Genomic DNA, 57,671 nt, shown 5'->3' on the forward strand with positions numbered 1-57,671 from the left:
CAAAGAAAAAGCGCCCTCCGCGAGCGCGACGCCCTATCCTCCCACGGGCTTCCCCCGCAGTACTTTCGGCGATGCGGGGCTTAACTGCCGGGTTCGGAATGGGTCCGGGTGATCCCCCGCTCCATGGTCGCGCTCGCGGGGGGCGCTCCCCCGCGAGGTCCTGGTTAGGATCTCTCTAGGTTTTCCAAGGCGGCTCCGGGCCGACCCTGGGGGTTGCATGGCGCTCACGGAAACCTCACGGACCGTCAGATACGGGTGCGAATTGAGATGAAGAGCTCGACCGATTAGTACCGCTCGCCTGAGCGCCTCGCGGCGCTTGCAGCTGCGGCCTATCAACCTCGTGGTCTACGAGGGGTCTTACCGGAAAGAGAACTCATCTTGGAGACGGCTTCGCGCTTAGATGCCTTCAGCGCTTATCCGTTCCGGACGTAGCTACGCGGCAGTGCCGTTGGCCGACAACCGCTGCACCAGAGGTCCGTCCACCCCGGTCCTCTCGTACTAGGGGCAGATCTCCTCAGTTCTCTTGCGCCCGCGGAGGATAGGGACCGAACTGTCTCACGACGTTCTGAACCCAGCTCGCGTACCGCTTTGAATGGCGAACAGCCATACCCTTGGGACCGACTTCAGCCCCAGGATGCGATGAGCCGACATCGAGGTGCCAAACCTTGCCGTCGATGTGGACTCTTGGGCAAGATCAGCCTGTTATCCCCGGAGTACCTTTTATCCGTTGAGCGACGGCCGTTCCACGTCGGGCCGCCGGATCACTAGAACCTGGTTTCCCACCTGCTCGGCTCGTCGGCCTCGCAGTCAAGCCCGCTTGTACTCTTGTGCTCTGCGGACGGTTGCCGACCGTCCTGAGCGGACCTTGCGCACGCCTCCGTTACTCTTTGGGAGGCGACCGCCCCAGTCAAACTACCCGCCTGGCACGGTCCGCGCGCCGGATCGCGGCCGCGCGTTAGATCGCCGGAACGGTGAGGGTGGTATTCCAAGGGCGGCTCCGCCCGGGCTGGCGCCCGGGGTTCATAGCCTCCCACCTATCCTCTACGCACCGAGCCAACGATCAATGCCAAGCTGTAGTAAAGGTTCACGGGGTCTTTCCGTCCTTCCGCGGGAAGTTCGCATCTTCACGAACAATGCAATTTCACCGGGTCCATGGTTGAGACAGCGCCCAAGTCGTTACGCCATTCGTGCAGGTCGGAACTTACCCGACAAGGAATTTCGCTACCTTAGGACCGTTATAGTTACGGCCGCCGTTTACCGGGGCTTGGCTTCGGCGCCTCGCTTTCGCTAACGCTTCCGCGTAACCTTCCGGCACCGGGCAGGCGTCAGACCCTATACGTCGCCTTGCGGCTTTGCAGAGTCCTGTGTTTTTGATAAACAGTCGCTTGGGCCGTTTCGCTGCGGCCCGCCCGGGCTCCGGAGGCTAGCTCCCTCACCTGGGCGGGCACCCCTTCTCCCGAAGTTACGGGGTCGGTATGCCGAGTTCCTTAACCATGGTTCTCCCGATCGCCTCGGTATGCTCTACCCGCCTACCTGTGTCGGTTTTGGTACGGGCGCCGCGGGCCTCCCTAGAGGTTTTTCCAGGGGGCATGGGCTCGCCGGCTTCGGATCAGATCCTTCGTCTCGCGTCTCGGGCTCATCGGTCGGCTGGTTTCCATGCCGACCGCCCTACGCGCTTTCACGGGGACGTCCAGAACCCCGCCCGGCTACCCTTCCCCGTCACCCCGTCGGTGGTGACGGCCCGCGGCGGTACAGGAATGTCCGCCTGTTGTGCATCGCCTACGCGTGTCCGCCTCGGCTTAGCTCCCGACTGACCCTGGGGCGATTAGCGTTGCCCAGGAACCCTTAGGCTTACGGCGGAGGGGTTTCCCGCCCCTCTCTCGTTACTCATGCCAGCATTCTCACTTCCCGGATGTCCACGCGGGGTCGCCCCTCGCGCTTCGCCCCTCCGGGAAAGCTCCCCTACCACAGGATCTCTCGATCCGTCCGCCGCTTCGGCGCCGTGCTTAGCCCCGTGAATTGTCGGCGCATGTCCACTCGACCAGTGAGCTGTTACGCACTCTTTAAATGCATGGCTGCTTCTAAGCCAACATCCTGGTTGTCTAGGCAAACGCACATCCTTTGCCACTCGGCACGGACTTGGGGGCCTTAGCGGGCGGTCTGGGCTGTTTCCCTCTCGAGCACACAGCTTAGCCCACATGCTCTGACTCGCGGCCAATGGGATGCCGGCATTCGGAGTTTGGTTTTCCTCGGCAGGCGGTGAGGCCCCCTCGGAAGTCCAGTGCTCTACCTCCGGCATCGTACGGCCGCGGCTAGCCCTAAAGCTATTTCGGGGAGAACGAGATATCTCCGGGTTTGATTGGCCTTTCACCCCTATCCACGGGTCGTCCCCTCCGTTTTCAACCGAAGTGGGTTCGGGCCTCCACGGGGTCTTACCCCCGCTTCACCCTGCCCATGGATAGCTCACCCGGCTTCGCGTCTACGGCGCGCTACTCACCGCCATCTTAAAGGCTCGCTTTCACTGCGGCTCGCTTCGAAGCTTAACCTCGCAGCGCACCGTAACTCGCTGGCTCATTCTACAAAAGGCACGCCGTCACAGAGGAATCCTCTGCTCCGACTGCTTGCGGGCGCACGGTTTCAGGTACTGTTTCACTCCCCTCTCGGGGTGCTTTTCACCTTTCCCTCACGGTACTGGTCCTCTATCGGTCATAGGAGAGTATTCAGCCTTGGAGGGCGGTCCCCCCTGCTTCCAACCGGGTTTCACGTGCCCGGCTGTACTCGGGATGCGCGTCCGCCGGGGGACTGGGGTCCGCGTACGGGGCTCTCGCCCGCTCCGGCCGGCCTTTCCATGCCGTTCCGCTTCCCAGTCCCTTTGTAACCGGCGCCGGCCCCTGCAGGGACCGGATGCGCGCTCCCACGACCCCCATGCAGCAACGCCTGCAGGCTGTGCGCATGCATGGGTTTAGGCTAAACGCGCTTTCGCTCGCCGCTACTCGCGCGATCTCGGTTGATTTCCTTTCCTCGGGGTACTTAGATGTTTCAGTTCCCCCGGTTCGCCCCTTCCCGCCTATGCGTTCGGCGGGAGGTGCCAGAGCTCCGCTCTGGCGGGTTGCCCCGTTCGGAGACCTGCGGGTCGAGGGATGTTTGCTCCTCACCGCAGATTATCGCAGCTTGCCGCGTCCTTCGAAGCCTTCCTATGCCAAGGCATCCACCGTGCGCCCTACGTATCTTCATTTCCCTTCGCGTCCCCTCCCGCGCTTCTGCGCGGGAGGCGTCAGTTCGAAATAAAAGTATTTCGGGTATCCATATCTTAGTTATTGCGATCGTGTAATGCGAACCACCTGCGGGATTCCCGGAAGATCGAATTAGTTTGAAAAACGAATCTGAGGGATTCTCGCTGATGATTCTTTCAGTTTCTATGAAACGCTATGCAACTCTCAAGGTGCCCGGAGGGGGAGGTTTCCCCGACCGTCCGAGGGAGGGCCCTCGGGCCCGGATGCCGCGAGACGAGAGATAGGGGCTTCAAGCTTTCGTACACTTTTTCCCCTGTGAGGCGAACCCATTCGCCTTCCGGGGCGCGGGAGCTCTCGCTCGACCGCGCTTCGGGCTGGCGCCCGATTTCTCCCTAGAAAGGAGGTGATCCAGCCGCACCTTCCGGTACGGCTACCTTGTTACGACTTCACCCCCCTTACCCTCCACACCTTCGGCGCCTCCGCCCCTTGCGGGTTCGGCCGGCGACTTCGGGTGCAGACGACTCGGGTGGTGTGACGGGCGGTGTGTACAAGGCCCGGGAACGTATTCACCGCGGCGTGCTGATCCGCGATTACTAGCAACTCCGACTTCACGGGGGCGGGTTGCAGCCCCCGATCCGAACTGGGACCGGCTTTGGGGGATCCGCTCCGGATCGCTCCTTCGCATCCCGCTGTGCCGGCCATTCTAGCACGTGTGCAGCCCAGGGCATAAGGGGCATGATGACTTGACGTCGTCCCCACCTTCCTCCGGCTTGACGCCGGCAGTCCCCCATGAGTCCCCAACTCAATGCTGGCAACATGGGGCAGGGGTTGCGCTCGTTGCGGGACTTAACCCAACATCTCACGACACGAGCTGACGACAGCCATGCACCACCTGTCCGGGCTCCTCTCGGCCACGGCGTCTCCGCCGCTTCACCCGGATGTCGAGCCCTGGTAAGGTTCTTCGCGTTGCTTCGAATTAAGCCACATGCTCCGCTGCTTGTGCGGGCCCCCGTCAATTCCTTTGAGTTTTAGCCTTGCGGCCGTACTCCCCAGGCGGGGCACTTAATGCGTTAGCTGCGGCACGGGGGAAGGGCTCCCCCACACCTAGTGCCCATCGTTTACGGCTAGGACTACCAGGGTATCTAATCCTGTTCGCTCCCCTAGCTTTCGCACCTCAGCGTCAGTGTCGGCCCAGAAGACTGCCTTCGCCATCGGTGTTCTTCCCGATATCTGCGCATTTCACCGCTACACCGGGAATTCCGTCTTCCTCTACCGAACTCGAGCCCGCCGGTTCGGGGTCGGGCCGGAGGTTGAGCCCCCGGGTTTGAGACCCCGCTTGGCGAGCCGCCTACGCGCGCTTTACGCCCAATGAATCCGGATAACGCTCGCTCCCTACGTATTACCGCGGCTGCTGGCACGTAGTTAGCCGGAGCTTCTTCTGCAGGTACCGTCATGGTTCTTCCCTGCTGAAAGCGGTTTACGACCCGAAGGCCTCCGTCCCGCACGCGGCGTTGCTGCGTCAGGGTTGCCCCCATTGCGCAAAATTCCCCACTGCTGCCTCCCGTAGGAGTCTGGGCCGTATCTCAGTCCCAATGTGGCCGATCGGTCTCTCAACCCGGCTACCCATCGCGGGCTAGGTGGGCCGTTGCCCCGCCTACTACCTAATGGGACGCGACCCCATCCCCTGCCGCTGAATCCGTTTCCCCGCGGGGCCATGCGGTCCCGCGGGAGTACCCGGTGTTAATCCCGCTTTCGCGGGGCTATCCCGGAGCAGGGGGCAGGTTGGTCACGTGTTACTCACCCGTTCGCCACTCTATGACCGCCCGAAGGCGGGTTAATCGTTCGACTTGCATGTGTTAGGCACGCCGCCAGCGTTCATCCTGAGCCAGGATCAAACTCTCCGTTTAAAGCGCGGCCCCCGAGGGGGCCGACAGTCTCTCTTCCAACGGATCTGTGAGATCTCTGTTTCGTTTTCCGTCTTCCCGCGGCCTCGTTGGAGGCTGCCGCGGAACGACGGGGTTCGTCTAGCTTGAATTCTCTCGTTCGCAGTATCCGGTTCTCAAGGTCCTCCCGCGCCCCCGCTGGGGGGGCGGGCGCCGCTTCAAGCGGCAAGAAGATATAATACGCGGCCGCCCCCCTCGGGGCAAGCGCGGGGGCCCTTCTCCACGGTTCGCACACAACCGGGCGTGAGGGGGCCGGGGCGGCGGGGCGTTTGCCCAGGTGAGGGACCATACGGCCCGCAACTGCACGATTCGTGGGCGCCTGCGACGTATACTTATTACTACGTTGATTCAAGGAAAGGGTGTCTATGGACCAGCACGCGCTTCCCACGCCGGAACTGATCGATGTCGAGCAGGTTGCCGACGGGTGGATCAAGAAATACCTACTTACCTACCGGCTGCCCGACGGGCGCGCCTATCGCTATGAAAGCGTATCGCGCAAAGACCGCGCGGCCTATGTGGAAGAGCTCCGCGGCCTTTCTCAAAACCCGCCCCATGCTCAGATTCCCGATGCCGTCTGCATCGTGCCACGCACAGCCGATAATCGTCTCGTCCTTATTAAAGAGTTCCGCTACCCCGTGAACAGCTGGTGCATCGCCTTCCCCGCAGGGCTCATCGACCCGGGCGAAACCTACGAGCAGGCCGTTGAGCGCGAGCTGCGCGAGGAGACCGGTTATGCCCTTAAGCGTGACGCCCACGGCGCGGCGCACGTGCGACCCCTCTCCCAGCCGTCGCTTTCCTCGGCCGGCATGAGCGAGGAGAGCATCCAGGTGGTCTACGTGCACGTGGAAAACGAGCCCACCTTGGGGCAAGCCCCCGAATCGACCGAATACATCCAGGTGTTCACGGTCCCCGTCGACGAGGTGCCCGCCTTCCTCGCCCGCAACACCACGCCGATCAGCACCCGTGCCCAGCTTATTCTGGAAACCTTCGCCCGCAACGTGGAGCGCTACGGGAAGACGACCCAGTAGCAGAGGGCTCGCTTCTCCTGCCCTCTCGCACAAAGCGCCCGGCCCGTCGCCAGATGATGGACGGGTCGGGCGCTTTCTTTTAAAGAGGGACGGGGACGACCTCCCTACGGGCGGTTGACCACCTGCACCTGCACGCTTTCGAGGATATCGAGGGCTTCGGCGTTGAGACGGTCGTCGGCCGACGCCGTGCACGTTGCGTCAACGATGACGGGCACCTCGGGACAGGCGGCCTTGGCGAGCATCGCGTTGCTCACCACGCAGATGTTGCTCACAAGCCCCACGAGCTCGATGCTCGAAAAGGGCAGGCGCCCCACTTCGCTCGCCGCATGGTTGGCCTTGTCGAGATAATTGAAGAGTTTGGCCGAAGCGAAGGTCGGCTTTTCGAAGACGAGGTCGCGGTCGAGACGGGCCGCTGCCGTTGCACCGAAGAGCTCCCAGCCGTGCGTGCCTTCGATGCAGTGCTCGACGGGCAGGTTGCGACCTTCCTGGGTGCGCAGGTAGTTAGAAAGGTGGGTATCCATCGTGAAGATGACCTGGTCACCCTGGTCATGGTAGGCGCGAATCTTTCCGGCGATCCGGGCATCGAGCAGGTCGGCCCCAGGGAAGCCGAGCGCCCCGTCGACGAAGTCGTTCTGATAATCGACCACGATAAGCAAACGTTTCATGGTGCGCACCCTCCTCTAGCGCTCGTCGCGCGGGTCTTCCGAGTTCTCGGCGGCATCCGCTTGACCTTCGGCGGAATCGTCGTGCAGGGCCTGGGCCCGGTTGGCGATGTCGATCGCCGTGCGATACCCGCCCGACCCGTAGTTGAGCGCCTTGGACACGCGGGCGATCGTCGTGGCCGAAGCGCCGGTGGCTTCTTCAATGGCCACATAGGGCTTGCCGTCATCAAGCATGCGGGCCACCGCCAGCCGCTGCGAGGTCTCTTTGATTTCGCGAATGGTGAAGAGGTCTTCCATGAGGGCGAAGGCGGTATCGGTGTCCTGCACCCCGACGAACACGTCGAGCAGGGCCTCGACGCTCGGCGTACGCAGATCGCTCATAGGTCATTTCCCCAATCTGATCAGGCCGTATTCAATGGAGTCGACAAGCGCGTTCCATGATGCTTCGATGATGTTCTCGCTCACGCCGACCGTGCCCCAGCTTTCGGCATCGCTGGCGGTCGTAATCACGACGCGGGTGACGGCGCTCGTTCCGGCGTTGCCGTCGAGAATGCGCACCTTGAAGTCAACGAGGCCGAACCGAGCGATTTCGGGGAAGGACTCCCCCATCGCAAGGCGCAACGCGCTGTCGAGCGCGCCCACCGGGCCCACGCCCTCCCCCGTCGCAACGAACCTTTTGTCGCCCACGTGGATCTTGATGGTCGCCTCGCTCGCCGCATCTGCTGCCCACGGGCCGCTGTCTTCGCGGTCGTCCACGATAACACGAAAGCTTTCGAGCGAGAAATGGGGCGTGAAGGCGCCCAGATGCTTGAGCATGAGCAAAGACAGGGACCCGTCGGCCACTTCGTAGGAGTAGCCTTCCGATTCACGCCGCTTGACATCGTCGAGAATCTCCTGGTCCATCTGGGGGTCGTCTGAAAGGTCGATACCGAGCGCCCGAGCCTTCGACACAAGCGAGGCCTTGCCGGCGAGCTCGCTCACGAGCACATGCTGCAGGTTGCCCACGCTCTCGGGCGCGACGTGCTCGTAGGCCGCCGAAAAGCGCGCGAGGGCGCTTGCGTGCAGGCCGCCCTTGTGGGCAAAGGCCGCCGACCCCGTGTAGGGCGTGTGGGCGGGCAGCTTGAGATTGGCCGTTTCGGCGACGAAATTGGCCACGTTGGTAAGTTCGGTAAGATCGGGCACGCAGGTGCGGCCCATCTTGAGCTGTAGGTCGGCGATCAGGGTGAGCAGGTCGGCATTGCCCACGCGCTCGCCGTAGCCGTTGACCGTCCCCTGCACCTGCACGGCCCCCGCCTGCACGGCGGCAAGCGCGTTGGCCACGGCGCACCCTGTGTCGTTGTGGGTATGGATGCCGATGCGCTGGCCGGGCAGATGGGCCGCGACGACCTCGACGATGGCCTGCACCTGGAAGGGCAGCATGCCCCCGTTCGTTTCGCACAGGTCGATCGAGTCGGCGCCGGCCTGGGCGGCTGCGTCGAGCACGGCGAGGGCGTAGTCGGGATTGGCCCGATAACCGTCGAAGAAATGCTCGGCGTCGAACACGACGTCCATCCCGGCCTTCTTGAGAAAAGCCACCGAATCGCGCACCATGCGCAGGTTTTCCTCAAGCGAGGTGCGCAGGGCGCGCGTGACCTGGGCGTCCCAGCTCTTGCCCACGATCGTGGCCACAGGTGCGCCGCTCGCCACGATATCGGCTAAGCCGCTATCGACCTCGGCCGGCGTTCCCTTGCGGCAGGTCGACCCGAAGGCCGCGATTCGGGCATGCGTCAAACCGAGCGTCTGCACGCGCTTGAAGAAGGCGATGTCTTTGGGGTTCGACGCGGGGAAGCCGCCCTCGATGATATCGATGCCGAAAGCGTCGAGGCGCGACACGATGGCGAGCTTGTCTTCAAGGGAAAACGAGATGCCGGCACCTTGCTCGCCATCGCGCAAGGTGCAGTCGTAGGTGATGATGCGAGCCTGGTCGGTCACAGCGCGCTCCTCGACGGCAATTCAGGTAGATTCGACTTCAAAATACGTTGAATTGTACTCCAACACAGTAGAGTGATTGTGCATCTTGCACGCAATGGGTGTGAACGGCGGCCCCGCCCACGAGCCGCCTGCGCCCCTATCCGCGCCGTTCGAGCAGGTCGATGATTTCGGCCCGACTGTGCACGCCGCACTTTTCGTAGATGTGGCGCACGTGGGTCTTTACCGTGGAAGCGCTGATCGAGCACGTTTCCTGGATGTATTTCGACCCATGGCCCGTCGCCCAAAGCTCGAAGATCTCGCGCTCGCGCTGGGTGAGGCCGCAAGCTTCGGCAACCTGGCCCAAGCGTTCGCCGATAGGGGTGCCGGTAAGCTCTTCGACCGCATCGCGTTCCTTCTGCGTGGGCGCTTCGAACACGAGAACCGTGTCGGGGTCCCGCATAAGGAAGCCGACCGCGACAACGAGCAGGCAGGTGCCCGAAATGGCAAAGGGAACGATCTGCCCGTAGCTTGCCCAACCGATAAGCTGGCCGGCCATCATACCCGCTTCGACGGCCGCACGCCCCAAGACGAACACAAGGAAGGCGGGCGTGCGCTGGGTGCGCGCCCGGTCGGCGAGCAAGACCCAGCAGAGGATTTCGACGACGACGTCGACCACCGTGACGAGAGGGGCGATGATCGAGACGAGCGCCGCGCCGTAAAAGGCGGCAAGCAAGAGACAAAAGACGAGCAAGACGACCGCGCCTTTGAAGACGGGTCCCACGCTTGCGCTCGTATTGCCCCGCAGCCACCCCCACACGGCAAAGCCGCCGCAGACGGCAAGGGCCACGCCGAGCATGGCAAGGGACCCTTCCATGTTGGCGGGCGCGTCGATCACCCCCACGTAAATGCGCATGCCACCGTAGACGAGCATGATTGCGAAGAGGCTGACGGCGAGCGACCAGGGCAGTTGGCGCACGGGCACGATCGAGCGACCCGACGACGCGTCCGCATCGGGCAGCTCGCTCGAAAGGGGCGCCGCCGACCTCACGGAGCGAGCGAAGGCCTGGGCGTCGGGGATGAGGAAAGCCGCGAGCACGGGCAGGCAGATGTGCACGAGGCCCGCAGCCACAGGCGGCAGGGTCCCCACCGCCACATAGATGATGTGGGCGCAGAAGAAGGATCCCGCCGTGGAGACGATGATTCCGCGCAGCGACATCTCGCTGAACAGCGACCCCCAGAACACGATAATCCAGCAGGTCGCCACCCCCGTGACCGCCGCGCCTGCGACCATAACGGGCAGGGGCGCCCACGCGGGAAAGGCATAGCAGGCGGTCCCCACCGCCATCGCCACGCCGGCTATGCGCAGGGCCCGCTTATGGGCGAACCACCGCACGGACCGACGGGAGAAGGCGATGACGAACGCGAAGAACGCCACGCCTGCCACGCAGGAGGCCGTATGCACCCAGAGCATTTCCGAACGCTGGACAAGACTGAAGTTGAGCGACGAGCTCGCGTTGAAGGACAGGTAGACCCACGCCCAATAGAAGCAGAAGCCCAGAACCTGCGTGGCGCGCAGGCTGAGCGTAGGGGGCCCGGCTTCCGCGCCGGCCCGTGTGTCACGTCGCGCCATGGGCCCTCCTTCTCCGGCGTTGTCCCGCAAAGGCCTTGGCAGCTAGAGGACGAACCAATCGGGATGGGCGGCACGCAGGCCGGCGACCTCTTCGTCGGGAACCTTCTCGAACCGCATTTCCTGTGCGACATCGGGGTATTTTGCCCGGTCGACCGGGCTCGTGAAAAGGCTGAAGGGACGCGCCCACAGGCCGGCGTCCCCGTAGAGGGCGCGATAGACCACGAGGGGTTCTTCGGTTTCGGAATGGCGCGCCAGGCCGAAGGCCCAATAGTAGTTGCCCTTGAAATGGCGGTAGGCACCTGCCTCGATTGCCGGCACGGATTCCATGGGCGTCCCTCCTCCCATCGATTGCACGTATCGTTTTATCATAGCGCAAGCAAAGGGCCCGCTCGATTGCCGAGCGGGGGCGCAAGGCCGCGGACCCGCCTTCCTCATCGGCCACCGAACCCAAGGCGAGAAGGCGCGCGCACGAAAGGGGGCCCGACGGCTGCAGTTCGTCGGGCCCTTCGGACGAGCGGCACACGGGAGGGGATGCGCGCCGCCGCCTCTTCGGAATATGCGTGGTTAGGCCTGCTTTGCCGCGTTCTCGCCGGCGATCTTGCCGAAGGTCATGCACATGGAAAGCGAAAGGCCCTTCATGGAAATGGGGTACTGCACGTTGAAGCGACCGCCCTGCGGGGCACCGGCTACATAGACGCCTTTGATGAGGGTGCCGTCTTCGGCGTACACATGGCAGTCGCCGTCGGAAACGGCACCGCCCTCGTTGCCGAGCGTGAGGGCCACACCGCACTTGGCCGCGTAGAAGGGCGGGGTTTGCAGGGCAAAGAGACGCTGCGAGCTCTTGAAGAAGTCGGTATCCTCGCCGGCCTTGGCAAGCTCGTTGTAGCGCTCGATCGACTTCTTGGCCTCGTCGGCGTCGATGTCGAGCTTGGAAAGGAGCTCGTCGAGCGTGTCGGCCTTGATGCAGCGACCGTCGTCGACGGCAGCCTGGATGTCGGAAGGCGTGCGGATGTTGATCTTCTGGCCGTTGGAATACCAGTCGGGCACGGCACCGTCTTCACGGTAGAAGCAGGCGCAGCCGTGGTTGGCCGGGAAGTATTCGAGCTCCTGGGGCCACGCACCGTCGAAGAACTGCCAGGCGAAGCGGTCGGGCTGGCGCTCGACCTGGTTTTCGAGCTGCTGGCCGGGCACGTCTTCGTTCATGAAGCGCTTGCCGTTCTTGTTGAGCCAGAGGAAGCCGTTGTTGCCGATGACGCCGCGGCCGTCGCTGCCGGCACCGCCGCCCATGTGATGGATCATCGGGGCATGCCACTGCTCGATTTCGGCACCCGCCCAAGCGAGCATCTTATGGCCGTCGCCCACGTTGGTGTAGGCGCCGTTCTTGTCCATGTCGAGCGAGAGGCGCTGAATTCCGTTTTCGTCGCATTCGGGCTGGAAGAAGGACATCATGTCGTTGTTTTCCAGATAGTCGCCCGTCGTGATGACGACGCTCTTGGCGTTGATCTTGAGGTAGGAGCTCGAACCCACCTCCTGGGCGTAGACGCCGGTGACCGTGCCCTCCTCGTCCTGGATGAGCGCGACGCCCTTGGTGTCGTAGTGGATGTCAGCGCCCTTGTCGATGGCGACCTGCAGGTTCTTCTGCATCATGCCGGCCAGGTCGGAAAAGCCAACCGAGGTGGGATAGCAGGGCAGGTCTTCCTTGGTGTAGTCGTAGTGCGCGGGCAGCGGGTACATATAGGGGAAGAGGAAGTTGGCCCGGTTGGCTTCGGGGATGTCTTCGAAGGTTTCCTTGGCCACGTAGAGGCTGGGGTCGGCTTCGATGAACCAGTCGAGCGCAGCGCCGGACTCATCGAACCAGCGGGAGATGATTTCCTGGCTGGAATGATGGGAGCCCTCTTCCATGTGCATGTTCACCACGGTCTTCTTGTCCATGAAGCCGTCGCCGCGACCCCAGGTCGCCATCGTCTTGCCGCCGATGATGGCCATGTCGGTGGCCACGCTGTTGAGCTTGGACGAGGCTTCGAGCGCGACGACTTTGGCGCCCGCTTCGGCGGCGGCGCGGGCCGCCGGACAGCCGGCTGCGCCCAAACCCACGATGACGACGTCGGCGTCGATCGTTTGGGTCACGTCGGAATCGGCGATCTGCGGCTTTTCGCCGAGCCAGGGATTGGCGCCCGACCCGTCATCGCCCATGCCCGACCCCGCGGTCGTCGAGGCAGCCGTGGACGACGAGGCCTTTTCGGACTGTTTCTTAGGCGACGCGCAACCGGAAAGGCCGAATGCGCCCAAGGTGGCAGCAGCTACGCCGGCACCCGCCAGGAAGTTACGACGGGAAATTGCATGTTCAGTCATAGGTATCACCCCTCTGTTCCGAACGCGCCCCTCCAATTTCTCTTGCGCGTTCGTTGATGGGCTGAGTATCGGCGCGCGGGGCCCCGTGGCAAAACGACCAAAAGGGTCGAAATGAGCGAGTTTTTTCATCGAGCAAAAGGATTGATGGAGTGTGAGCTGGGAAAACGAAAGGAAGGTTGACGACATGAAAGAGGCGGCACACGAGGGAGGGGCGCCAGAACGGCCGCCCGGGCGAGATCGAATCAGCACGCCCTTTTCCTTGGGTCCTTTGGAATCGAAGGTCTTCCGCACGAAAGGCGTGTTGCTTCGCGCCGCAGGAGAGTACACTTGAATGCCGAAAATTTCACCCTCACCGATCAAGGAGCGTTATGGACCAGGTATTCGAAGAAGAGCAGCAGCACCTTTCCGAGGTCTACCGCAAGCTCGAAGGCATCGCTTCCGAGCTCGAAGGTAAAATCGCCAAAACGGAAGCCGAAGCGGCCAAGCAGCTGAGCGACATGCGCGAAGAGCGCACGCTCGACTTCACCGACTACGAAAACGTGATGGAAACCGCCGCCGAACTCCAGTCGCGCAACGCCGAAATCGATTCCTACAACCGAGCCAACCAGGTCAACGTCGAAAAGTACCACCGCGCCCAACTGCTCATGCGCCAGCCCTACTTCGCCAAAGTCCGCCTGCGCCTGCGCTCCGGCGCGCCCGCTCGCGACATCTACTTGGGCAGCGCCGGCATGACCGACGAAACGAGCCGCCACTTCATCGTCGACTGGCGCAGCCCCGTGGCCGAGGTCTACTACAACCAGGAAAGCGGCGAAACCTCCTACGAGGCCAACGGGCGTACCATTCACGTCAACCTCGAGCAGCGCCGCCAGTTCGACATCGACCGCGACAAGCTGAACGCCTACTTCGACACGACCGTCGCCATCGAGGACCCGCTCCTGCTTGCCGCCCTTTCCCACCAGCATTCCGAAAAGATGCAGGCCATCACCGCTACCATCCAGAAAGAGCAAAACGAAGTGGTGCGCCACGACGACGTGCCCGCCCTGCTCGTTCGGGGCATCGCCGGCAGCGGAAAAACGTCGGTCCTTCTGCAGCGCATCGCTTTCCTCTTCTACCGCGAGCGCGAAAACCTCCGCCCCGACCAGGTCTACCTGCTCACCCCCAATCCCGTGTTCGGCTCCTACATCGACGAGGTCTTGCCCAACATGGGCGAAAGCAACCCGCGCCTGTTCACCTGGCGCGACTTCCTCGACGCGATGGGACTTGCCGACCACGGCCTGGGCACCGACACGACCGCCGACGAGCTGCGGACGATCGACGCCACCGTCCCGGGCTTCCGCCTGCGCCCCGAGCACTTCAACGAGATCCGCGAAAACGGCGAGCTGCTCGTGAAGGCCTCCCAGGTGCGCACGGCCGTGGAAAAGTTTGGCCACCTGCCCCTGGGCTCGCACCTGGTAGCCCTGGTAACCGACGAACTTCACGACCGCCTCAACGCCCGCTTGGGCCAGCTTGCGGGCGACGAGAAGACCAAGGCTGCCGTCCTCGATTTGGGTCCCATCGAGCAGCAGCGCATCTTCGGCGAAACGCTCAACCCTCAGAGCGACGAAGAGCTCGCCGACTTGGCCAAGCGCTACGTGCGCTACCGGTTCGGCGCCGCTCACGACCAGATCGAAGACGCCCGCTGGCTCAACGTCGACCGCATCGGGCGGGAGATCCTGGGCACCCCCCACCTGTCGTCGACGGCCTACCTGTACACGAAGATCGCCGCAACCGGCATCACGCGCCGTGACGCCCGCTACGTGATGATCGACGAAGTGCAGGACTACACGGGCGCCCAGCTCATGGTCCTCGCCCGCTACTTCAACAAGGCCCACTTCCTCCTGCTGGGCGACCCCAACCAGGCCATCAAGGAAGGCACGGCCTCCTTCGACGAAATCCGGGCCATCTTCGCCGAGGTGCGCGGGTCGGTCGACGAGTGCACGCTCATGACGAGCTATCGTTCGTCGCCGGAAATCACCGACCTCTTCACGCGTCTCATGGATTCCCGCGAGGCCATGAACGTTTCGTCGGTACAGCATGCCGGCACCCCAGCCGGCATCCATACCTACGCGGATGCGGCCGATTACCTGGCAGCGCTTAAAGAGGCGGTTGCGGAAGCTGCGGCCGAGCCCGGCCTCTGCGCGATCATCGCCGCCGACCGCAGCCGCACCAAGTGGCTGGCCAAGCAGCTAGGCGATGCGGCCACCTACATCCACGGCCAGATGTCCCTCCCTGCCGAAGGGGTCGTCGTGCTTGATTTGCCCACCGCCAAGGGGCTCGAGTTCGACCACGTCATCATTCCCGACGCACAAGAGCAGGCCTACCCCGACACCCCGCTTGCCAAGCGTCGCCTCTACACGGCTCTGTCGCGCGCGACCCACAAGGTAACCGTGCTGGCCCAAGGCGAACTGACGAGCCTTCTTCAATAGTAGGGCGACAGCCCCGACGCCCGGCCCGCTCCGAGCGCACCGAAAAGGCCCTGCAGCCTCAAGCTGCAGGGCCTTTCGCATGTCTCTGTCGCGCGCTTACGCGTAGAAGAGGATGTCGTTGTAGGTGGGCACGGGCCAATAGCCATGGTCGGTGACCGATTCCATCGCGTCGACCGCATCGCGCAGGTTCTGCATGGCCGGGACGACCTTTTCGGCGTAGGCGTTGGCCTGCTGCTGGCTGTCGGCGATGGCTTCGGCGGCGGCATGCTCGGCCTGCAGGGCATGCAGGGCGGCGTTGATCTTCTTCACGCCGTCGAGCAGGACGGCGAGCGACTGATGCTGGTCGGACAAGTCGGCCTCGGGCATAGCCTCGCGGATCGTCGTGATGCCCTTGGCCACCTTGGTCGCGTAGGCGCTGATCGCGGGCACGTAGTTGCGATGGGCCATGCGCTCCATGAGGTTGCACTCGATGTTGAGGGTCTTAGTGTACTTGTCGAGCTTGACCTCGTAGCGGCTGCGCACCTCGGCTTCGGTGAGAACGCCGAATTCCTCGAAGAGGTCGAAGGACTTCTGGTCGACCAGGCACGGCAGGGCTTCGGCGGTGTTCTTGTGGTTGGCAAGGCCGCGCTTTTCGGCTTCGAGCGGCCAATCTTCGCCGTAGCCGTTGCCGTCGTAGATGATACGCTGGTGGGCGGTCAGGTCGTCCTTGATGTACTTGAGGGCGGCCTTTTCGAATTCCTCGCCTTCCAGACCTTCGGTGGCGTCGGCGAACTTCTTGAGCGCATGCGCCATGGCCGTGTTGAGGACCATGTTGCAATCGGACAGGTTCACCTGGCTGCCGGGCATGCGGAACTCGAACTTGTTGCCGGTGAAGGCGAAGGGGCTCGTGCGGTTGCGATCGGTGTTGTCCTTCAGGAAGTTGGGCAGCACATCGACGCCCAGGTCCATGACGGCGCGCTCGGCGTTTTCGTAGGCGTGGCCCTCGACGATGGCGTCGACGATACCCGAAAGCTCGGTGCCCAGGAAGATCGAGATGATGGCCGGCGGCGCTTCGTTGGCGCCCAGACGATGGTCGTTACCGGCAGACGCCACCGACATGCGCAGGAGTTCCTGGTAGTCGTCGACGCATTCAATCACGCAGGTGAGGAAGATGAGGAAGCGCAGGTTTTCAGCGGGGTTCTCGCCCGGGTCGAGCAGGTTGGTCTTGCCGGTGGAAAGCGCCCAGTTGTTGTGCTTGCCCGAGCCGTTGATGCCCTCGAAGGGCTTTTCATGCTGCAGGCACACGAGCCCGTGATGGGAGGCGAGCAGCTTCATTTCCTCCATCGTGAGCAGGTTGTGGTCGATGGCCGCGTTGGAGTTTTCGAACACGGGCGCGAGCTCGTGCTGGCAGGGAGCCACTTCGTTGTGCTTGGTCTTGGCCGGCACGCCGAGCTTCCACAGGACGTCGTCGAGTTCCTTCATGAAGTTGTTGACCGTGGGGCGGATGGCGCCGAAGTAGTGGTCTTCCATTTCCTGGCCCTTGACCGGCGGCGCGCCGAAGAGGGTGCGGCCAGCGACCATGAGGTCCTGACGGGCTTCGTAGTCCTTTTCGGAAATGAGGAAGTATTCCTGTTCGGCACCGACCGTGGTGACGACGCGGTGGCCGTCTTCGCCGAAGTGGGCGAGCACGCGATTGGCTTGGTCGGAAATGGCGCTCATCGAACGGAGCAGCGGGGTCTTCTTGTCGAGCGCCTCGCCCGTGTAGGAGCAGAAGGCGGTGGGAATGCAGAGCACTTCGTCTTTGATGAAGGCGTAGCTGGTGGGGTCCCAAGCCGTGTAGCCGCGCGCTTCGAAGGTGGCGCGCAGGCCGCCGCTCGGGAAGCTCGAGGCGTCGGGCTCGCCTTGGATGAGTTCCTTGCCCGAGAACTTGGTGATGGCCATGCCGTCGCCGGCGGGCTCGAGGAAGCTGTCGTGCTTTTCGGACGTGATGCCCGTGAGCGGCTGGAACCAATGGGTGTAGTGGGTGGCGCCGTGTTCCATGGCCCATTCCTTCATGGCATGGGCAACGACGTTGGCCACCTCGAGGTTGAGGGGCGTTCCCTCTTTGATGGTGCTCTGCAGGGACTTGTAGGTGTCCTTGGGGAGCTTTTCCTTCATTACGCGATCGTTGAAGACCATCGATCCGTAGGTTTCTTCGATGCTACTCGTCATACGAGCTCCTTCTTGCCTGTCGACCGGAAGCCGCACGGGCCGCCCCGCTTTGGTGCGACGCCCGCTTACGCTTGCTTCGTCAAGGATACCAGGAGATTGTTTCGATGATTTTTCAATCGTGTTGAATGTTCTATTACGAAAAGAGGCCCGCAGCGTGGATGCTGCGGGCCTCTTTCGAAAAGGCGAAAAAGAAACGACGCCTAGCGCTTGCTGAACTGCGGGCGCTTGCGGGCCTTCTTCAGGCCGTACTTCTTGCGCTCGACCATACGGCTGTCGCGCGTGAGGTAGCCGGCCTTCTTGAGCTCGGCGCGGTACTCACCGGCGGTGAGCAGGGCGCGGGCGATACCGTGGCGCAGCGCGCCGGCCTGGCCGGAAATGCCGCCGCCGTTGGCGCGGGCGATGACGTCGAAGTGGCCTTCGGTGTCGGTCACCTTAAAGGGAGTGGTGGCGTAGTCGACCAGCTGCTGGCGGCCGAAGTACTCCTTGGCATCCCTGCCGTTGACCGTGACCTTGCCGGTACCCGGGACGAGACGGACGCGAGCCGTTGCGTTCTTCCTACGGCCGGTGCCGTAATACATTGCTTCACCTGCCATTGGTTATTCTCCCATCTTGATCTCGCGGGGCTGCTGAGCTGCGTGCGGATGTTCGGGGCCCGCGTACACCTTGAGCTTCAGGCCCTGTGCGCGGCCGAGCGTGGTCTTGGGGAGCATGCCCTTCACGGCGTGCTCGATCACGCGTTCGGGATGCTTCTGCATCGCTTCGGCGAACGTCTCGCTCTTCAGACCGCCCGGGTGGTTGGTGTGATGGAAGTACTCCTTCTTGAGAGCCTTCTGGCCGGTGACGCGAACTTTGTCAGCATTGATGATGATGACGAAGTCGCCCGTGTCCACGTGCGGGGTGTAGGTCGGCTTGTGCTTGCCCTTGAGGATGTAAGCTGCCTTGGCAGCGACGCGGCCGAGGACCTGATCCTTAGCGTCGATCAGGACCCACTCGCGCTCAACTTCGTTGGGCTTGGCGTAGTACGTCTTCACTAGTGTTCCTCCGTTGACTGTGTCCTTGCGTTCGCTTGGGCGAACCCAAGGCGGTGTCGTTTTTCAAAAGTGCGGCGCATCACGCTGCCGGTTTCCTACGCCAGCACGGACGCTTGGGCCCTGGACGACCTGCGTTCCGCTGCGCATGCCACTGCGTTACGGGGCTCTTGAAAGCGAACTTTGTTAGTTTAGTGCCCGCAGCTTGCGACCGTCAACGAGCAATCGGCCTGCGCACGGGTCATTTCCGCGGGTTCCACACGATTTTCAAATCAGGGGCGCAGACCGGCCGCGGAATCGGGCGTCGGCATCGAGCACCGCCCCGGACGCACGCGTGAAAGCGGTAACGCACGTTCGCCATCGCAGATAACGGCCGGCGCGGGCCGACCCCTACAATTATGAAAGCGCGGCAACGCGCCCGACCTTCGAAAGGACCGGCCCCATGCCTATCAAGATTCCCGACGCCCTACCCGCAACTTCGGAGCTGGAGCGCGAGAACATCTTCGTGATGACCGAAAAGCGCGCCCTCCACCAGGACATCCGCCCCCTGCGCGTGCTCCTGCTCAACCTCATGCCCGCGAAGATCAGCACCGAGACCCAAATTCTGCGCAAGCTTTCTAACACGCCCTTGCAGATCGAGGTGAGCCTGCTGCAAACGTCCTCGCACGCGAGCACGCACACGCCGGCCGCCCACCTGGCAACCTTCTACCACACCTTCGACGAAGTAGCCGACCAGCGATTCGACGGTTTGATCATCACGGGCGCGCCGATCGAGCGGCTCGACTTCGACGACGTGGACTACTGGCCCGAGTTCGTCCGCATCAGCGACTGGGCGTCCCGCAACGTCCATTCGACCCTGCACTTGTGTTGGGGCGCCATGGCCGGCATCTACCACCGCTACGGCGTAGGCAAGCACGAGCTGCCCGACAAGCTTTCGGGCGTCTACCGCCACGTGGTGGAAAAGCCCACCTCCCCGCTCGTGCGCGGGTTCGACGACGCCTTCTGGGCGCCCCATTCGCGCTGGTCGGGGTCGAACGAAGACCAGATTCGCGCCCACCCCGACCTAGAGGTTGTCGCCTCGTCGCCCGAAGCGGGCCCCTACGTCGTGAAGAGCACCGACTCGCGCAACTTCTTCGTCTTCGGCCACCCCGAATACGATCGGTCGACGCTCAAGCAGGAATACGAGCGCGACGTGAAAGCGGGTCTGAACCCGCCCGTGCCGGCACACTATTTCCCCAACGACGACCCCGCGCGCCCGCCCGAAAACCGCTGGCGCGCCCACGGGCAGCTGCTCTACACCAACTGGCTGAACTACTACGTCTACCAGACAACCCCCTATCGCGTAGACGCGATCGGCTCGTAGCGGCTTGGTGAAGGCGCGCGGACCGGGCCGCGCGCGCGGGCGCCCGTGCTAGAATCGCTACGATACGGTCAGCGAGGGCGGCGCACGCGCGCGCCCCGCGCGGTTTCGAAGGGAGCTTGATGGCACGCACGCGCAACGGACGACGCATCGCGCTCGTCACCATGGACGTGCGCCTCGCCGACGAACCCAAGGGGCTCGACCGCTCCGCCTACATCGCCGGCACCTTGGCCGCCGCCGGCTACGAGGTCGACCTGATCACCTCGTCCTTCCAGCATTGGGAAAAGGCCCAGCGCGACACGGCCGACCAACGCTATCGGTCCCTCCCCTTCCGCGTGGTCTTCATCGACGCGCCGAGCTACAAGAAGAACCTCGATGTGGCCCGCGTGCGCAACCACGCCCTCGTCGCCAAGCAGGTGGCCGTCTACCTGGACGCCCACCCCGACTACGACCTCGTGCTCGCCAAGATTCCCCCCAACGACCTGGCCCGCGTCTGCGGCGAATTCTGCCGCGCCCACGGCATTCCCTTCGTGGTCGACGTCAACGACCTCTGGCCCGAAGCCATGCGAATGGTCCTCGACGTGCCGGTGGTGAGCGATGTGCTCTTCCGCCCCTTCCTGCGCGATGCCGAAGCCGCCTACCGCCTGGCAGACGCCGCGATCGGCACGTCGGACGAATACGCCCTGCGCCCCCAGAAGCGCAACGGGCGCGAGATTCCCCACATCACCGTCTACGTGGGCAACGACGTGGCCGCCTTCGACGCCGAAGCCTGCGCCCACGCGAGCGCCGTGCACAAGCCCGAGGGGGCCTTCTGGGTCACCTACGCCGGCACGATCGGCAAAAGCTACGACATCCGCACCCTGGTCGAAGCGGCGGGCGATATCGCCTGCGCAGGACACGACGACGTGCAGTTCATGGTCCTTGGCGGCGGCCCGGAAAAGGACCGGATGGAAGAGCTCGCCCGCGCAACGGCCGCTCCGGTTACCTTCCCCGGCTATCTGCCGCACGCCGAGATGGCCGCCTACCTCGCCGCCTCCGACGTGCTCGTGAACTCCTTCGTCAAGCGCGCCCCCCAGTGCATCGTGTCGAAAATCGGCGACTACCTGGCGGCGGGCAAGCCCATGGTCAACACCCTCGACAACGCCGAGTTCTGCGCCAAGGTCGACCGCGACGGCTTCGGCGTGAACGTGGCACCCGAAGCCCCGGCCGAGCTTGCGGGCGCGATTCTCGCCCTGAAGGACGACCCGCACGCGCGCGAGCGCATGGGCGCCGCCGCACGCGCCGTCGCCGAATCCCAGTTCGACCGCCCGCGGGCCTACCGCCGCATCGTCGATCTGGTCGACAAGCTGCTGGCCTAGGGGCACCTGCGCGCCAAGCGCGGTTGATCGCCCGCGCTGCGCCCGCCTGCCGCCCGTCGCACCCGCGCCCACCGCGCATGAGCGGCGCCCCTCCCCGCGCTTCCACGCGGACGCGGGCCCCGACTGTGTCGAGGCCCGCGCGGAGGGGGGGGAATCTGTTCGATAGAGCTTTGACCCTAGAGGCCGGCGACGTACTTGCCCGTCACATAGCCTTCGGTATGGGCGCGGCCCAGAGACAGGCCGGGCATCCACATCGTGTAGTCAACGCCCGAGAAGAAGTTGCCCGCGGTGTTGCCCACGGCGAAGAGGCCGGGAATGGGGTCGTTGGAGCCCGCCTTGAGCACTTCCATATGGGGACCGACGTTCACGCCCGACACGATGGCCGACACGCGCACATGGCGATGGATGCCATAGAAGGGCGGGGTGTCGATCGTCGTGAGCCACTTGCCCGGCTTGCCGAAGTCCTGGTCGGAACCGGCCGCCGCCAGCTCGTTGTAACGGGTCACCGCCTTCTTGAAGGCGTCGACGTCGGTGATCTCGAGCTTCTTGGCCAGGTCATCGAGGGTGTCGGCCTTGAAGGTGGCCACGAGGCTTTCGTAGACGCCCTTCTTCTCGCCGCCCTCTTCGGGCATGTAGGCCTTCAGGGCTTCGGGATCAAAGAGCTTGCCGGGCCAGGTTGCCGCCTGGGTCATGTAGTTGCTGTCGAAGATCTGGCAGTAGTTGCCCTGGTCGGCGTCGCTGCGCAGGAAGTTGTTCATGATCGACATGCCGCAGGTCTCGTCGCAGAAGCGGGTGCCGTCCATCTTGACGGCCAGGAAGGGCATATCGCACATGGAGCCCGGACCGGCGTCGAAGTCGTGGAGCATCTTGGTGTGGCCGATAGGCTCCATTTCGCCGCCCGCCCATACGGCCATCTTATGGCCGTCGCCGGTCTTGTTGGTCTGCTTGCGGCCCAGGTTCTTCAAATCGGGCAGGTAGTAGTTGACCATGTCGTCGTCGTTCTGGTAGTCACCCGTGGCCAGGATGACGCCCTTGGCCGCGTTGAACTGCACGTTGCCACTATCGCCCTGGGCGATGACGCCCGTCACGCCCGACGCGTCGCCCACGAGCTGCTTGGCGGTCGTCGAATAGAAGATGTCGACGCCCTGGGCCGCTGCAACGTCGGCAAGAGCGCGCATGCCGTCACCCGTGTTGTAGGGCTTGGGGCCGAAGTCGATCGACAGGTAGTTGACCGGATAGTCGTTGACCGTCTTCACGGTCGAGGTCCACTTGGCCGTGGTGTCGGACACCTGGGCGCCCGCTTGCTTGGCCAAATCGAAGATCCAGTTGATGGCCTCGCCCGAATTCTTGGCCCACAGCTCCACCTGCTCGCGCTTGCCACGGTACTCGTGTTTGCCGAGCAAGGTGGACACGACGGCTTCGACGCCGGCCGGATCGGACTGGTCGAGCAGGATGCCCGTGGCCGTGTTGCCCTGGGAGATGGCCGTCGATTCCTTCTGGATAAGGGCGACGTGCGCACCCGCCTGTGCGGCCGAGATCGCCGCGGGCACGCCGGAGGCGCCGGCGCCCACGATGACGACGTCGTAGTCCTTGGTTTCCTTCACGTCTTTAATCGGATCGGGTGCCTGGAAGAAACTCGGCGTGCCATCGGACGCCGCCGCCGAAGACGATTTCGACGAGGTGGATTTCGGCGATGCGCATCCGGCCAAGGCCGAGGCGCCGGCAACGCTCGCGGCGGCGACGCCGCCGAGCTTGAACAGGTCACGACGAGAAATGTTTGCAGTCATGATGTCCCTCCTGAGAAGTCCCCTTTGTGCTCTCTCCTTTATCGGATGGGCCCTGCTGCAGCGCGCCCATCCGATGACTTCAATCTAGGCGCACGGATGCGATGCGCACAGGCGCGAATCGCGCAGAAAGGGGGTCTATTTATCTCACCCCCTCTCTATAACACCCCTGTTTACCTGGACAAACGCAAACACGTACACCATACGCGCGCAAGGCGCGCTACAATGGCCAACCGAGGAGGGAGCGCGGGGCCCAAGGAGGAGGGCGCCCCGCGCTTGTATATTCATGACGACCGAAACCGCACTCAACGCATCCCAGCAGACAGCTGCCGAGGGTACCGAGCGCCTGCGCGTGCACATTCCCGCAATTCCCGTGGCCTTCTTGGGGCTGGGCGTCTACCGCGCCTGGATCGAGATCGCCTTCGTGGGCACCTTCGTCCCCTACCCCGACGTCACGCTCGCCACGCGCGACCTGTTCGATCTGGGCTGCGGCCTCACGCTGATCGTCTGCGCGCTGCTCGCCCGCTATCTGGGGCCCCTTTTCAAGCGCACCGGCATTTTCGTCGCCTGCGGCATCCTGCTTGTCGCTTCGACGGTGGGCCTGTTTACCCAGCTCTTCCTACCCGGCGTCACCACCGCATGGAGCGCGGCCACCGCCCTTGCCGGCGGGGTGGGCATCGGCTTGATCATCCTTGTCTGGAGCGAGCTCTACGGATGTCTGAACCCCTTGCGCGTGGCCCTCTACTATTCCGCTTCCATCATCGCCGGCGGCCTCATTCTCTACGTGTACCGCGGCTTTATGCTCCCCTGGCTCTTTGCGATGACCCTGGTCCTGCCGATAGCGTCCCTGATCATGGCCCGCCGGGCCTTCGCATCTATCCCCGAACCCGAACGCCCGGAAAGCCGCTGGGTAAGCTTTTCGGTCCCTTGGAAGGCCATCCTCATGATGGCCCTCTACGCCTTCGCCTACGGCATTTTGGAATCGCCCCTCTACGCAAGTACCTTCGGCCCCCATTCGGCCCCCGGTACGCTGCTGGTAGCGGCCCTCGTCTTTCTGGGCGTGATCGTGCAAGGGAAGCGGTTCGACTTCAACGCCACCTATCGGTTGGGCCTCCCCCTCATGATCGTCGCCTTCCTCATCATCGCCGTGTTCGGCAACGCGGGCGACGTAGTGAGCTCGGTGTGCGTGGCCGGCGGCTACACCGCCGTGTCGATTCTCATCATGGTGATTTGCGCCAACATCTGCTATCGCTACGGCGTATCAGCCGTCTGGCTGTTCGGCATCGAGCGGAGCATGCGCCTCCTGTTCATGTTCATGGGACGCCAGGTGGCCCTTTCGGTACCGGCCGCGGCGGGCGCGCAGTTCAACGGGACCGCGGCCGTGGCGGGCATCGCTATCCTCGCCGTGGTCGTGGGCACCCTGATCTTCCTTTCGGAACGCGACCTGGCCAGCCGCTGGGGCGCAACCTTCCTCGACAGCAGCGGGGCGAGCGCCGATATCCTGCGCAAGCAGGAGATCGCCGACCGCTGCGACGAGATCGCGCATGCTCACCGTCTCACCGCACGCGAGTCGGAAGTGCTCCTGCTCCTCGCGCAGAAGAAGACGATTTCCACGATCGAGCACGAGCTCTTCATCGCCAACGGCACCGCCAAAGCCCACGTGCGCCACATCTACCAGAAGCTGGGAATCCACACGCGCAAAGAGCTCTTCGAAATGGTCGGCGTCGCCGACGATGCGCCCCGGAAGGGCGGCGATCAGGCCAAAGAAGACTAGCGAAGGCGGCGGGCGACGTCCTGCGCGTCGCTTCCCACGAAAAAGGCCTGCCCCACGCGATGCGAGGCAGGCCTTTGCGAGCGGAAACGACGGGGTGCGCTACTTCTGCACGCGGATGACGGTGGGCTCTTCCTTGCCCACGAGGACGCCGTCGAGCTCCTTGATGTCGTCGATGACGGCGCGCATATCGGCTTCCCGGGCGGAATGGGTGATGTAGACCAAATCGACCGCGCCGCCGCCTTCGCCCTTGCCGCGCTGGACGACCGAGTAGACGCTCACGCCGTGCTTGGCGAACACGGCCGAGGTTTGGGCGAGCACGCCGCTGCGGTCGTCGACTACGAAACGGATGTAGTAGCGCGAGATAAGCTCGCCCATGGGGACGATCGGCAGGTCGTCGGTGCAGGTGCAGCCCACAAGCGGAGCCACGCCGGCCTGCACGTGACGGGCCTCTTCGAGCACATCGCCCATGACGGCGCTCGCGGTGGCCCGAGCACCGGCACCCTGGCCGTAGAACATGACGTCGTCGACGAAATCGCCCGTGACGTAGACAGCGTTGTTGACGCCCGACACCGACGCAAGCGGATGGGACAGGGGCACCATGGTGGGATGTACGCGCACGTCGATGCCAGCGTCGGTGCGGTTGGCCACGGCGAGCAGCTTGACGCAGTAGCCCATGTCCTTGGCCGCCTTCAGGTCGGTGGGGCGAATCTGGCGGATGCCCTCGTTGACGACCTGGTCCAGGCGCACGCGCGAGTTGAAGGCGATCGACGCCATGATCGCAATCTTCGCAGCGGCGTCGAACCCGTCGACGTCGGCCGTGGGGTCGGCTTCCGCGAACCCGCGCTCTTGGGCGTCGGCCAGGGCCTCGTCGTAGCTCATGCCCTCTTCGGCCATACGGGAGAGCATGTAGTTGGTCGTGCCGTTCACGATGCCGAGGACCGACGTGATCTTGTTGGCGATGAGCGAATGCTTGAGCGGGCTGATGATCGGGATCCCGCCCGCAACCGCTGCCTCGAACATGATTTCCCTGCCGGCGGCGTCGGCAGCATGCATGATCTCCTCGCCATGGGTGGCAAGGAGGGCCTTGTTGGCCGTGACGACGTTCTTGCCGGCCGCGAACGCCTCGAGGATCACGTCGCGCGCCACCGTGGTGCCGCCGATCAGCTCGACCACGATGTCGATGTCGGGGTCGTTGACGATATCATGGTAGTCGCTCGTCCAAATGCCGCCCATGCCGCGCGCCTTTGCGGCTTCGGGGTGGCGGGAGCACACGCGAGCGAGCTCGATATCGATGCCGAAATGGCGCTTGTAGTCGTCGGCATGCGTGTTGAACACGTCCATGCAGCCGCCGCCGACCGTACCGGTTCCTACCAGGCCCACCTTCACCGTCATCTAAGCGTCTCCCTTCTAGTCGACGTCGCACTTCATAAGGTCGTCGTAGGTTTCACGACGGGTGACCACGCGATAGCTGCCGTCGCGCACGAACACGATGGCCGGGCGCGGCTGGCCGTTGTAGTTGCTCGACATGCTGTGGCAGTAGGCGCCCGTGCCGAACACGCACACGATGTCGCCCAGGTCGGGATGCTGGAGCGAACCGTCGAGCACGACCGCGTCGCCGCTCTCGCAATGCTTGCCGCACAGGGTGACGACTTCGGTGCGGGGCTCGTCGGCCTTGTTGGCGACGACCGCTTCGTAGTCGGCATGGTAGAGGGCGGTGCGGATGTTATCGGACATGCCGCCGTCGATGGCCACGAACTTGCGGATGCCGGGCAGGGTCTTCAGGATGCCGACCGTGTAGAGGGTCACGCCCGGGGTCGCGGCGATGCTGCGGCCCGGTTCGCAGAGGATGCGGGGATGCTTGACGCCGAGCTCATCGCAGTGCTTGACCACCGACGCCGTCGCCATTTCGGCGAACTGGTCGATCGTAGCCGGCTTGTCGTCGGCCATGTAGGCCACGCCCACGCCGCCGCCGATGTCGAGCTTTTCGATTTCGACGCCGTAGGTGTCCTTGATGCGCTTCAAAAACTCGATGCCGACTTTGATGGCCTCGTCGTAGGAATGAAGGGCGAAAATCTGCGAGCCGATGTGCATGTGGATGCCCGTAAGATGCACGTGGGGTGCCTTGAGCACGTCGCCCACGCAGTTGAAGGCGAAGTCGTTGAGCATGGTGAAGCCGAACTTCGAGTCTTCCATGCCCGTGCGGATGTATTCGTGCGTGTCGGCTTCGACGCCGGGGGTGATACGCATGAAGACGTTCTGCTCGACGCCCAGCTCGCCGGCGATTTCAGACACGCGCGCAAGCTCGATGCGGCTGTCGAGCACGATGGTGCCGGCCCCCGCTTCGATGGCCTCGCGCAGCTCGGTCGGGGTCTTGTTGTTGCCGTGCACGTAGACGCGTTCCATGGGGAAACCGACCGCGCGGGCGCAGGCAAGCTCGCCGCCGCCCGAGACATCGAGGGACGCGCCCTCTTCGTCGACCAGGCGCACCATGGCCTTGTTCTGGAAGGCCTTGCTCGCGTAGAGCACTTCGGAGTTGGGATAGCGCTTGGCCAGGGACTCACGATAGGCGCGGATGCGGCCGCGCAAGTCTTCCTCGTCGAACACGTAGAGGGCGGTGCCCTCCTCGTGCGCCAGTTCGACCATGTCGACGCCACCGATGAAGAGATGGCCGTTCTTCACTTCGGCGGTTTTGGGCAGCACGTCGCCCAATTCCATAGTGGTGCGACCGTCGGCGACCGCGTTTTCCTTTGGCTTGGGCAGAGACATGGTTCCCCTTTCGCTGGGTAGGCGGGCGCATCCCGACCTTGATTGATGGCAGGTATTGTAGCAAGCTCGCTTTAGCGTGCGATGGTAGCGTGGGAAACTTCGCGCAACGTGCACGCGAGAGGACCCCGTCCTACGAAGGAGGATGTAGGAGGCGCGTCCACACGACAGAAAAAGGAGCACCATGCTGAAAATAGCCGTGATCGCACCGGGCAAGCTCAAGGAGCGGTTTTGGAAGGACGGCTGCGCCGAGTATCTCAAGCGCCTTTCCGGCTACGCGAAGGTCACCGTGCGAGAGCTGGCCGACAGCACGCCCGACCAGGAGGAGAAGCTCATCTTCGGCGCCCTCGACGCCCTGCCCCGCGACACGCACGTGGTGCTCTTGGATATCGGCGGCGACCTGGTGTCGAGCGAAGAGCTCTCGCGACGGCTCGACGAGATGGCCCTGCGGGGCACGTCGAGCGTGGCCTTCGTGATCGGCGGCAGCAACGGCGTGACGCCGGCCGTGCGCGCCCGGGCCGACGAGCGCGTGAGCTTCGGCCGCATCACGATGCCCCACAACCTTGCCCGGCTCGTGCTGCTCGAGCAAATCTACCGCGCCTGCAAGATTAGCCGCGGCGAGCCCTACCATAAGTAGAAGGGCGGCCGCAGGCTTTATCGCCCACGACCGCCCGCACGAACGGAAGGGAGAGGACGCGCCGAGCGCCCCCCCTATTTCCCGTAGTCGGATCCGATGATGACGAGGAAGTCGCCCTTGGTCGAATAGGACCCGTCGTTCTGCTTGATCTGGGCACCGCCGATCGTGTCGGCAATGGCCTGGGCTTCGTCCTTGTCGCCGCTGCTCATGTAGACCACGAGGGTCGTCTTGTAGTTGAAGGATTCGGCGTTGCCCGTGTCGGTCACCTTGTAGCCGGCATCGGTGAGCTTGCTTGCCACCTTGTCGCCCACGCCCGATTTACCGTTGCCGTTGCGCACGACGACCTTGCCGTCCTTCGAGCTACTCGCACCCGACGAGGTGTCGCCGTTGCTGGAATCCGACGACCCCGCCGCATCGCCCGTCGTGGAAAGGACGGTGCCCGTGGTGGAATCGACTTCCGCCTCTTCGGTGGGCGGCAGCCCCTTGTTCACGCGGTCCATCATCTCTTTCCAGGCGTCCTGCACGACTTCGGTGTACCACACCCCGCCCGATTTCACGGGCTCGTTAGGCATCGTGGCCGAATAGAGGCTCGTGGACGGATCGAAGCCCTGGAAGGTTTGGCCGAGGGAGACGATGTCGCCCACCGTCATGTCGGTCTGCACGTACTGGGACAAGGTCTGTATCGTGTTGGCGATCGTGACCGGATCGCTCTGCAAGAGTTTTTTGGCGATAGCCGACACCACGAGTCGCTGGTTGGCGGCACGGTAAGCGTCGCCGTCGCCGTACTTGTCGTAGGAGTGGCGGCTGCGCGCCAGGATGAGGGCCTGGTCGCCGTTCAGGGTCTGCTCGCCCGCATCGAGATGGCCGCCGGCCATTTCGTCGTTGATCTCGATCGGCACGTCGACGTCGATGCCGCCCAGGGCGTCGACGGCGGCCTTCATGCCGTCCATGTCGACCAGGGCCACATGCGCGATGTCGACGCCGGCCAGTTGGGAGACCGTCTTCACGGCAAGCTCGCTGCCCCCGTAGGCGTAGGCTGCGTTGATCTTATGCTCTCCCGAATACCCGTCGAAGGTGACCTTGGTGTCGCGCGGTATCGACACCAAGGTGACCTTCTTGTTCTGCGGGTCGATGCGACAGAGCATCATCGTGTCGGTACGGTAGGTCCCGTCGGTCGAATCGGTTGTATCGCGCTCAATCGATTGGTCGGTGCCGCAGAGCAGCACGTAGAAGGGCTCGGAGTTGTTGGACTTCACGAGCACGTTGCCCAAGCCGCTACCCAAGCCCCGCGCCAGGTTGCCGTTGATCACGTTGATGTAAGCGAAGGCGGCGCCTGCGCCTACGGCCAGAGCGATGAGGATGCCCACAAAAATGTTGCGCACCAGGTGATGGCGCTTGCGGCGTTTGCGCTCGGCGGCGTACTGGCTGCGCTCGCTGCGACGCGAATAGGCGCTGCCCGCCTGCTCGGGGGCATCGGCGCTCGAGTGGCGCTCGCGGGTGGAACGGGAATAGGCGCTGGTGGTGTCGGCCTGAGGGGCCTTGCTGCGTGCGCGCGGAGGGCGCTCGTAGGCGCCGGCTTGTTCCCGACGAGGTGCGCTGGAATGGCGTCCCAGGCTCGGGTCGGAGGACGACCCACTCGTGCGGGTAGTGGGGGTGGTGCGTTTGAAGTTCATAGGGGGTATTGTGGCGAGGCCGCCGAAGGCTTTCAAGCGGCCCATGCTTTCCTTCCGAAAACCCCACACCGGCTTCAGGCGGCCTGCACGGGCCCGCAGGAAAGCGTCGCGGAAGCGGCCCGCGCCCGCGACGCTTTCCGCCGCATGCGCCTAGGCCGCGTCGAACTGCGACTGGTAGAGCTCGGCGTAGAAGCCGCCCTGGGCGAGCAGGTCGTCGTGCGTGCCCGCCTCGACGATGTCGCCGTCGCGCAGGACCAAGATCTTGTCGGCGTTCTTGATCGTCGACAGGCGGTGGGCGATCACGAAGCTCGTCCGCCCCTCCATGAGCTTGTCCATGGCCCGCTGGATCTGCCATTCGGTGCGCGTGTCCACGTTCGAGGTGGCCTCGTCGAGGATGAGCACCGGACGGTCGGCCAGCACGGCGCGGGCGATCGTGAGCAGCTGGCGCTGGCCCTGCGAGAGGTTTTCGGCCCCTTCGCTCACCTCGAAATCGTAGCCGCCGGGCAGGGTTTCGATGAAGTGCTCGCAGTGGGCGAGGCGGGCGGCCTCTTCCACCTCTTCGTCGGTGGCGTCGAGCCGGCCGAGGCGGATGTTTTCGCGAATCGTACCTTCGAACAGCCAGGTATCCTGCAGCACCATCGCGAAATTCTCCCGCAGGTCGTTGCGGGGCACGTCGCGCACATCGTGGCCGTCGACCGCGATGCGGCCGCCGTCGACGTCGTAGAAACGCAAAAGCAGCTTCACGAGGGTAGTCTTGCCGGCGCCCGTGGGGCCCACGATGGCCACGGTGCTGCCCGGGTCGACCGACTGGGTGAAGTCGTGGATGATCGTCTTTCCCGGCACGTAGCCGAAACTCACATGGTCGAAGGCCACCGCACCGCTCGCGCGCCCCATGCGCTCGATCGCGCCCGTGGCCGCATCGGTGCGGGCCGTCTCTTCCTCTTCGGGGGCTTCGAGGAAGGCGAAGACGCGCTCGGCCGCCGCGCCCATCTGCTGCAAGACGTTGGCGATGTTGGCTAGCTGGGCCACCGGCTGCGTGAAGCTCTTCACGTACTGGATGAAAGCCTGGATATCGCCGGGGCGAATGGAACCCTGAGCGCAGAGCGCTGCGCCCAAGACCACCACCGCCACGTAGCCCATGTTTCCCACGAGCGCCATTATCGGCCGCATGAGACCCGAGACGAACTGGCTCTTCCAGGCGCTTTCGTAGAGGCGGTCGTTTTCCCGCTTGAAGCGAGCGCTTTCCTCTTGGGCCTTGTTGAAGGCCTGCACGACCATCTGGCCCGAAATATCTTCCTCGACGATACCGTTGACCCTGCCGAGTCCGGCCTGCTGGGCGCGGAAGTAGGGTTGCGACCGCTTCATAATCAGGCCGAGCAGGACCGCCGACACGGGCAAGGTGACAAGCGTCACGCCCGCCAGCGGCAGCGAGATCTGCACCATCATGACGACGACGCCCACGATCTGCACGGTGGATGAAATAAGCTGGGTGACCACCTGCGTGAGCGACGAGCCCACCGTGTCGACATCGTTGGTCATGCGGCTGAGCACGTCGCCCTTCGACTGGCCGGCGCCGTCGAAATAGGACAGGGGGACGCGGCTGATCTTTTCGGCCACCTGGCTGCGCATGCGGAAGACCGTCTTCTGGGTGATGCCGGTCATAAGCCAGCCACTTAAGGCCTGCGCGCCCCAGCTTGCCACGTAGATAGCGAGCAGGGTGGCGAGAATCCGACCGATTGTCGCGAAGTCGATGCCGCCCGCACCGGCCGACTGGGCGACGAGCCCGTCGAAGACCGTCGATGTGGCATCGCCGAGCAGCTTGGGACCGACAACCGAGAAGGCCACCGACAGGATGGTCATGACCACCGAAACGGCGATGACGGGGATATAGGGTTTAAGATAGGCGGCGAGCCGGCGCATCGTGGCTTTGAGGTCCTTGGGCTTTTCGGTGGCCATGCGCATGCCGGGACCATGCATCGGCCTGCGGCGCGGCGCGGCGACCGTACGTTCTTCGGCCATGCTACTCACCTTCCTTCAAGCCCAGCTCTTCTTCGCTGAGCTGGGATTTTGCGATTTCAAGATAGGTGGGGCAGGTGCGCAGGAGTTCTTCGTGCACACCCTCGCCCACCACGCGGCCCTCGTCGAGAACGAGGATCTTGTCGGCATGCATGACCGTCGCGATGCGCTGGGCCACCACGAGCACGGCCATGCCTTTCGCACGGGCGGCAAGCGCCTGGCGCAGACGCGCGTCGGTCGCGTAGTCGAGCGCCGAAAAGGAGTCGTCGAGCACGAGTACTTCGGGGTCGCACGCCAGAGCGCGGGCGATGGCCAAGCGCTGGCGCTGACCGCCCGAGACGTTGGTGCCGCCTTGGGCGATGGGAGCTTCGATTCCGCCTTCCAAATCGGCGACGAAATCGGCCTGGGCGTCATCGAGCGCCCGCTGCAGGTCGGCTTCGGTAGCCCCTTCGGTCCCGAAGGCCACGTTCGAGGCGACCGTCCCCGAAAAGAGAAAGCCCTCCTGCGGCACGTAGCCCACGCGCGAGCGCACGTCTTCAAGGGCGAGATCGCGCAGGTCGACGCCGCCGAGCGTGACGCTGCCTTCGGTGGGGTCGAAGAGGCGGGGCGCAAGCTGGACGAGGGTCGACTTCCCCGACCCGGTCGAACCCACGATGGCCGTGACGGCGCCCGCCCGGGTGGCAAAGGACACGTCGCTCACCACGTTGCCCGGCGCATCGGGATAGGCGAAGGATACGTGGTCGAAGGCGAGCACGCCGCGCGGGGCGCTCGCGGCGATCGCCCGGGGGCGTTCGGGGTCTTCGACCGCCGGTTCGGTATCGAGCACGTCCTGAATGCGGGTAGCGGCCACTTCGGCGCGCGGGAGGATGACCGCGACCATAGAGACAATGAGGAAGGCCGACACGATCATCGTGGCGTAGCTGATATAGGCCATGATCGCGCCCGCTTGCATCATGCCCGCCGAAGCCGCCTGCGCGCCGAACCAGACGATCGCCACGCCGGACAGGTTCATGATGATCATCATCGACGGCATCATGAAGGTCATCGCCCGGTTCACGAACAGCTGGGTCTTCATCAAGTCGGTTGAAGCGCCGTCGAAGCGGTCGAGCTCCCAGCTTTGGCGGCCGAAAGCGCGCTGGGTCATGAGGCCGTCGAGCATTTCGCGCGTGAGGGCGTTCACGCGGTCGACAAGCTTTTGCATGCGGCGGAAGCGCGGCATCGTGAGCATGAAGAGCACGGCGACCAAGCCGAGCACGGCGAGCACGGCCGCCGCGACGATCCACCCCATGCCGCCGCCGAGCGCGATGACCTGGCATACCGCGACCGCGCCCATGACGGGCGCGTACATGACCATGCGCAGGAGCATGACGGTCACGTTCTGCACCTGTTGCACGTCGTTGGTGCTGCGGGTGATAAGCGAGGCCTGCCCCATCTTGGCCACCTGGGCAGGCGACAGAAGGAGCACGCGGTCGAAGACGCGCTGACGCAGATCGCGCGCGATGCGGGCGGCCGTGCGCGAAGCGAGGAAGCTCGCGCCCGCCGACGCCACGAGCGTGCCCAGGCAGAGCAGGAGCATCGTACCCGCCATGTTCCGCAGGTAGGCGGACTGCCCGGCGCCGGGCGACATCTGCATGATGCCCACGTCGACGATGTCGGCCATGAAACGCGGGAGCGACAGCTCGCAGAGAGCTTCGACGATGAGCAGGCCCAAAATCGCCGCCACCACGAGCCCGCTGCCGCGCAGGAGTTTGAGCACCTTCATCGGTCATCGCCTCGCTCCCGCACAGGGGCAGCGCCTTCGGCGTCGCAGGGCATCTGCGGGACGATCTTTGCCAGCCGACCGGTAATGCGCACGAGCTCGCGGGCGTCTGCGGGGCCGAGCTCCCGCAGGATGGCGACCACGTGCGCCATGCGACGATTGAAGCGTTCTTCGATCGTCGCCTTCCCCGCTGCGGTAATGCGCACCACCGTACGGCGGCGGTCCCGATCGTCTTTGGTGCGCGTGACGAGCCCGCGTTCCTCGAGCCCGTTGACGAGCGCCGCCATGCGGGCCGTCGACACGAGCGCCGCGTCGGCCAGCTCGCCGGCCGTCATGCCTTCGGGATGGTGGCTCAGCGAGACGAGCACCATAGGTTCGCCGCGCATGTCGATCGCCTCGCGCCGCCCGCCCCGATGGGGGCGCATGCGGTGGGTCAGCGTGAAGAGCTCGCGCGCCAGCTCGTTCCATTCCTCGGCCGAAAGGTCTGCCATAGAATCCTCCCGTTAATTGCTCATAGTGTGAGGTATTCGCATCGTATGCGAGAAGCCTTGTTTCGCTAACCCCATTAGCTTTCTTCACCGTTTCTGCAAAGGAGAGTTGCCGAAGGGTTACGGAAGGACGGAAGGACGCCACAACAGCGAGGACGCGCGCATGTGCCTCGCCGTCTCGCTAGGCGCGCACGAGAGGAAGGCGGGGCGTGTCGAGCAGGCTCGTATCGCCGGCGAGCCAATCGGCCAGGCGCGCGCGGTCGAGCAGGACCGGCATGCGGTCGTGCACCGCCGCCACCGTTTCGTTGGGCGGGCAGGTAAGCAGAGTAAAGCGCCCGCGTTCGTAGAGACCGGCCATGAAGAGGGGCGCACCGTCGGGCGCGGCGAACCGATAGAGCCCGCGCGGCTGCTGCGCGGCCGGCAGGCCTTCGTGCACGACGGTGCCGCGCTCGTAGAAGGCATGGGCGCCCACGACGCAGCGGCGATGGGCGCAGGCATCGGCCCACATCCCCTGCCCCGCCTTCTCGGACCGGGCGTTGAAAATGGGCCCCTGCTTCCAGTCGACATGAAAGCCCCAGCGCAGGCCCACCACCTTCAAGGACCGCGCGCCCACCGCGATCACGGGCGCAACGCCATCGGGAAAGACGTCGGCGGGACGCTCTGCCTCCCCGAAAAGGCTCCCCTGGGCGGCGCGACGTTCGAGGGGTGCGGGCGCCAGGTGGACGGCAACCGCCTCATCGGTTGCGAGCGGCAACACGAGCTGGCGCGCCCGCGCATCGCGCGCGATACCGCGCGCCACGTCGGCCGTCTCTTGGGCCGAAAGCCCCGTGAACCTTCCGCACATGCACGGCCCCCTAGCGGAAATAGGGGACGTAGAGGTCCTGCTCGCTCTTGGCGTCTTCGGGATAAAGGTGGTTGTAGAGGTCGATGAAGTACTCGTCGGTCATGCTGGCGATGTAGTCGCACACGATGTCGTTGGGCTCTTCCTGCGCATAGGCTTCGTTGCCCCGCATCATCCAGGCGTTCAGGTGGTGGCGGAAGATCCAAGCGCTCTCGTCGCCGCGCGCCAGGTCGTCGAGGCAGCGCTCGTAGAGCCGGCCCATCAGGGGGGCGATGATCGCGTCGAGCTTTTCGTGAGCCGCCGGCGAATGGTAGATCACGCGGCTGTTCCAGTCTTTGGCCGCCATCAGGGCGTCGAAGACCTCCTCGTCCATGGCCAAATAGGGCCGCTCGATGCTGTTTTTCACGATGTTGGCCGTGATGTTGCGGATGAAGTCGCGATTGCTGTGGCCGATCACGCTGTCCTGATCCTGGTAGGCTTCGGGTGTGATCACGTGGGCCGAAAGGGCATCCTGCCGATCTTTGCCCAGGTAGGCGAGGATATCGCAGATGCGCACCACGCATCCTTCGAGCGTGCTCGGGCGCAGCTGCTGGCTGGCGCCCGGCTGCGTGTAGCAGCGCTCCATCATCGCATCGAGGTCGGCAAAGGTGGCGCAAGGCGCGGGCTCGTAGCGCGCGAAGGCCTTTTCCCCGCAGTGGGCGAGCATGCCGTTCAGACTCTGCAGAGACAGGTTGCGCTGGGCCACGATGCGCAAGAGGCGCACGCTCTGCACGTTGTGGTTGAAGCACCGACCCGTATGGGCGCGATAGAGGTCGTTCAGGGCCCGCTCCCCCGCGTGGCCGAAGGGCGTATGTCCCATGTCGTGGCCGATCGCGATTGCTTCGATGAGCGCGGTGTTCAAGCGCAGGGCCCCGCCGAGCTTGCGCGCGGTCTGGCTCACGAGCTGCAGATGGAAGGACCGCCGCGTGAGATCGTCGTTCTTGAAGAAGGGAAAGACCTGGGTCTTGTCCATGCAGCGGTTGTAGAAGGCGTTGTTGAGAATGCGGTCGACGTCGCGCACGAACGAGGGGCGAATGAGGGCCACGTCGGCGTCGACTTCGTCGGGCCGCTCGTAGACGGCGTCTTCGAAGCGGGCGGCGTAGGGCGACAGGAGCCCCGCGCGCACTTCCCAGCCGCGGGCAAGGTAGGCCCGCTCGTCTTCCGTGAACGTGAACAGCGGATTTCCCTGTGCCATGGCGGCTTGTCCTTCCTGCGCGCTATTCGAGCGCGCGCCTGCCCTCGATCGCGCGGCCCAGCGTGACCTCGTCGGCGAATTCCAGATCGCCGCCCACGGGCAGGCCGCTCGCCAACCGCGTGACCTTCACCCCGAGCGGGCGGATGAGCCGGGCCAGATAGCTGGCGGTGGTTTCGCCTTCCACATTAGGGTTGGTGGCCAGGATGACCTCCTGCACCGCGCCGTCGGCCAAGCGACTCATGAGCTCTTTGATGTGCAGCTGATCGGGACCGATGCCGTCGAGCGGCGAGAGAACCCCGCCGAGCACGTGATAGAGGCCCGAAAACGCGCCCGTCCGCTCGATCGGCGGGATGTCGCGCGGCTCAGATACCACGCAGATAATCGACCGGTCCCGCTTGTCGGAGGCACAGATCTCGCACAGGTCGCCTTCCGCGTAGTTGAAGCACTGGCGGCAGAAGTGCACCGTATCCTTCACCTCGACGATTGCGTCGGAAAGACGCAGGGCCGTGGCGCGGTCGGTGTTGAGCAGCCAGTAGACGATGCGCTGGGCCGACTTCGGGCCGATGCCGGGCAAGCGCTCGAATTCGTCGAGGAGTTTCTGGATGGCGGGTGCGGAATTCATGCGGCGGGCAGCCTAGAGGCCGGGGATGTTCATACCGCCGGTCACGGCGTTCAGACGGTTGTTGGACAGATCGGCCATGCCGCGCAGGGCTTCGTTGGTGGCGGCCATAACCATGTCCTCGAGCATTTCAACGTCGTCGGGGTCGACGGCCAAGGGGGAAATGGTGATGGACTTGACCATCATCTCGCCCGTGACCTCGACCTTCACCATGCCGCCGCCAGCAGACGCCTCGTAGGTCATGCCCTTGATCTCTTCTTGGGCCGCGGCAAGCTGCGCCTGCATCTTCTGCGCCTGGCGCATCATCTTCTTCATATCCATGCGTATCGCTCCTTCGGGTGCGCGGACGGGGCCGCGGCTGCGTGCGTTAGTCGTCTACCTGTTTGAACGTGACGGTCTCCCCCATCACGTTCGACAGCATTTTACCCAATTGACCCACGTCGACTCCGGGCGCGGACGCATCTCCATGCGACGCCGAAGGCGCGGGCGGGACGGCGGGCGCCGGCGCGGACGGCCGAGCGGCTACGGGATGCGGGCGCGGGCTGGGCGCCGGAGGCTGCCAGCCGTCGTCCTCTTCGGCATAGGCGTCCGCATAGCCTTCGTAGGCATCGAGCGGAACCGCGTCGACGGGAGGCTCGATCGCAGGAGCCGCGGGATGGGGCGCCGCGGGGCGCGGGGCGGGCGCTGCCTGCGGGCGCGAAGCCGCTTGGGGGCGGGGTGCCGCAGGGGCTTGCGGGGCAGGGGTCGCCTGGGCGCGCGCGGCCTGGGCGGCCTTCATGGCCTTGATCTTGGCCAGCGCCGCCTGGGCGGAAGAAGGCGCTGCGGGCGCGGGAGGGTCGGCGGGGGCCGGTGCGGCAGCCGCCGAGGCAGGCGCAGCTGCGGGCGCTGAGCCCGCATGGATACAGGCGAAGGGCACGTGCATACCGCACGAAGCGTCAAGGGCGCGGGCAATCGCCTGCTGCACCTCGGGCTTCTGCGACATCTTGAAGGCGAAGGGGTTGTCCGGCGGGAATTCGACCACGATGCCGGCATGGGCGTCGTCAGGGCGCACCTTCACGTTCACGAGCAAGACGCCGTAAGCCGCCTTTTCGCGCTTGACCGCCGTGACCGTCGCGCGCCAGGCCCGCTGCAAGGCGGCCGGATTATCGACCAGGGCCGCAAGGCCGTCGGCCGCGTTGGGTGCGGGGGCCGCCGGCCGGGGGGCCGGGGCCGGAGCCGCCGTGGCCACGGAGGGCGCCTCTGGCGCCTGGCCAGGCGCTGCAACAGGTGCCGCGGGCTGGGGAGCGGGCGCGGAGGCCGCCATGGCGGAGGGCGCCGCCGGGCGGGCGACCTGCCCCTTCTCGAGCGCTTCGATGCGTTCGGCGAGCGACGCCAAGGTGAGGTCGGAATCGGGCCTGATCATCCGCGTAAGGGCGATTTCGAAATCGAGCCGGGCGTTCGACGACGTGCGCAGCTCGGAAAGCAGGTCGCCCAGCACGCCGAGCAGGCGGGAAAGGCGGTCGGGGCCGAACAGGGGCAGCTCGCCGGCCATTTCGCGGCGCTCCGCTTCCGTCACGTCAAGGGCCGCGTCGGTCCCCGCCAGCGACAGCACGTAGAGGTCGCGCACGTGCTCGGCCATATCGCGCGCGAATTGGGCCAGGTCGGACCCCGATTCCACATAGTGGGCCACCCAGGTGAAGCAGGCCTGCGCGTCGCGCTTGCCCACGGCCGCGATGATTTCGGCCATGTCAGACGAATCGAGCGAGCCCAGCAGGTCTTCGGCGCCCTTCACGGTAACCGTGCCACCACCGAAGGCGATCAGCTGCTCGAGCGACGTGAGGGCGTTGCGCATGCCGCCGTCGGCGCGATGGGCGACGAGCTCGAGCGCCTCCCCTTCGAATTCCACGCCTTCCGCTTCGCACACGGCACCCAGACGCGCGACGATCTGGTCGGTCGACAGGCGGTGGAAGTCGAAGCGCTGGCAGCGCGAATGGATGGTTTCGGGAACCTTTTGCGGGTCGGTGGTGCACAGGACGAAGACCACGTGGGCCGGCGGCTCTTCGAGGGTCTTCAGCAAGGCATTGAAGGCCGCGGTCGACAGCATGTGGACTTCGTCGATGATGTAGACCTTTTTTGACCCGCGCGTGGGCGCGAAGTTCACGCGGCTGATGATTTCGTCGCGGACGTTTTCGACGCCCGTGCGGCTGGCGGCGTCGAGTTCGTAGACGTCGGGGTGAACGCCGTTGGCGATGTCGGTGCACTCCCGGCAGGTGCCGCAGGGCTCCGACGTGGGGCCCTGCTCGCAAAGGAGGGCCTTGGCGAGCAGACGGGCCATGGTGGTCTTGCCGGTACCGCGCGGGCCGCAAAAGAGGTAAGCATGGCTTACCTTATCCTGGTCGATCGCGTTCTTCAGCGTGCGCTCGATGTGACCCTGGCCCACTACGTCTTCGAAGACCTGCGGGCGATATTTCCGATAGAGCGATTCGGCCATGGTTTAGCGATCCCCCTGCTTGGCATGCTTGGCGTGCTGGGCGCGCGCGGCCTTTTCGAGTTCTTCCGCTTCAATCGCCACCGGGTCGGGCTCGCCGCTCTTGCGCGAGGCGACGGCCGCTTTGACGGCGCCGATGAGCGCGGGCAGCACCGACACGCCCACGATACCCAGCACGATGATTTCGAAATGTTCCTGCACGAAGGGAATGCCGCCGAAGAAGTAGCCGGTGAGCACGAACAGGCTCACCCAGGCGATGCCGCCGATGGCGTTGAAGAGCGTGAACTTGCCGAAGTTCATGTGGCCGGTGCCCGCGACGAAGGGGGCGAAGGTGCGAAAGAAGGGCATGAAACGCGTGATGACGATCGTGAGGCCGCCGTACTTGGCGAAGAAGCCGTCGAGCTTGGCCATGCGTTCGGGCGTGAGGGCCTTGATCTTGCCCGAGTCGATGATGCGGCTGCCGAAAAGGCGGGCGATCCAGTAGTTCGAGGTGTTACCCAAAATGGCCGCCGCGTAGAAGACGACCAGGGTGGCCCACAGGGCAAGACCGCCGCCGTCGGCCGAAAAGACGCCCGACGCGAACAGGAGCGAGTCGCCCGGCAGGAAGGGGAAGACGACGACGCCCGTTTCGATGAAAACGATCAGGAAGAGCGGCGCGTACACCTTCACGGAGCCCAGGGAAATAATCCAGCCAGCGATGGCGGTGCGCGGGTCGGAAAGAAGGCCGGCGATGAGTCCGATGAAGTCCATAAGCTCCCCATGGGTAGTAGGTTGCCCCGGACGTCCGAGGATTCGCCATGGCGGAACGCGACCGTCCGGGCTCGAAGATGCAAGTATCCCGAATAGGCATGGGCGCTCGCTGGCGGTCCCTTATGGCTGCTTCCTCCCGGACCTGACCAGGTTCGGAACATAGCGCCGCCCAAGCCCATTCGAGATACTCAGGTCAAACAAGCTGTAAGTATAGCCGATGAGCGCGCACGACCGGCCGCCGATTCCCGCAGGATACCAAACCGACATACGGACGATCTCGCCCCAGACGAGCGGGGCAAAGGAGGCGGAAGGCGCTGCCCGCCCCAGGGAACGCGGACTGCAGGGGGCCGAATGGCGGAAACCCGTTCCGCGCCGAGCAACGCCCATCAGGGGGGTGTTCCTATAGTTTTGTCAAGCTCGGTAAGGATTCCCCCGGCTCTCCGGCGCGCAGGCTAGGGCGCGCTTGCGCAGGCCCCGTTCGGGGCCCGCGGCGGCCGCTTAGTTTCCCTCGGCTGCCTAGGCCGAGCAGGGGGCCTTGTCCCTCATGATGGCGTAGATCACCTTCAATCTCTTCCTCTGTTGGTGGCAGCCTGGGAGAATCCTTGATGTGGTATCTCTGAATTGGAAAATCAGCGACCTGCGGTTTGTCAAGGTACGAGCCGCTTGATACTCGGACGCCCTCGGAAAGCTGCCATCGACCGTCAATTTGGAATCTGTGGGGTCGGTTCCGCCATCTTGGGATGGCGCGTCAGCCTCACCCCTCGAAGAGAAAAATGAACCGCCGGCCGCTTTACATCACGACCGACGGTTCGTCGAGAAAAATCTGTCCGCACTTCGCAACTGTGCAGGTTAGCGCCTCTTTGAAACCTTCACTCCCACAGCAATGGCAACTGCGCCCACGCCCAGAAGCGCTACGGCACCAAAGGCCAGTGACGACATCGCATCACCCGTCTGAGGCACTTTCTCGGCACTGGGAGTGGCCGGGCACTTGACAGCAGGCTTGGTGTCGGGATTGGACTCATCGTCAGAGCCAGGATCCGGCGCAGGAGGTTCGGGCTCCTCGGCAGCAGGCTTGGTGTCGGGATTGGTGGTGTCGGGATTGGACTCATCGTCAGAGCCAGGATCCGGCGCAGGAGGTTCGGACTCCTCAACAGCGTAGGCCAGGGACGGGACGTCGAAATCCTCTGGGGTAAGCGCAACGCCATTGGAGTTAACAGGGGAAAGCGTCGCCTTGGTGTTGGTCGCAAGCTCGTGGCTGCCCGGCTCGGTCGGGGCCTGTGCAAGCGTGACGTTGTAGGTCAGCTTCACGGGAGCAAAGTTCGAGATGGGCTCGTGTGCCGTGAGCGTATAGGCGTCTGCGTCCGGGTCGTAGACCAAGGTGAAGCGCGCCTTCGTGTCGCCCTTGCTGTGGAAGCTCCACGTGTTTGCGCCCTCATCCGTTGCCTCGAGCCGCTCGTCACCGACGCTGAGCGCTGCCGACCCCGGAACGAAGTCGAAATCATATGTGTCACCCTTGCCCATGGCGTCGGTGATGGTGGAGCCGGTCCCGCACGCGTACAGGATGTTGTCGGCGATTTGGGAGAAGTCGAGCTTGCTGCCGCCGTTCAGCTCATTCATGAACTTGACTGAGAAGTCGGAATCACTGCCGGTGCGCACCGCATAGCAGTTGTAGCCCTCGCCCTTCAGCTTCTGCCAGGTGCTATAGGCCTCATAGACCGCCCGGTCGGGTGCCATGGCGTGATCTGCCTGGGTTCCATGCTCGATGTAAGCAAAGTTCTTGTCGGTAATGGCCCCCGTCTTAGGATCTTTCACCTTGGACGTCGCGTCGTTGCCGTACGTCGCGAAATCAAACGCGTACTTGTCGCCGTCGGTCTTTACCCACTTAACCAGATGGGAGTAGTAGTCACTCCAGTTGCCGTACGGCATGGCATACGTTGCAGAACCAGGCGTGCGTGCCTGCTTCCATTCGTCGATCATGCCGTAGTAGACGAAATCCCTTGCATTGAAATCACTCGCAGGCTGCCGGGAACTCTCATCTGAATAGGTGTACTGATAGTAGATGTCCTTCACGTTGCCGTCTGCGCCGGTGAACAGGCGCGTCAGGCCGTCGCTGACCATGATGACGTACTTGCGGTTCGCGGGCGTGGTGGTGTCGGCGTCGAGCATGGCCTTGGCCTTGAGCAGCCCATCGTGCATGTTGGTTCCGGACTTCATGTCACCGGTATAGCCACCCGTGATGGCGCTCTTGAACGAGTCGACGTTACCGGCAGTAAGTGTCGAGAGCTCCTTCTCCACGTGGCCGTCGCCCTTGAATGACACAACGCCTACCCGCACCTGGTCGACGCCACCTGCCTCGGCAACAAGCCGGTCGAGCGTCGCAGTAGCGCCCTTGATGGCATCGTCCTTGCAGCTTGAGTTGTCCACGACAAAGACGATATCGGAGGAGAGCACGGCCTCGGCACTTGGAAGCTGGAGCGTGACCTGTGCGGTCGTTCCCTCCTCAAGCCAGGTTGCAACCTTAGACTTGGGAATCGTCCAGCTGGTCCCTTGGCCGGAATTGCTCGTTTCCGCCCTGGCAGGCATCGGCAGCACTGCCAAGAGGCCAAGGACAAGCGCGGCGATGAGCGCGATGGCCACAGGCCTCCGTTTATGTAGTGTCACTGCATGGTTCGACATCGTTTCCCCTTCCACAAGAACGGCCGCACAGGTTCCCAAAACCGCATTACGTAATCTCAAAGATAACACTATATCAAGGGTTTCTATAAGTGAGTTTCTCGTATTAGTTGAACGGGGGGACAAAACTGTCCCCCCGTTCAACGGAAGCCCTCATAGGGGCGAGAGGCGAAGTCCTAGGACGTGCGATTGCGGCGCTCATCGCCGCGATAGCAGACGGGGCCGCAAGAGATTCAAGGCACCAACCAAAGCATCTCAAGCGGCCCCGCTAGCCCGTCGAGGGGCGTGGGAGAGGTCCCGCGTCCCCTTTTCGCTAGCCACATCATAGCGAGATGAGGGGGTGTTCCTATAGTTTTGTCAAGCTCGGTAAGGATTCGCCCGGCTCTCCGGCGCGCAGGCTAGGGCGCGCTTGCGCAGGCCCCGTTCGGGGCCCGCGGCGGCCGCTTAGTTTCCCTCGGCTGCCTAGGCCGAGCAGGGGGCCTTGTCCCTCATGATGGCGTAGATTACCTTCAATCTCTTCCTCGCCGTCGCCTTCAGCGCCTCGCCGTGGCACATGCCCCTCTCGCGGCAGCGCCGGTAGTACTCCCCGAACCTGCAGCTGCTCCTGACGAGAGAGTTGCACGAGAAGATGAGCAGGTTCTTGAGCCTCTTGTTGCCCTGCCTCGAGGCGCAGACCGACGAGAGCGAGGTGCCCGACTGCCTGTTTCTCGGGGCGATCCCGCAGTACGATGCCAGATGGTCGTGGTCGGGGAAGTCCGAGATGTCGACGGAGATGACGAGCTCGGACGCCGCGCGAGGCCCGATGCCGGGCTCCGCGAGGAGGCAGCCGTACGTCGCCCCCTCGGCGAGCGGGGCCGCGATCTCCGCGCCGAGCCTGGCGGCCTCCCCGCTGCCTCCGATATCCTCCTGGCGAGCATCCTCACCTGCGGGTTCTCGGCCGCGACCTGCCATTCCGACGGCCTGGTCGACGAGACCGCGGCATCGACTTCCGCCCTGTCCGCGCCCCGCGCGACCGCGCCGAGCGAGGCCTTCCCGGCGTCGAGGATCCCCCACGGCCCGCCGAGGGAGGCGGGCATGCCGAGCCAGTGCGGGTCGGAGAGGTCGGCGAGCGCCTCGAACGCGGGGCACGACTCGAGCAGGATGCTCCGCAGGCGGTTCTTGTCCCTGGTCGCGCAGGAGACCATGTGCCCGCGTTGGGCGGCCATCGACCTGGCGGCCTCCAGCCTCGGGTCGCCCTCGGGCGCCGGCAGCAGCGCGTCGGGAACCCCGAGCGCGGTCTTCGCTATGACCATCGCGTCCCTCGCGTCGGTCTTGGCGTCGCCCGCGAACAGCTTCGAGGCCCCGTGGGCCGCGAGTCCGGGCAGGTAGCCGACGGTGAGGCCGGCCTTCCTGGCGCGCTGCAGGGCGAGCGAGCCTATGTTGCGCTTCTGGTCGACGACGACGAGCGCGCCCTCGGGAGCCGACGCGAAGAGCTCGTCGAGGTCGCGCTCCCTGTTGGATACGGGGCGGTTGGCCAGGACCTCGCCGGATCTCGTGGCCATGACGGCCCAATGGGACGCCTTCCCGACGTCGAGGGCGAGCACGGTCTGGCAGGTGGCGAACGTCGTGCGCATGATGCTATCTTCCAATCGTCGGCCGATCGGAGGCTGGCGCCCGCGACACCCACATTACCTGGCCGTGGCGCTTTCGAGGGGAGCCCGGCAGTTTCCTATCAGACGTCTGGGCCAGCGGCGCCCGCGCCGGCAACACCCCCGGGCCCTCTGCGGGGCAGGGGCACTGGGCCGTGCGCGGGCGCCCGATCGGCGGTCCACACGGGACGTGCCGTCATCGTAGTTCGTATCCTTCCCTTATGGCGAGGTTGGCGAACTAGCCTGTTTCCGACTGTAATGGGCGGCAGCCAGGCATTTGCCAGCGGCCAGCTGCACAAGCCGGGCAACCGCCGCTTCGCGCTACGAGAGCTGCGCGAGAAGAGCCCGCGCCACAGCGGCGCCCGACTGGGGGTTCTGCCCAGTAATCAAGCGGCCATCCACCTCGACGTGCTCGTGGAAGGGAAGGGCCTTCTTGAAGGCGGCGCCCGCTTGCTTGGCCTTCTCTTCGTTGCTGAAGGGGACCTTGCCCTTCTTGCCGCTCAGCAGCTCTTCCTTGTCGGTGAAGCCCGTGATGGTCTTGCCGGCGATTAGGCGCGAGCCGTCGGACAAATCGACGTTGAAGAGCCCCGCGACGCCGTGGCAGACCGAAGTCACGTAGCCGCCCGCCTCGTAGATCGCGCGCGCGGCGCTCTGCAGGTCGACGCATGAAGGGAAATCCCACATGACGCCGTGGCCGCCCGCAAAGTAGAGGGCAACGTACGCGGACGGGTCGACGTCGGCTGCGGGCATCGACTGCTCGAGAGCGCGCGTCGCAAAGTCTTCGGATTCGTAGAGGGCGCGGTCGCGTTCCTTCACGAACTTGTCTTCCATGCTGCGGGGGTCGATGGGAACGACGCCGCCGCGCGGGCTCGCGTAGTCGACCTGATAGCCGGCCTGCGTGACCGCATCGACGAACTCGGTCGCCTCGGCGAGCCACAAGCCCGTGGGCTCGCCATCGGCCTCGAAACGGTCCACGTTCGTGAGGGCCACGAGCATCTTCTTCATAGCGTTCTCCTTGCACTGCACCAAAAAGGAAGCGCACATTTCGTCGCGCGCCATTTGCGTTGCCTCGCATTCTTGCGCGAGCGCTCGCCTAGCCGCAAGCTCGGATGCCGAACTGACACGCACTCGTAAGGGCTGCCGCCCAATCGAGCGCGGTATGATGGGCCCGGAAAGGAGCGGAACATGGCCCACTCTGGCTACTTCGAATTCTACGAACGCGTATCCGAGCCCTTCATGCGGCTCGCACGCCCGCTCGCCCTTGTCGACAAAGCGCTCGTCTACGCCTTCGTCGCCCTCTTCGCCGCCCTCGTCGTCTTCCTCTTCGCCACCCAGGATCCGCGCGCGGTGCGCATCGTGGTCACCTGCGCACTTTCGTTTGCCTTCTGCACGGTCCTGCGCTTCGCGCTCAACAAGCCCCGCCCCTACGACGAGTTTGCCATCCACCCGCTCGTCCGCAAAGACGTCCACGGTCTGTCCTTCCCCAGCCGCCACGTGTTCAGCGCAGCCGTCATCGCCGCCTCGCTCGCCTACGTGAACCTTCCGCTGGGCATCGCGGCCTACGTGCTCGTGGCCCTTATCGCCGCGGTGCGCGTGATCGGCGGCGTGCACTACCCGCGCGACGTGATAGCCGGCATCTTGTTGGGCACTGCCTGCGCCCTGATGGGCTACCTGGTTATCCCCTAGCCGTGCCCCCTGGGGCCCCACGCATCCGCGTCCTAGGCCAGGCCGACCAGCTGGGCGACGAGGCGCGCAGCGAACACGGCGAGCACCACCAGGATGATCGGCCGCACGATCGCCTGCCCCTTCGATGAGAACATCCGCGCACCCAGGTAGTTGCCGGCGATGTTGAAGGCACCCGCCAACAAGCCGAGCCCCACGAGCACCACCCCGCTCGAAAGGAAGACAACGAGCGCCGTTACGTTGGTCGTGAGGTTGATCGCCTTCGTGACGCCGGCCGCCCGGAACACGTCGAGCCGCGCCGCCCCGGTGAGCAGCAACATGAGGAAGGTTCCCGTGCCCGGGCCGTAGAAACCGTCGTAGACCCCCACCGCAAAGGCGATTCCCGCGCACAGGGCGAGCGTGCGCCTCGCAGACAGGGGCGGCTTTTCGTTCACCAGGTCCTTCTTCCACACCACGTAGAAGGCGATGACGGGCAGGGCAACGAGCATGAAGACGGTAAGGGCGAACTCGCTTGCCACCAGCGTGAGCCGGGCGCCCGCAAACGACCCGGCGAGCGCGAAGGCCACGCTCGCCCCGGCCGTCTTCCAGGGAATGTAGCCGCGACGCGCGTAGTGCCCGGTGGCGACCGCCGTGCCCATCGACGACGACAGTTTGTTGGTCCCGATCGCGATGTGCGGCGGCAGTCCGCTGAGCAGGTAGGCGGGAATGGAGATGAGCCCGCCTCCCCCGCCGATCGCGTCGACGAAGCCCGCCGCGAACAGCAGCGGCAGCACGATGGCGAGCCCCCAGGCGGGCAGGCCGCCGGTGAAAAAGGTAAGCAAATCCATGTGGTGTTCCCCCTGAAACGCAAAGGACGGGCCGCCGCATCCCTGCGGGACCCGTCCTTCGGCACGCGGGCGCGCGTCCGGCGCCCGTCGCTACTTCTTGCGGACGACCGGCTCTTCGACGTCTTCGAACATGTCGGGCGAGCCTTCTTCGCCGATTTCGGTCGGCTCCCCCTTGGCGGTGAACGCGTTCACATCGACGGGGCTGCCCGGTTCGGACACCGTCTCGAGGTCGACGGCCTCCACGTCGTCGTTCTTGAACACGCTCACGTCGAGGAAGCCGGTGAGCTTGCCCATGATCGTGGTGACCACGGCGTCGCCGGTGATGTTGATGGCGGTGCGGCCCATGTCGAGAATGCGGTCGATGCCCATGATCATGGCCACGCCTTCGGCCGGCAGGCCTACGCTGTTGAAGACCATGGCAAGCATGATCGTGCCCACGCCCGGCACGCCCGCCGTGCCGATCGACGCCGTGACGGCCGTCACCACGGTGGTGAGCAGCATGGCCGGGGTCAGGTCGATGCCGAAGGCCTGGGCGATGAAGACCACGGCCGCACCCTGCATGATGGCGGTGCCGTCCATGTTGATCGTGGCGCCCAGGGGGATGGTGAACGAGGTGATCTTGTTATCGACGCCGACCTTCTTTTCGAGCGTTTCCATGTTGAGCGGAATCGTGGCATTCGACGAGCTCGTGGAGAAGGCGAACACCATGACCGGCCAGAATTTGCGCAGGAAGTGGAAGGGGTTCAAACGGGTGAACAGGAACAGAAGCAGCATATACACGACGAGCAGCTGCACAGCCAAGCCCAAATACACCGTGCCGATGAACTTGACCATGGGCAGCATGCCGTCGATGCCCAGGTTGGCGAAGGTGCGGGCGATCAGGCAGAAGATGCCGATGGGGGCCACGCGCAGGACGAGGCCGATCATCTTCATCATCACGGCGTTGAACTGGGTGAAGAAGCGGTTGACCGTGGCGACCTTCTTGCCCAAGCGGCCCAGGATGAAGCCGAGCACCAAAGCGAAGAAGATCACCTGCAGCATCGAACCGTCGGCCATGGCGCTCACGATATTGGTGGGGACGATGTTGATGAGCACGTCGGTCATGGTCTGGTCGGTCGATGTGGCCTTGGGCTGCACCGACACGACCTTGCTCAAATCGAGACCCACGCCGGGCTGCAGAGCGCCGGCCAAGGCGAGCGCGATGATCACGGCGAGCGCCGTGGTGCACAGGTACATGAGAATCGTGCCCACGCCCACCTTGCCGAGCATCTTGGGATCGCTCATCGAGGCGGCGCCCACGACGATCGAGCAGAAGACGAGCGGAATGACGAGCATCTGCATCAAGCGGATGAACCACTGGCCGAGCACGTAGAAGACGCCCTCGATGAGGACGTTGTCGACCGCCGATCCGTCGGGCACCGCGAAGCTCAGCACGATGCCCACTACCACGCCGGCCACGAGCGAGATGAGAATCCAGCTCGTAAGGCTCAGCTTTTTCTTGTTCTTTCCGCCGTCCGCTTCCGGCGCGCCGTGCGACGCGCCCGCGGCGACAAGAGCGCTCTTAGACATGCGCCCGTCCTTTCGTTGAAACGGCGCACGCGCCGTACCTCTGCTTAGCAGCGAGATTCTACCGCGAAGTTTACGAGATTGTTACGAAAGGACACGGAATTCGCTAGTTGGAAACAGAGCGAACGGCTAGGCGGACAGGGCGCGCATGATATCGCCGACCGAATAGAGGCTGCCGAAGGCGACGACGAGGCCGTCGGGACCGGCGAGCATGCGAGCCGCGTTCACGCCGCGCTCGATCGAGCCGGCTTCGAGCACGTTGGCGGCGCGCTGGGTCGGCAGCCGGTCGCGGAGGGACAGAGGTGTAGATCTCGGTGGTCGCCGTATCATTAAAAAAAACATCACCACCACAGCTCCCCATGGGCACGGCGGGCGTGAAGACTCTGACGCTGGTGTCTTTTATCCACTTCTAGAGGGGTATAGGGGAACGGCTTGGGCCAGTTCGGCCACGGGCAGGGCGCGGGGGTTGGGCGGTTCGATGCAGACGACTGCCTTGGCGTAGGGCAGCACCTCATCGAGCATGGCCCGGTAGTCTTTGTCGGCAAGCACGCCCACCAGAAGCACGGCCGGGCGCCCCGGGTAATTAAGGTCGAGCGAGGCAGCCAAGGCGCGGGCGCCCTGGGGATTGTGGCCGCCGTCGACCACGAATTCGGGGGCATGCCCCACCACTTCGAAGCGCCCGGGCCACGCGGCCTGGGCAATGCCGTTTTCGATCGCCATCTTCGAAACGGTGAAATGGCGGCGACGCAGGGCTTGGACGATTTCGATCGCGAGCGCGGCGTTCTCGGTCTGGTAGCTGCCGCGCAGCCGGGTGTGCAGGTTGCGGAATTCCCCGTACGAGAAGGAGTCGGGCGTGCCCGTGAGCACGGACGCGTCGACCACCGAAAGCTCGCAGCCCTCTTCGGCGCACGTGGCCTGGATGACGGCCATGGCCTCGGGGTCCTGCGGCGCGCTGACCACGCTTGCCCCCCGTTTGACGATGCCCGCCTTCTCGCCGGCTATTTCGGCAAGGGTCGACCCCAGCAGAGCCGTATGGTCAAAGGAAATCGGGGCGATCGCGCACACCTCGGGGGCGGCGACCACGTTGGTAGAGTCGAGCCGGCCGCCCAGGCCCACTTCGAGCACGGCGACCATGACGTCGGCGCGGGCGAAACACACGAGCGCCACGGCGGTCATGAGCTCGAATTCGGTGGGATGGTCGGCCATGGCTTCGGCCTGCGCGCGCACCTCGAGCGTGGCGGCGGCGAGCTCTTCGGGCGACACGTTGACGCCGTCGATGCGGATACGGTCGCTGAACTCGATGAGGTAGGGGCTGGTGAACAGGCCCGTCTTGAAGCCGGCGTTGCGTAGGATCGCTTCGGTGAAGGCACAGGTCGAGCCCTTGCCGTTGGTGCCCGCCACGTGGACGATCCGCATGTCGTCCTGGGGGTTGCCCAGCCTATTCATGAGCTCGCGAATGCGCTCGAGGCCCATGCGGCTCGAGCGCCAGCGCGGCTCGTTGATGTAGGCGACGGGGTCGAAAGCGGTTTCGCCAGTCATAGGGGTCCTTCCGAAACGGTGACGTCAGTGAACTCGATAGTACCGCCAAAGCACAAGGCCCGTCCGCGGCGGAGCCCTCTTCGCGGAAATAACCCGCGCCTCGCACCGAGTGCGCGGGCGCCTTCCCTTCGCCACCCTGCTATGCTGGGGAAAACCGCGAGGCAGGGAGGAACCTATGGGAGACACGGAGGCGCAGGTGCGCGTCATCAGCAGCAGCGAGTTCGCCGCAATGGCTCCCCGCTTTCATCACCGCGCCGCCCTTTCCACAATGCGCACGGTGCTCGCCTGCCATGTCAGCATGCTGCGCACCTGCATCGCCGGCGGCATCTATCTGCCCGACAAAGACGACCTCGACGTCGACCCCCACCCCATCGCCTTCTACCTCGACCGCAGCGAGCTCTTGTTCGTGGACGATTCGCAGGAGGTGGCCGAATCGCTGGCCCGCGTGGGCGACATGGAACCGCGCACGCCCGCCTGGACCCTCTTTCGCGTGATGGAGGATCTCCTTTTGGACGACGCGCCCTTTCTGGAAGAGATCGAAAGCCGGCTGGAATCCCAGGAGCAGCTCATCGCCGCCGATACGATGGAAGACGCGAGCGACGTGGCCCGGCTGCGGCACAACCTCGTGAAGCTCGATTTCTACTACGACCAGATGGAAGAGGTTGCCTCGATCATGGCCGACAACGCCAACGAGCTGTTCGAGCCCGACGAGGTGCCCCTCTTCGACGCGCTTGCCCGCCACGCCAACCGGCTTTCCGACCGCACCCAAGCCCTGAAAGACTACAGCCTGCAGCTCTACCAGATGTACCAGGTGCAGTTGGACAAACGCCAGAACGAGGTCATGCGGTGGCTCACCGTGGTCACGACCCTCTTCGTACCGCTGACCCTGATCACGAGCTGGTACGGGATGAATTTCACGACGATGCCCGAACTTTCGAGCCCCTATGGCTACGTGGGCGTCATCGCAGCCTGCGCGGCGGTCGTCGTAGGCGAGCTCATCTTCTTCCGCCGCAAGCACTGGTTGTAGGAAAGCGAAAGGGCGGCGGGCGTCTCGAGCGCGCCTCCCTATAGCTCGAGCGCGCTCTGCGCGTCGCTTTCGGCGATGAGGCGGCCGAGCGTCGCGAAATCCTCTTCGAGAGCCGCCTGCTTGGTGCGGTCGTAGATTGCAGCCGCTGGGTGATAGATGGGAAAGACCTTGAACTTGCCGGCCATCTGCAGTTTTCCGTGCAGATGGGTGATACCTACCTGGGTCTTCAAGATGAACTTGGTCGAGAAATTGCCCAGGGTCACGATGAATTCCGGGTCGATCGTGCGCGTCTGCTCGCGCAGGAAGGGGGTACAGGCCTGAATCTCTTCGGGGCGCGGGTCGCGGTTTCCCGGCGGGCGGCATTTCAAGACGTTGGCGATGTAGACGTCGCGCGCGCGGTCGAGGCCGGCGATTTCCAGCAGAGCGTCGAGCTTCTTGCCCGCCGCCCCCACAAAGGGCTCGCCCTGCAGGTCTTCGTTCTTGCCCGGCGCCTCGCCCACGATGAGCACGCGCGCCTGGGGGTTTCCCACGCCGAAGACCAGGTTGGTACGGCCCTCCCACAGGGGGCATTCGTGGCAGGCTTCGGCCTGGGCGCGAATCTGGTCGAGAGGAATGTGCGGCTTGTGCATCGCGACCACCTACACGTAGAAGCGCGGAAGGCGGTGGCTGAAGCCGATCGCGATCTCGTGCTCGATGGTATGGGCGTTGTAGGCCATTTCGGTGATCGTGGTCACCGCATCGCCGTCGCGCCCCACGATCGTCACCACGTCGCCGATCTGCGGGTCTAGCCGCTTGCGCGTCCCGTAGGTACGCAGGTCGACTTCGAACATGCACTGGTCCATGCAGATGTTGCCCACCTGCTTGCAGTACTGGCCGTCGAGGATGAAGTTGGTCTGCCCCGACAGCATGCGCACCAGGCCGTCGGCGTAGCCCAGCGGCACCGTGCAGATCTTCACGCTGCCCGGCGAACGGTAGTTGAGCCCGTAGCTCACGCCTTCGCTCATGGGGACGGTCTTCACTTCGGTGATGCGGGCGTAGACGCTCATAGCCGGTCGCAGGTCGACCATACCGCGCGTTTCGGGGCAGGGATGGTAGCCGTAGAGTGAAATGCCCTGGCGCACCATGTCGAAATGGGTCTGCGGATAGCGGTAGATGGCCGCCGAATTGGCCGCCGAAACGGTACCCGGGTCGATGCCGGCCATGCGCATGTTCTCGATGGCTTCAGTGAAGCGCTTGAGCTGGATTTCGAAATCGAGGTTGGCCGGGCAGTCGGCTGTGGCGAAGTGGGTGAAGGTGCCCACCTGCTGCAAGCCGCGATGGAACTGCACCTGGCGCTCGAATTCGATCACGTCTTCGGCGCGCACGCCGATGCGGTTCATGCCCGTGTTCAAGGCCAGGTAGAAGGGGGCCTTCATGTGGTGGGCGTCGGCCGTTTCGCCGTAGGCCAAGGCGAATTCGGGCGTGTAGACCGCCGGCGTGATGTGGTAGCCCAGAAGGAGCGGAGCCGACGTGGCCGGAGGCTGGGCAAGCAGGAGGATGGGGGCGCTGATGCCGGCCTTGCGCAGGGCGACGCCCTCGTCGACCGTGGCGACCGCGAGCTCGTCGGCGCCGCTGTTGAGCGCCGTGCGGGCCACCTCCACCGCGCCGTGGCCGTAGCCGTCGGCCTTCACGACGGCCATGAGCTTGCAGCCGGGGCGCAGCAGGTGCTTGGTGACCATGACGTTGTGGCGGATCGCCGACCGGTCGATTTCCACCCAAGCCCAACGGCGTTCGCGCTCGTCGATTTCGTCGATTTTGCTCTCGTCGAAGGGGATGGCGCCTTCCTTCCGCTCGGAGGACGCGACGTCGACGTACTTGAAGCTGTTGTTCTTGCGACTGAATCCGGTGAAGCCGTTCAGCGGTTCTTCATGGGTCACGGTGAGCCATCTCCTTCGGGGAAAATCGTTCCCACAGTATAGCGCCAAGCTCCCGCTCGGGCCGCCCGCCAAACGAGTTCTCCGCAGCCGGCCGGCCGCGCCTCCCCTCACGACGACCGGCACCCTGCGGCTGCCGCCCACAGGCCCGCCGCACGAAAAACGCCCGCCTGCAGGGCAGCTGCAGGCGGGCGCGAGGGGCACGGGCGGGGCTTTCGGCGAATCAGTGGCCTTCGCCGGCCATCATCGACACGGCATGAGGCAGGGCGGGCTTGATGCCCTCCCAGTTCTCGCGAGCGGCCTTCTCGCTGCCCGGCAGATTGACCACCAAGTGGCGGCCGCGCTGCATGCACAGGGCGCGCGAGAGCATCGCGTGCGGGGTGATCTTCAGGCTGTAGGCGCGCATGGCCTCGGCGATGCCCGGCACGTTGCGGTCGCAGACGTCCCTCGTGGCCTCGGGCGTCACGTCGCGCAGCGATAGGCCGCTGCCGCCGCAGGTGAGCACGACGTCGGCGTCCAGGTCGTCGGTTGCATGCACGATGGCCGCGCCGATTTGGCCGCGGTCATCTTTCACGACCGTGTGGTCGAGGACCGTCCAGCCTTCGGCCTGCACGAGCGCCACGAGCGCCGCGCCGGCGGTGTCTTCCTTCATGCTGCGCGTGTCGGAACAGGTGATGATCGCCACGCGCGGGATGTGCGCGTGCGGCGCCTTGCCGTGGGCCACGTCGTGGGCGTGGGCGGTTTCTGCAGCGTTGGCCATTACAGAATCAACTCCTCGGGGATGTCGAGCAAGAGGCAGTCCACCTCGTCGCCGGCCTTTTTGGCATCGAGGCCTTCGGGCATGATTGCCAGGCAGTTGCTGCGCTGGATCACGCCGAACAGGCCGCTCGACTGGTTCTTGGCGGGCGTGACCCGGTAGCCTTCGGCGTCTTTTTCGAGCGTAGAACGCAGGTAGATGCGGCGCGCGTCCTTCTTTTTCATATCGCGCGTAAGGCGGGCGCGCACTTTGGTGTGGTCGAAGTGGGTGTAACCCTGCATCTTGCGCAGGGCCGGGCGAATGAGGGTTTGGAAGCCCACGTAGGCGGCCGCCGGATTGCCGGGCAGGCCGAAGACGGGCACGCCTTCGACCAAGCCGAAGGCCTGGGCCTTGCCCGGACGCATGTTGACGGTGGTCATGCGCAGGTCGCCGAGCTGGCCGATGACCCCCTTGATGAAGTCGAAATCGCCGTTGGCCGCACCGCCGGTGGTGACCACGAAATCGTGGTCGGCCACGGCCGCGCGCACGGCAGCCGCCAGGTCGTCGAAGGTGTCCTTCACGATCGGGAAGATGTCGGCGATGCCGCCGGCTTCGCGAGCGAGCGCGGCCATGGCGTAGCTGTTCGAGTTGCGAATCTTGCCCGGGGTGGGCACTTCGGTGGGGGGCACGAGTTCGGACCCGGTGGCGATAATCGCAACGCGGGGACGGCGGTACGTGGGCACCTCCATCACGCCGCAGCTGGCCAGGAAGCCCACGCCGGCGCTCGAGATGACTTCGCCGGGACGAACGACGACCTCGCCGGCCTTGGCCTCTTCTCCGGCCTCGCGCACGTTCGAACGGTCCTTGGTAGGCGCGGTGAAGGCCACCGTGCTGCCTACCTTGCCGTCGCCTTCCACCACGTCGACGATTTCGTACTTCACCACGGCGTCGGCGTCGGCGGGCAGCGGGGCGCCCGTCATGATGCGCACGCATTCGTCGGCAGCGATCGGGCCTTCGTAGACGCTGCCGGCGGGCTCTTCGGCAATCACGCGCAGTTGGACGGGGGCATCGGGCGCGGCATGGGCGATGCTCGCGCCGTGCAGGGCGAAGCCGTCCATCGCGGCATGGGCGAAGGGAGCGATGTCGATATCGCTCGCAAGCGGTTCAGCCGCCACGCGCCCGACGGCGTCGAGCACGGGCACCGTTTCCTTGTCGAGCGGATGCACCAGGGAAAGGACGAGCTCGCGCGCGTCTTCGGGCGAAATCATCTCGTTAATCATTTCCACCTCGCAGGTTGGATCGTGTCAGTGCTACCCATTATAACCGTTTGAGAATAAAGCACGAATGGGGACGAAGCGGGCAACGGGCGCGCGAGACGGCAGGAGCGGGAGCGGCGGGCTTGCGAGACGGCAGGAGCGGGAGGGCGGGCGTGAACAAGCTCAATTAACGCACAATTCTGAATGATTTCCTTGCAATACGCGAAGTGTTGTTCGAATTTGTGCGTTATTTGACTGCCGAGCGCCGAGACGATGGGCACGGGGGCGCAGCCGCCGGCAGAGGGGCGGACGAGGCCCGGGAGGTGGTGCTAAGAGGAAGGGGCCGGTGGGGGATGAGTGCCGGGGGTTTAAAAGGGAACTTCCCGGCGGCCGGCGAGGCGCGATATCGGCCAAAGCGAGAACCGCCCTACGGGATTCGGAATAATCGGCGCGCCCGAAGGGGCCGTATTCTTTCATTCAGCCAACCAATCGAAAGGACACGCCATGGGATGTAGCACCGGCTCCGCACGAAACACCGTCGCCGAAACCGCCGAGGAGGCAAACCTGGGCTTCGCCACGCGCTGCATCCACCACCGCGCGCATTTCGCCGACCCGGCCCATTCCGTCGTCGAACCCCTCTACCTGTCCACCGCCTTCGACCATGCCGGTTCGAAGATCGAAGGTGGCCACATCTCGAACGGCTACGATTACGCCCGCTGCCAGACCCCCACGCGCGAAGTCCTGGAAGACACCGTCTGCTCGCTCGAGGGCGGCGATTCCTGCGTGGCCTTTTCTTCGGGCATGGCGGCGATCGCCTGCCTGTTCGAGCTGTTCGCCCCCGGCGACCGCATCGTGACCTCCTGGGACCTCTACGGCGGTACGATCCGCCTGTTCGACGCCGTGTCGCGCAAGAACGGCTACACGATCGACGCCGTCGACACGTCCGACCTTGACGCCACGCGCGCCGCCCTTGCCGGCGGGGCGGCCTGCCTGTTCGTGGAAACCCCGACCAACCCCACGATGGCCGTGTCCGACATCGCCGCCCTCGCCGCAGAGGCCCACAAGGCGGGCGCCCTGCTCGCGGTGGACAACACCTTCCTCACGCCCTACTTCCAAAACCCCCTGAAGCTTGGCGCCGACGTGGTCGTGCACAGCGGCACCAAGTACCTCAACGGCCACAACGACGTGCTCGCCGGCTTTCTGGTGAGCGCGCGGCCCGACCTTTCGGAAAAGCTGCGCTATCTTTCGATGACCACCGGCGCCACCCTTTCGAGCTTCGATGCCTGGATGGTCACGCGCGGCCTGAAGACTCTGCCGCTGCGCATGGAGCGCCACCAGAGCAACGCGCTCGCCCTGGCCGGCTGGCTGCGCACGGCCCCGCACGTGGCCTACGTGAACTATCCCGGCCTGGCCGACCACCCCGGCCACGACCTCTGCCTGCGCCAGGGCAGCGGGTTCGGCGGCATGATCACCTTCGGCACCGACACGCCCGAAGCGGCGCGCCACGTGCTCGCAAGCGTGAAGGTGGCCGTGTTCGCCGAAAGCCTGGGCGGCACCGAAACCCTGATAACCTACCCCGCCGTGCAGACCCACGCCGACCTTTCGGAAGAGGAGCGCCAGGCCAAGGGCATCGACGCCTGCATGCTGCGCATTTCGGTGGGCCTGGAAGACCCCGACGACCTGATCGCCGATTTTGCCCAGGCGCTGGAGGGCTGCTAGATGGGCCGCTACGATTTCGACGCTGTCATCGACCGGCACGGCACCGGCTCGCTGAAGTACGACTGCGCTGCGCGCCGCGGCAAGTCACCCGACCTGCTGCCCCTCTGGGTTGCCGACATGGACTTTCCTACCGCGCCCGCCGTGGTGCAGGCGATCAAAGACCGCGCCGACCAGGGAATTTTCGGCTACACCGAGCCAGACGACGCTTACGTGGCCGCCCTGCGCGGCTGGTTCGGGCGCCGCTATGACTTCTGGCCCGAAGCGAGCTGGCTCACCGTAACGCCCGGCGTCGTGTTTGCCCTGGCCCAGGCCGTGCGCGCCTTTTCCGCCCCCGGCGACGCGGTCCTCATCCAGCCGCCCGTCTATTACCCCTTTTCGGAAGTGGTGGAAGACAACGGCCGCAGGCTCGTGGAAGCGCCGCTCGCCTACGACGCCAGCGCCCACACCTACGCGATCGACTTCGACGCCTTCGAACGCACCGTCGCCGAAAGGCGCCCCAAGATCTTCCTACTCTGCAACCCCCACAACCCGGCGGGCCGCGTATGGTCGGCCGACGAGCTGCGCCGCCTGGGAACCATCTGCAACGCGCACGGGGTGCTCGTGGTGTCCGACGAGATTCACGCCGACTTCGCCCGCCCCGGCTTTGCGCACACCGTCTACGCCACGTTGGGTGCCGCTTTCCGCGACAACTGCCTCGTATGCACGGCCGCGACCAAGTCCTTCAACCTGGCGGGCCTGCAGGCCTCGAACATCTTTATTCCCAATCCGCAGCTGAAGGAGCGGTTCGACGCAGCCGTGGCCCAGGCCGGCTACAGCCAGCCCAACTGCCTGGGACTGGTGGCCACCCGCGCCGCCTACGAGCAGGGCGAAGAGTGGCTCGAGGAACTGAAGGCCTACCTCGACGGCAATTACCGGTTCATGGTCGATTTCTTGGCCCGCCGGGCACCCCAGCTTGCCGTGGTGCCCCTGGAATCCACCTACTTGGTCTGGGTCGATTGCCGCGCGCTCGGCCTCGATGACGCCGGTCTTACCGAACTGGTCGAAGGCAAGGCAAAACTCTGGCTCGACATGGGCTACGTGTTCGGCGAGGCAGGTCGGGG

42 protein-coding genes, 3 rRNA genes, 1 other RNA gene and 1 pseudogene (1 of these 47 running past the window's edge) are annotated in these 57,671 nt (G+C 64.7%); 10 read left to right on the forward strand and 37 right to left on the reverse strand.

The window, feature by feature from the left end:
* Window positions 1-20: 20 nt before the first annotated feature.
* The 3 genes from rrf to BN3270_RS01820 all read right to left on the reverse strand — a co-directional run bounded on the left by rrf (window position 21) and on the right by BN3270_RS01820 (window position 5,140).
* Window positions 21-135, reverse strand: a 5S ribosomal RNA gene (gene rrf / locus BN3270_RS01810).
* Between the two features lie 129 nt (window positions 136-264).
* Window positions 265-3,235, reverse strand: a 23S ribosomal RNA gene (locus BN3270_RS01815).
* Window positions 3,236-3,629: 394 nt separating this feature from the next.
* Window positions 3,630-5,140: ribosomal RNA gene (locus BN3270_RS01820) — 16S ribosomal RNA — on the reverse strand.
* Together the 16S, 23S and 5S rRNA genes form the textbook arrangement of a ribosomal RNA operon.
* 401 nt (window positions 5,141-5,541) lie before the next feature.
* Here BN3270_RS01820 and BN3270_RS01825 point away from each other — a divergent pair.
* Complete coding sequence (locus tag BN3270_RS01825) at window positions 5,542-6,204, forward strand: NUDIX domain-containing protein (protein WP_058985502.1); 663 nt, start codon at window positions 5,542-5,544, stop codon at window positions 6,202-6,204.
* A gap of 104 nt (window positions 6,205-6,308) precedes the next feature.
* On the opposite strand, the gene BN3270_RS01830 is transcribed toward BN3270_RS01825, so the two are convergent.
* The 6 genes from BN3270_RS01830 to BN3270_RS01855 form a co-directional block, all read right to left on the reverse strand.
* Window positions 6,309-6,869: a cysteine hydrolase family protein gene (locus BN3270_RS01830; protein ID WP_058985503.1), complete on the reverse strand. Its 561-nt coding sequence runs from the start codon at window positions 6,867-6,869 to the stop codon at window positions 6,309-6,311.
* Window positions 6,870-6,884: 15 nt separating this feature from the next.
* Window positions 6,885-7,247 carry a YerC/YecD family TrpR-related protein gene (locus BN3270_RS01835; protein ID WP_058985504.1) on the reverse strand — a complete coding sequence of 121 codons (363 nt, stop codon included), beginning with the start codon at window positions 7,245-7,247 and terminating at the stop codon, window positions 6,885-6,887.
* A 3-nt stretch (window positions 7,248-7,250) separates the two neighbouring features.
* Window positions 7,251-8,837: a citramalate synthase gene (cimA, locus tag BN3270_RS01840; RefSeq protein ID WP_058985505.1), complete on the reverse strand. Its 1,587-nt coding sequence runs from the start codon at window positions 8,835-8,837 to the stop codon at window positions 7,251-7,253.
* A gap of 136 nt (window positions 8,838-8,973) precedes the next feature.
* Entirely contained in the window at window positions 8,974-10,446 is a 1,473-nt protein-coding gene (locus BN3270_RS01845) for a helix-turn-helix transcriptional regulator (RefSeq protein WP_058985506.1), read from the reverse strand.
* Between the two features lie 42 nt (window positions 10,447-10,488).
* Complete coding sequence (locus BN3270_RS01850; RefSeq protein ID WP_058985507.1) at window positions 10,489-10,773, reverse strand: DUF1653 domain-containing protein; 285 nt, start codon at window positions 10,771-10,773, stop codon at window positions 10,489-10,491.
* A 237-nt stretch (window positions 10,774-11,010) separates the two neighbouring features.
* Window positions 11,011-12,798, reverse strand: coding sequence for an FAD-dependent oxidoreductase (locus BN3270_RS01855; protein ID WP_058985508.1), 1,788 nt, complete (start codon window positions 12,796-12,798; stop codon window positions 11,011-11,013).
* A 368-nt stretch (window positions 12,799-13,166) separates the two neighbouring features.
* Between BN3270_RS01855 and BN3270_RS01865 the strand changes: the two genes are divergently transcribed.
* On the forward strand, window positions 13,167-15,263 hold the full coding sequence (locus BN3270_RS01865; protein ID WP_058985510.1) for a HelD family protein: 2,097 nt from the start codon (window positions 13,167-13,169) through the stop codon (window positions 15,261-15,263).
* A gap of 96 nt (window positions 15,264-15,359) precedes the next feature.
* Here the strand turns inward: BN3270_RS01865 and BN3270_RS01870 are convergent, their stop codons facing one another.
* The 3 genes from BN3270_RS01870 to rplM all read right to left on the reverse strand — a co-directional run bounded on the left by BN3270_RS01870 (window position 15,360) and on the right by rplM (window position 18,484).
* Complete coding sequence (locus tag BN3270_RS01870; protein WP_058985511.1) at window positions 15,360-17,453, reverse strand: glutamine synthetase III family protein; 2,094 nt, start codon at window positions 17,451-17,453, stop codon at window positions 15,360-15,362.
* Between the two features lie 200 nt (window positions 17,454-17,653).
* Window positions 17,654-18,046 carry a 30S ribosomal protein S9 gene (gene rpsI, locus BN3270_RS01875; RefSeq protein ID WP_058985512.1) on the reverse strand — a complete coding sequence of 131 codons (393 nt, stop codon included), beginning with the start codon at window positions 18,044-18,046 and terminating at the stop codon, window positions 17,654-17,656.
* Between the two features lie 3 nt (window positions 18,047-18,049).
* Window positions 18,050-18,484: a 50S ribosomal protein L13 gene (gene rplM / locus BN3270_RS01880; protein WP_058985513.1), complete on the reverse strand. Its 435-nt coding sequence runs from the start codon at window positions 18,482-18,484 to the stop codon at window positions 18,050-18,052.
* A gap of 439 nt (window positions 18,485-18,923) precedes the next feature.
* Between rplM and metA the strand changes: the two genes are divergently transcribed.
* Both metA and BN3270_RS01890 read left to right on the forward strand, forming a co-directional pair.
* Window positions 18,924-19,844 carry a homoserine O-acetyltransferase MetA gene (metA, locus tag BN3270_RS01885; protein WP_058985514.1) on the forward strand — a complete coding sequence of 307 codons (921 nt, stop codon included), beginning with the start codon at window positions 18,924-18,926 and terminating at the stop codon, window positions 19,842-19,844.
* A 119-nt stretch (window positions 19,845-19,963) separates the two neighbouring features.
* Window positions 19,964-21,199 (forward strand): glycosyltransferase family 4 protein, encoded by a 1,236-nt coding sequence (locus BN3270_RS01890; protein WP_058985515.1) that lies wholly within the window; start codon window positions 19,964-19,966, stop codon window positions 21,197-21,199.
* Between the two features lie 176 nt (window positions 21,200-21,375).
* Here BN3270_RS01890 and BN3270_RS01895 read toward each other — a convergent pair whose 3' ends face one another.
* Window positions 21,376-22,986, reverse strand: a complete 1,611-nt coding sequence (locus tag BN3270_RS01895; protein WP_058985516.1) for an FAD-binding protein — start codon at window positions 22,984-22,986, stop codon at window positions 21,376-21,378.
* Window positions 22,987-23,269: 283 nt separating this feature from the next.
* On the opposite strand from BN3270_RS01895, the gene BN3270_RS01900 reads away from it, so the two are divergent.
* Window positions 23,270-24,757 (forward strand): LuxR C-terminal-related transcriptional regulator, encoded by a 1,488-nt coding sequence (locus tag BN3270_RS01900; RefSeq protein ID WP_082673273.1) that lies wholly within the window; start codon window positions 23,270-23,272, stop codon window positions 24,755-24,757.
* 99 nt (window positions 24,758-24,856) lie between these two features.
* Here the strand turns inward: BN3270_RS01900 and BN3270_RS01905 are convergent, their stop codons facing one another.
* The gene (locus BN3270_RS01905) at window positions 24,857-26,149 is read right to left on the reverse strand and encodes a homoserine dehydrogenase (RefSeq protein ID WP_058985517.1); all 1,293 of its coding nucleotides are present in this window, start codon (window positions 26,147-26,149) and stop codon (window positions 24,857-24,859) included.
* A gap of 15 nt (window positions 26,150-26,164) precedes the next feature.
* Window positions 26,165-27,523, reverse strand: a complete 1,359-nt coding sequence (gene lysA, locus BN3270_RS01910; RefSeq protein WP_058985518.1) for a diaminopimelate decarboxylase — start codon at window positions 27,521-27,523, stop codon at window positions 26,165-26,167.
* 184 nt (window positions 27,524-27,707) lie between these two features.
* Between lysA and BN3270_RS01915 the strand changes: the two genes are divergently transcribed.
* The gene (locus tag BN3270_RS01915; protein WP_058985643.1) at window positions 27,708-28,157 is read left to right on the forward strand and encodes a 23S rRNA (pseudouridine(1915)-N(3))-methyltransferase RlmH; all 450 of its coding nucleotides are present in this window, start codon (window positions 27,708-27,710) and stop codon (window positions 28,155-28,157) included.
* A 74-nt stretch (window positions 28,158-28,231) separates the two neighbouring features.
* On the opposite strand, the gene BN3270_RS01920 is transcribed toward BN3270_RS01915, so the two are convergent.
* The 15 genes and pseudogenes from BN3270_RS01920 to BN3270_RS01980 all read right to left on the reverse strand — a co-directional run bounded on the left by BN3270_RS01920 (window position 28,232) and on the right by BN3270_RS01980 (window position 45,310).
* Entirely contained in the window at window positions 28,232-29,875 is a 1,644-nt protein-coding gene (locus BN3270_RS01920; RefSeq protein WP_271711875.1) for an LCP family protein, read from the reverse strand.
* Window positions 29,876-29,980: 105 nt separating this feature from the next.
* Window positions 29,981-31,849 (reverse strand): ABC transporter ATP-binding protein, encoded by a 1,869-nt coding sequence (locus tag BN3270_RS01925; protein ID WP_058985519.1) that lies wholly within the window; start codon window positions 31,847-31,849, stop codon window positions 29,981-29,983.
* 1 nt (window position 31,850) lies between these two features.
* Window positions 31,851-33,608 (reverse strand): ABC transporter ATP-binding protein, encoded by a 1,758-nt coding sequence (locus tag BN3270_RS01930; RefSeq protein ID WP_058985520.1) that lies wholly within the window; start codon window positions 33,606-33,608, stop codon window positions 31,851-31,853.
* Window positions 33,605-34,096, reverse strand: a complete 492-nt coding sequence (locus BN3270_RS01935) for a MarR family winged helix-turn-helix transcriptional regulator (RefSeq protein WP_058985521.1) — start codon at window positions 34,094-34,096, stop codon at window positions 33,605-33,607. Before BN3270_RS01935 ends, BN3270_RS01930 begins: the two co-directional genes overlap by 4 nt.
* Window positions 34,097-34,274: 178 nt before the next feature.
* Entirely contained in the window at window positions 34,275-34,937 is a 663-nt protein-coding gene (locus BN3270_RS01940) for an SOS response-associated peptidase (protein ID WP_058985522.1), read from the reverse strand.
* A 10-nt stretch (window positions 34,938-34,947) separates the two neighbouring features.
* The gene (locus BN3270_RS01945) at window positions 34,948-36,168 is read right to left on the reverse strand and encodes a deoxyguanosinetriphosphate triphosphohydrolase family protein (protein WP_058985523.1); all 1,221 of its coding nucleotides are present in this window, start codon (window positions 36,166-36,168) and stop codon (window positions 34,948-34,950) included.
* Between the two features lie 22 nt (window positions 36,169-36,190).
* Window positions 36,191-36,790, reverse strand: coding sequence for a recombination mediator RecR (recR, locus tag BN3270_RS01950; protein WP_058985524.1), 600 nt, complete (start codon window positions 36,788-36,790; stop codon window positions 36,191-36,193).
* A 12-nt stretch (window positions 36,791-36,802) separates the two neighbouring features.
* Entirely contained in the window at window positions 36,803-37,108 is a 306-nt protein-coding gene (locus tag BN3270_RS01955; protein ID WP_058985525.1) for a YbaB/EbfC family nucleoid-associated protein, read from the reverse strand.
* A gap of 46 nt (window positions 37,109-37,154) precedes the next feature.
* The gene (gene dnaX, locus BN3270_RS01960; RefSeq protein WP_058985526.1) at window positions 37,155-39,257 is read right to left on the reverse strand and encodes a DNA polymerase III subunit gamma/tau; all 2,103 of its coding nucleotides are present in this window, start codon (window positions 39,255-39,257) and stop codon (window positions 37,155-37,157) included.
* A gap of 3 nt (window positions 39,258-39,260) precedes the next feature.
* Window positions 39,261-40,004, reverse strand: a complete 744-nt coding sequence (locus BN3270_RS01965) for a VTT domain-containing protein (RefSeq protein WP_082673274.1) — start codon at window positions 40,002-40,004, stop codon at window positions 39,261-39,263.
* 86 nt (window positions 40,005-40,090) lie between these two features.
* Window positions 40,091-40,186, reverse strand: an RNA gene (gene ffs / locus BN3270_RS09200) — signal recognition particle sRNA small type.
* A 667-nt stretch (window positions 40,187-40,853) separates the two neighbouring features.
* A complete protein-coding gene (locus BN3270_RS01970) occupies window positions 40,854-42,641 on the reverse strand; it encodes a vWA domain-containing protein (protein WP_271711876.1) in 1,788 nt (595 codons plus the stop codon).
* Between the two features lie 498 nt (window positions 42,642-43,139).
* Window positions 43,140-43,628, reverse strand: coding sequence for a transposase (locus BN3270_RS09595; protein ID WP_271711877.1), 489 nt, complete (start codon window positions 43,626-43,628; stop codon window positions 43,140-43,142).
* Between the two features lie 230 nt (window positions 43,629-43,858).
* A pseudogene (locus tag BN3270_RS09740) lies at window positions 43,859-44,290 on the reverse strand (IS110 family transposase); the annotation flags it as partial.
* 336 nt (window positions 44,291-44,626) lie between these two features.
* The gene (locus BN3270_RS01980; RefSeq protein WP_058985645.1) at window positions 44,627-45,310 is read right to left on the reverse strand and encodes a type 1 glutamine amidotransferase domain-containing protein; all 684 of its coding nucleotides are present in this window, start codon (window positions 45,308-45,310) and stop codon (window positions 44,627-44,629) included.
* 180 nt (window positions 45,311-45,490) lie between these two features.
* On the opposite strand from BN3270_RS01980, the gene BN3270_RS01985 reads away from it, so the two are divergent.
* Window positions 45,491-45,991: a phosphatase PAP2 family protein gene (locus tag BN3270_RS01985; RefSeq protein WP_058985528.1), complete on the forward strand. Its 501-nt coding sequence runs from the start codon at window positions 45,491-45,493 to the stop codon at window positions 45,989-45,991.
* A 32-nt stretch (window positions 45,992-46,023) separates the two neighbouring features.
* Here the strand turns inward: BN3270_RS01985 and BN3270_RS01990 are convergent, their stop codons facing one another.
* The 3 genes from BN3270_RS01990 to BN3270_RS02000 form a co-directional block, all read right to left on the reverse strand.
* Window positions 46,024-46,815 (reverse strand): sulfite exporter TauE/SafE family protein, encoded by a 792-nt coding sequence (locus tag BN3270_RS01990; protein ID WP_058985529.1) that lies wholly within the window; start codon window positions 46,813-46,815, stop codon window positions 46,024-46,026.
* A gap of 90 nt (window positions 46,816-46,905) precedes the next feature.
* Window positions 46,906-48,384: a dicarboxylate/amino acid:cation symporter gene (locus tag BN3270_RS01995; RefSeq protein ID WP_082673275.1), complete on the reverse strand. Its 1,479-nt coding sequence runs from the start codon at window positions 48,382-48,384 to the stop codon at window positions 46,906-46,908.
* A gap of 396 nt (window positions 48,385-48,780) precedes the next feature.
* Window positions 48,781-49,920, reverse strand: coding sequence for a bifunctional folylpolyglutamate synthase/dihydrofolate synthase (locus BN3270_RS02000; protein WP_082673276.1), 1,140 nt, complete (start codon window positions 49,918-49,920; stop codon window positions 48,781-48,783).
* A gap of 175 nt (window positions 49,921-50,095) precedes the next feature.
* Here BN3270_RS02000 and BN3270_RS02005 point away from each other — a divergent pair, with 175 nt between their 5' ends.
* Window positions 50,096-50,947, forward strand: coding sequence for a magnesium transporter CorA family protein (locus BN3270_RS02005; protein ID WP_058985530.1), 852 nt, complete (start codon window positions 50,096-50,098; stop codon window positions 50,945-50,947).
* Between the two features lie 38 nt (window positions 50,948-50,985).
* On the opposite strand, the gene BN3270_RS02010 is transcribed toward BN3270_RS02005, so the two are convergent.
* The 4 genes from BN3270_RS02010 to BN3270_RS02025 all read right to left on the reverse strand — a co-directional run bounded on the left by BN3270_RS02010 (window position 50,986) and on the right by BN3270_RS02025 (window position 54,873).
* Window positions 50,986-51,576 (reverse strand): uracil-DNA glycosylase, encoded by a 591-nt coding sequence (locus BN3270_RS02010; protein WP_058985531.1) that lies wholly within the window; start codon window positions 51,574-51,576, stop codon window positions 50,986-50,988.
* A gap of 9 nt (window positions 51,577-51,585) precedes the next feature.
* Window positions 51,586-52,863: an alanine racemase gene (alr, locus tag BN3270_RS02015; protein WP_082673277.1), complete on the reverse strand. Its 1,278-nt coding sequence runs from the start codon at window positions 52,861-52,863 to the stop codon at window positions 51,586-51,588.
* A gap of 220 nt (window positions 52,864-53,083) precedes the next feature.
* On the reverse strand, window positions 53,084-53,620 hold the full coding sequence (locus tag BN3270_RS02020; protein ID WP_082673278.1) for a MogA/MoaB family molybdenum cofactor biosynthesis protein: 537 nt from the start codon (window positions 53,618-53,620) through the stop codon (window positions 53,084-53,086).
* Complete coding sequence (locus tag BN3270_RS02025) at window positions 53,620-54,873, reverse strand: molybdopterin molybdotransferase MoeA (RefSeq protein ID WP_058985648.1); 1,254 nt, start codon at window positions 54,871-54,873, stop codon at window positions 53,620-53,622. The genes BN3270_RS02020 and BN3270_RS02025 overlap by 1 nt, the downstream gene beginning before the upstream one ends.
* A gap of 483 nt (window positions 54,874-55,356) precedes the next feature.
* On the opposite strand from BN3270_RS02025, the gene BN3270_RS02030 reads away from it, so the two are divergent.
* Both BN3270_RS02030 and BN3270_RS02035 read left to right on the forward strand, forming a co-directional pair.
* A complete protein-coding gene (locus BN3270_RS02030) occupies window positions 55,357-56,571 on the forward strand; it encodes a trans-sulfuration enzyme family protein (RefSeq protein ID WP_082673279.1) in 1,215 nt (404 codons plus the stop codon).
* Window positions 56,572-57,671, forward strand: partial view of a MalY/PatB family protein gene (locus tag BN3270_RS02035; protein WP_058985532.1) — the 5' portion only. Its footprint extends 76 nt past the window's final position; the window shows 1,100 of its 1,176 coding nt (coding positions 1-1,100); the start codon lies at window positions 56,572-56,574; the stop codon falls past the right edge of the window.

This window comes from Hugonella massiliensis (assembly GCA_001486445.1).
GTDB classification, from domain to species: Bacteria; Actinomycetota; Coriobacteriia; order Coriobacteriales; family Eggerthellaceae; genus Hugonella; species Hugonella massiliensis.

Excerpts from the sequence above, each read along its gene's own strand:
- BN3270_RS01825 (WP_058985502.1), top strand. The coding sequence starts at position 5,542 with ATGGACCAGCACGCGCTTCCCACGCCGGAACTGATCGATGTCGAGCAG.
- BN3270_RS01830 (WP_058985503.1), bottom strand. The coding sequence starts at position 6,869 with ATGAAACGTTTGCTTATCGTGGTCGATTATCAGAACGACTTCGTCGAC.
- BN3270_RS01835 (WP_058985504.1), bottom strand. The coding sequence starts at position 7,247 with ATGAGCGATCTGCGTACGCCGAGCGTCGAGGCCCTGCTCGACGTGTTC.
- BN3270_RS01845 (WP_058985506.1), bottom strand. The coding sequence starts at position 10,446 with ATGGCGCGACGTGACACACGGGCCGGCGCGGAAGCCGGGCCCCCTACG.
- BN3270_RS01850 (WP_058985507.1), bottom strand. The coding sequence starts at position 10,773 with ATGGAATCCGTGCCGGCAATCGAGGCAGGTGCCTACCGCCATTTCAAG.
- BN3270_RS01855 (WP_058985508.1), bottom strand. The coding sequence starts at position 12,798 with ATGACTGAACATGCAATTTCCCGTCGTAACTTCCTGGCGGGTGCCGGC.
- BN3270_RS01865 (WP_058985510.1), top strand. The coding sequence starts at position 13,167 with ATGGACCAGGTATTCGAAGAAGAGCAGCAGCACCTTTCCGAGGTCTAC.
- BN3270_RS01870 (WP_058985511.1), bottom strand. The coding sequence starts at position 17,453 with ATGACGAGTAGCATCGAAGAAACCTACGGATCGATGGTCTTCAACGAT.
- rpsI (WP_058985512.1), bottom strand. The coding sequence starts at position 18,046 with ATGGCAGGTGAAGCAATGTATTACGGCACCGGCCGTAGGAAGAACGCA.
- metA (WP_058985514.1), top strand. The coding sequence starts at position 18,924 with ATGCCTATCAAGATTCCCGACGCCCTACCCGCAACTTCGGAGCTGGAG.
- BN3270_RS01890 (WP_058985515.1), top strand. The coding sequence starts at position 19,964 with ATGGCACGCACGCGCAACGGACGACGCATCGCGCTCGTCACCATGGAC.
- BN3270_RS01895 (WP_058985516.1), bottom strand. The coding sequence starts at position 22,986 with ATGACTGCAAACATTTCTCGTCGTGACCTGTTCAAGCTCGGCGGCGTC.
- BN3270_RS01900 (WP_082673273.1), top strand. The coding sequence starts at position 23,270 with ATGACGACCGAAACCGCACTCAACGCATCCCAGCAGACAGCTGCCGAG.
- BN3270_RS01905 (WP_058985517.1), bottom strand. The coding sequence starts at position 26,149 with ATGACGGTGAAGGTGGGCCTGGTAGGAACCGGTACGGTCGGCGGCGGC.
- lysA (WP_058985518.1), bottom strand. The coding sequence starts at position 27,523 with ATGTCTCTGCCCAAGCCAAAGGAAAACGCGGTCGCCGACGGTCGCACC.
- BN3270_RS01920 (WP_271711875.1), bottom strand. The coding sequence starts at position 29,875 with ATGGGCCGCTTGAAAGCCTTCGGCGGCCTCGCCACAATACCCCCTATG.
- BN3270_RS01925 (WP_058985519.1), bottom strand. The coding sequence starts at position 31,849 with ATGGCCGAAGAACGTACGGTCGCCGCGCCGCGCCGCAGGCCGATGCAT.
- BN3270_RS01930 (WP_058985520.1), bottom strand. The coding sequence starts at position 33,608 with ATGAAGGTGCTCAAACTCCTGCGCGGCAGCGGGCTCGTGGTGGCGGCG.
- BN3270_RS01935 (WP_058985521.1), bottom strand. The coding sequence starts at position 34,096 with ATGGCAGACCTTTCGGCCGAGGAATGGAACGAGCTGGCGCGCGAGCTC.
- BN3270_RS01940 (WP_058985522.1), bottom strand. The coding sequence starts at position 34,937 with ATGTGCGGAAGGTTCACGGGGCTTTCGGCCCAAGAGACGGCCGACGTG.
- BN3270_RS01945 (WP_058985523.1), bottom strand. The coding sequence starts at position 36,168 with ATGGCACAGGGAAATCCGCTGTTCACGTTCACGGAAGACGAGCGGGCC.
- recR (WP_058985524.1), bottom strand. The coding sequence starts at position 36,790 with ATGAATTCCGCACCCGCCATCCAGAAACTCCTCGACGAATTCGAGCGC.
- BN3270_RS01955 (WP_058985525.1), bottom strand. The coding sequence starts at position 37,108 with ATGGATATGAAGAAGATGATGCGCCAGGCGCAGAAGATGCAGGCGCAG.
- dnaX (WP_058985526.1), bottom strand. The coding sequence starts at position 39,257 with ATGGCCGAATCGCTCTATCGGAAATATCGCCCGCAGGTCTTCGAAGAC.
- BN3270_RS01965 (WP_082673274.1), bottom strand. The coding sequence starts at position 40,004 with ATGGACTTCATCGGACTCATCGCCGGCCTTCTTTCCGACCCGCGCACC.
- BN3270_RS09595 (WP_271711877.1), bottom strand. The coding sequence starts at position 43,628 with ATGGCAGGTCGCGGCCGAGAACCCGCAGGTGAGGATGCTCGCCAGGAG.
- BN3270_RS01980 (WP_058985645.1), bottom strand. The coding sequence starts at position 45,310 with ATGAAGAAGATGCTCGTGGCCCTCACGAACGTGGACCGTTTCGAGGCC.
- BN3270_RS01985 (WP_058985528.1), top strand. The coding sequence starts at position 45,491 with ATGGCCCACTCTGGCTACTTCGAATTCTACGAACGCGTATCCGAGCCC.
- BN3270_RS01990 (WP_058985529.1), bottom strand. The coding sequence starts at position 46,815 with ATGGATTTGCTTACCTTTTTCACCGGCGGCCTGCCCGCCTGGGGGCTC.
- BN3270_RS01995 (WP_082673275.1), bottom strand. The coding sequence starts at position 48,384 with ATGTCTAAGAGCGCTCTTGTCGCCGCGGGCGCGTCGCACGGCGCGCCG.
- BN3270_RS02000 (WP_082673276.1), bottom strand. The coding sequence starts at position 49,920 with ATGACTGGCGAAACCGCTTTCGACCCCGTCGCCTACATCAACGAGCCG.
- BN3270_RS02005 (WP_058985530.1), top strand. The coding sequence starts at position 50,096 with ATGGGAGACACGGAGGCGCAGGTGCGCGTCATCAGCAGCAGCGAGTTC.
- BN3270_RS02010 (WP_058985531.1), bottom strand. The coding sequence starts at position 51,576 with ATGCACAAGCCGCACATTCCTCTCGACCAGATTCGCGCCCAGGCCGAA.
- BN3270_RS02020 (WP_082673278.1), bottom strand. The coding sequence starts at position 53,620 with ATGGCCAACGCTGCAGAAACCGCCCACGCCCACGACGTGGCCCACGGC.
- BN3270_RS02030 (WP_082673279.1), top strand. The coding sequence starts at position 55,357 with ATGGGATGTAGCACCGGCTCCGCACGAAACACCGTCGCCGAAACCGCC.